The organism is Acetobacter sp. (assembly GCF_047723915.1).
GTDB lineage: Bacteria > Pseudomonadota > Alphaproteobacteria > Acetobacterales > Acetobacteraceae > Acetobacter.
On sequence record NZ_JBDOBQ010000025.1, the window covers coordinates 1 to 43872 of the forward strand.

The following is a 43872-nucleotide window of genomic DNA, read 5'->3' on the forward strand; positions in this document are numbered from 1 at the left end:
ACGTCACCCAGGCATCGGGCGTGGCCTCGTTCAGCATGGTGTAGGTGTTGCTGACGTAGGTGCGCGCAATCGCCAGAGCCGCGCTAGCTTGCTGGGCCAACGTCTGTGTCATCACTGTCGTGAGCGCCGCCGTATATGCTGCGGAATCGCAGGCGGTTTCCCCGGTCTGCAACGTCTTCGGCTCCGATGTATATTCACCTGCCCCGATGACCGTCCCTGATGCATTTTTTATGACTGTGTAAAACATTTCGGTCTCCTACGTGGCCGGAATGAAGAGATAAAAAAGCGACAGACCTATCGCGTACCAAGTGCCAGAGGTGGAAGATGGCGTATATGTAATCCCAATTGTATTTGCTCCGGCCGCAGCTGGGATTGTTATGCAATGCGACATGGAAAGAGGCGTAGAATCGGCAACTACTGCGCCGGGTGCGCCATTATAGTAAACGTCTAATGCAGCCATGGCAGGCTGCGTTGCGCCTGGCGGGGCACCGACATTCACACCCGCCCAGACAATATAAGTCCCCGCGACTGGGGCAGTATGGTAATTGGTAAAAGCGCGCGTATCGGAGCTACCAGTATAGTATACCTTGGTGCCCCCACTCTGAAATCTACCGGCAAGTGCACCAATAGAAGCGCCTACCTGAACCTGCGTGGCGTAGCCATTGAACAAACTCTGCCACTTAGCCCCGTCAGCGCCGGGCACGGTCGTGTTGGCATCGGCCGTGGAAACCCAGAATGCACCGGCGGAATCAACCACGATGGCAAATTTCGGGTAGCCGCCGATGAGCGTGGACAGCGCCGCATTGTAGGGGGCAACACCGCGCTGGGCGGGTGCAAACAGGGTTTGTGCCGCCTTGAGCGTCTGGGACCAGTCTGTATTGTCGGCTGTGATGCCAGCAGCTTTTACGAAAGCCAGCAGTTCGCTCATCATCATATTGTAATGCCAGGCCGGGAAATCGGTCGCCAGAATACCTTCTGCGGCATTGCCATCCGTTGCCCAGCCCGGTGTGCCGGACGCGGGCTGCTGGTCGGCCTGCGTCTGGACAACGGTGTTGGCAGAAATCAAAAGATCCATGTCAGGTTCCGTAACTGAAGAGAACGATGGTATGTGCCGGCGCACGGGCCTTGATTTCGCATTGCAAAACCGTGTTGCCCCAGTTCGCCCAGGGCTGGCCGAATGCGTCCCCGAATTTCAGGCGTGATATCGTGAACTGCGGGGCATTGACCTGCCACGCATATGCCCAGTCCTGACCACCGAACGGTGTTCCGAACCGGCTGCCAAAGCGCTTGGGCGTAAATTGCGTAATTGTGATTTCAAACCCGAGAGCTTTGGCAAAGGCTATGAAATAGGCCACCGAGCATCCGCCGGTATCGGTTATGCGGGCAACAACCTGAGCGCGCCGCTGCGCGATGCTTGGGTTATCGCCAGCGCACGGATCAGGCAGACCAAGTGTGCTTTCCCACTCTGGCAAAAGTTCAGTGGTGCTGGACGGAAAAGCATCCACCAGAAGATTGGCCGCCCTGGACGAATTACGGGCAAACGTGCCGGCCCAGATGTCTGCCAGCCTGTAGGGCCCGCTGCCCGAGGCCTTAGGCCAGATCGGGCCAGAGGGGAAAAGCCGCAGCAGGGCAGCGCGGAACATGTCCTGACTGAAGATAGGGGCTGGCATGTCAATTCTCGAAAGTGAGCGTTCCCAAAGTGGGCATGGCGTCAGCCGTTGCGCCGGTCACGGATTCCGCAGGCTGGGGCACGCTGAACGTTGACAGACCGATCGCAGCGATCGCCTCTTCCCAGTCGTTGGGATGGATCGTCCCGCCGGGGGCGGACAGGCGCAGGAACATGTCCTGCAGGGCTGCTGTAATAAGGGTCTGATTGGAGACGGTATTGCCCGTGCCCAGATCGGCTACCACAAAATTCACCGGCTGCGCTTTCGGTGAACAGACAATGACCAGAGCATCGACCGGCTGGAGTTCGTACAGGGCATTCGCAACCGTCAGCTGGTCACCGGTTGCAGTTGCATAGCGGGTATCGGAACTGCTGGCGCCGTCAGTGCCCTGCGGAAACCCGCCATATGCCGATTCCGCATCATCGAACATCGGGTAGACGACTATCGTGCCAGCGCCAAAACCCAACGGGTTGCACCAGGCGCGAGTGACGCCCGGCACTGCCAACGCCCAGTTTAGATAATCCTGCTTGCGTCCATTTGCCGCATCGCCCTGCCACGCCAGCAGAACGCGCGCCCTGAAATCGTCGGTTGTTTCCGTATCGGCTCCACCGGTAAATGCGGTGGTGACCTGTCCCACGGTCTGGATTCCCGGAACGGGGCTGGACAACGTGGCCAGCGTGCCAGCCGGAACATTGCCGGCAATCCCTGTTTCCGAGCAGGTCGCCGGGGCTGTTACCGTTGTGCCGTTCAGCGTGCTATCGGCCGTAGTTACGGCAAGCAGGCCACCTGCCAGAGCGATACTTGTGCCGGCATTAATGACCCCGCTCCCGGTGGCTGTGAACGCGACAGACCCGCTGGCCGACGTTGCCTCCTTGATAACAACGTCCTTCAGGCCGCCCCATCCTGCCAGATATTCGTCTGTCGCGGTCCATGGAACAGCCTGTTTGGCAATCCAGTCCAGATAGCCGTAATGAAGGTAGGCAAGGCCCGCCAGTACATAGGACAGAACCGTCAGCACGGAAAAACGCAGGACAGCGGATACGTTCGGGATCCCGCCGTCCAGCACATCCTGCAAGGCCTGCTGGCGCAGTTCCGTCAATGTTGGTCGTGCATATGGCATTCAAAGTCCGTCCCATGCCCAGGAAAACAGAAAGACCTGTGCTTCAGTCTGGCCTGGTTCGATTACCGACACGCGGAATTCTACCGCCTGCCGGTTTTCAGTGCTCCACCAGGCGCTTACTGTGACAGATGCGGCGACCCCGTCATCGACCAGCCATTGCAGGGCTTCCTGGCAGATCGCTTCGACCTCCCGGGGGATAGTACTCTGTCCTGCCTTGACGGCGCGGGCCAGCTGCCAGAGGCGCGAGCCGATCGGCACGGCTTCCCAGGCGTCGGCCCACCAGCCGCGCCGGTCATTGAGCTGTGATCCTGCTGCCCCCGGGGCCGGCGTAAATCCGACCGCACCATCCAGCGGGGTTATGATCTCCGGTGCCACACGATCGGTAAAAAGGCTGACCAGCACGGCGGATCGCAGGGCGCTGTCCAGCGCCAGATTGCCGTCGCTGAAAGTCCAGTCACCCCGCGCCTGCGCGACGTTCCATGTAATTGCTATATCCATGGCGGATTATTCCGGTGTGCCCGATGTTCCGGGTGCAGTCGTGACAGGATGCTTGTGCTGCTGAAGACTGATGTTTCCCGCCTTTATGTCGCCCTGGGCGGTAATCGTGCTGGTGCAGGTAATCGGGCAGTTGAACGCGGCTTCCTGCGCGGAAACGTTCACTTTGCCAGATGTGGAAATGGCAATGCTGCCATCCGCCTTCAGCCAGACCTGCGCGCCGTTCACCAGATGATAGAGACACACATCCCCGGGCTGAAGGTCACGCGGGTAACTGCGCTGGTCACCCGTGGCGATCGCCACGCCTCGCGTGCGGTCACCCCCCTGGAACAGCACCACGATATCTGAGCCGGGCAGTGGACGACTGCGGAATCCAGCCTGTTGCACGACCGGGACATCGCTACGGATTTCCTCATCGGCCAATGCGACCTGCAGGGTCGGGGTCGAGGCAGCTTCGTTCGTGTCGGCTGTCTGTCGGCCGAGGCCGAGCGCCATGGCCATACGCCTGCCCAAACGCTCAAGCGGGGATGACATCAGCTATTCCTTGTTGCAGCAGCCACGCCCTCGTTCTGCGCCATTGGCAGCACCAATGGCTGTGGTTTGAAGGCTTCTGCCGGCATCGCGACAATATTGGCGTGCGTGCCATCGGCACCCTGCACAAACTCAACTTCTGCAATCAGCCAGCGTTCACTTAAACCCAGCTTGCCAAGATCTATGGGGGCCAGTGTATTGGGCTGCCACAGGCGCCCGTTGCTGTCGCGCCAGCTGTCGCATACCAGTTCAACCGGCCGGGATCGGCCATAACGCCGGGCGACCTCCCACTGCACACGCTGGGCTGCGACCGCATAGTTGGCATCCCCCGTTTCGACGGGCACCAGCATCGGGCGATAACGGGTAACGCCAGGGTCAGTGGCACTGGCTTGGCTGGGGGCTGTCAGGGCCTGCATTTCCTGCGCCTGCTTGTTCCCGTCCTTTGGTGCTTCGAACAGCACGGCCGTCGTCTGCAAAATGGCCTGGATTTTCGAGTAACGACCATTCATGGAACGCATGAACCGGGCCCGTTCGACATTACGGCCCAATACCAGCGCACCCGCCACGGCGGTACCAATGGGGGCAAGCAGAATGGAACCGTCTGGCTGATCGTAAAACAGGCAGCCTGCCAGGCGTGTCGCGCGTTCGATGACCTCGTAAGCGGTTTCTGTCAGGATAACAGAAAACTGCTGTATGGACGTACTGCCCGCGCCACCAAGCGACTTGACGGTAATATCAAACGGTTTGCAGACCTGCTGGGCGATGGCCAGCACGGTTGTGTTGTTCATCTGATAGGTCGAAAATTCGGCTGAACACTCCGTTGCGTCGATTGACCTCGAGGTGACGACCAGGCGGATGCTATGTTCCTCCGGACCGACTTCCTCGTCGACGGTCTGCACATAACCCGTCAGGACAGGATCATTGCCGATCTGGATACGGCAGCTGTCTTCTTCATTGATGGTGATCGTGTAACCGTCGGTAGTGGTAGGCTGCCATTTCGTGGTTTCGAACATAGCCGCCCAGGGCATGATTTCGACCCCGACGCGAATGGAAACACGTTCCCAGCCCGAAATGCTGAAACCGCCGACGTAAATCGTCGCCGCATCAGCCATTGTCCCGTCATAGCCCAATGCCTGGGAGAGAGCATTGATGATGCCCATGTTTGTTCCTGTTCAGGAGGACAATGCCTCGAAACTGGTCGGCATGAAGGCCGGATGAATGGGGTCGGCCCGGCGGATCAGGTCATCAGACCGGGATCCATCGGCATAAAGTTGCTGGCCAAGCAGAAGAGCAGGCAGCGCGGCGTTACGCTGAACGGTAATCTGGGCAGGGAGCTGACTGGCCCGTGTTGCCAGATCGGACGTGACATGAAACCGCAGGTCGCGCAGCGCCTTCCAGATATCGGTCAATCCGGCATCGGCCGCCTGTGTCGCGGCTGTATCGAGCAGAATGGCCATGGTCTGCCGCAGGCGTTCCGCATCCTGCGAGGACGTGGGCTGCCAGTCGGCACAGGCCATGGAAAGAGAGGCGAGCGCCATCTGCCGGCAGAGTGACGCCGTAGCCGTTCTAGCAGTGGCGATAGCTGCCCCGATCGGGGCCAGAGTGCTACTGCTGTCCGCGGTGAAAGCCACCAGCGGCAGGATTGCTGCAATCTGCCCGCCGGGGTCCGCTATGGAGGCACGCAGCAGTTCCGGCACCTGTCCGACTGTATCGGCTATGGTGAGCGCCGTCGTGCCCGTGCCCAGCGCGGATATGGCCGCATCAACATTGGCGCGGGCTGCCGAGAGGGATATCAGCACCGACGAGACCGTGGCGGTCGTATCCGTGCTGCCCGAATGCCCAGCGGCATATCGGCCATTGTTCCCCGGCAGGATAGCTATGGCAGACGCCATGACCTGTGGCGAACGCATTGCCCCCTGTGCAAGCTTACCCCATGCGGCCGCGACCGCCTGGGCGGCAGCGATCGCTGGCTTGCCAGCTGCCAGCGCGCTGACGGCCGTGCTGGAATAGCTGGTCGCGGCCAGTTCCTGCACCACAATGCCAGCAGCTGCTACTGCTGCATCCAGCGCCAGCTTGACCACGGTACCGAGCAGGTCCTTCTGCTCGATAAAATCGCATGTGATATCGATCCGGCCGGAGATACCATCGGGTTCTGACCAGGAGAAATTGACACAAACGGCCTTGATCACCCCGATTGTGGGGTGAACCAGCAGGCCGGGGCCGGCCGTTTCGGCCGCATTGACCAGCATGTCACGCTGGAGAGCCGCCGTGGGACCGAACACGAACCCCCGGATATGGTATATGCGCTCACGCTGTCCCAGATCCTCAACCCATACACCATCGCGATAGGCGTAGCGGTGGATGGCCTGCTTGCGTCCGTTCTCACCCCCGCTCCCCAGCACCACAAATGGCACGGCACGGAATGAGCACTGCAGGTATTCCAGTGCCGTGTTCAAAAGTGACCCGGACATGGGTTCAGTTTCCTATGGCGGTGTTTGCCGGATCCATCGCCCGATGCTGGGTGACGGATGCCACCTTCAGGTTAGGGCTTGTGCTGCCTGTTTTCACCGACGTGCCGGGGGCGCCCTGGGTGCGGACATGCACATCCAACTGCATGCGCTCAGGCGCCGCGTCGGCCTGGGTCGACGGCGCTGCAGGCATGATGGCCGCAGGGGCTGAAGGTCTTGTGACGTTCAGTTCGGCAATCATTTTGTCATATGCGGTATCCGGATCCGGAGCGTCTGGCTGCTGAGCAAGACGGCGGGACCAGTCAGTCCCCAAGCCCGCCCGATTACTCATTTCATGCAGTTGATCAGCCTGCGTCAGGCCAGGACGGAAATAATCGACTGAGGCCAAGGCTGCCGCCTGTGAAGCAGTCTGTGCGCGCTTGATATCCGCACCGCCCAGGTAGGAGCGATTATCCAGCTCCCATTTCATGAACCGCAGTTGATCGTCGCGTGACGAGCCGTGAATATCCCGCCCTATGACACGACGGAAATCCTCCTGCCTGTCATGGTGCCACTGCCCTATACCGTAGGCCGTGCCATTGTCCCCGACCTTTGACGGATCGAAATTACCGTCCTCCTGCGCGAGATTGGCGACAAGGCCTGCAGACTGCTCTGCCGTGTAGCCGTTCCGCATGAAAAAACGCTGGATTTGTCGTCCTTGCTCGACAGTATCCGCACCACCTAGATTCTGCTCGGCCTGAGCAGCATGCTGCTGTTCGTAAGAGCGACCGAAAGCGCCCCCCGTCAGATCAGATGCTGCGTTTTCAAGCATCGCAATACCAGGCATACCATCGAGAAAATTGCGGCCCCTTTCAGTCCTGAATATCGCGATCAAAGCGCCTGCCGCAGCCGTTGCCGCGATAAACCCCGCAGATACTGAACCAATCATGCCGACCAATGCGGCAAGGCCTGCGATCGCTGGGGCCGCCCAGAGCGCAGACATTCCCGCTACGAGTGCAATAGCGGCAGACTTCCACCCTCCAAGCTTATCGACCACAGTGCTGATACCGGTACCAATACCAAGGATATCCGCTTTGATTTTCTCCCATCCCCCGTTACGTAGCCATGCAGCAAGCTGGCGCACATATCCGGCGATATCCTGGGCGATCCATGCACGATTTGCGGCAATCCATTCTGCCATCTGCTGCAAAACAGGTGTTATGGCGGGCTCAACAGCCTCTGCCACGCTGTATCCGAAGCCTTCGACCGCAAGCGACAGCTGGCGCTGGGCATTCTGCATGCGGGATGCAGCATCTGCGCCCTTATCATTCATGACGCCATAGCGCTGGGCCAGACGGATGTTGTCGTCGAACGCGCGGGAAGACTGCTGGAACACGGGCAGCAGCCCCTCGCCAGCCTGACCGAACAGTTTTACCGCAGCGATTGTCTTGGCCGCGGGGTCGCGTATGGCCCGTATCTTATTCGCGATCCGGTCGAACAGCTGTTCGGGGGATGATTTTTTCAGTTCATCCATGCTTATGCCGAGCGCCTGAAACTGGGCTGCCATTTCAGGCGCGAAGCCGTTTACGGCTTCCCATTTCTGCTGGGATAGCTGGCTCAAGGCCCCGCTCATGGCATCGGCAGAACCACCTGACAGCTCCGCAGCATTGCGCAACGCCATATGCCGGCCAACGTCCATGCCGATGCTACGCGATGACGTGCGCATATTGGTGCCCACATGGGCCCATGCACTGGCAAGCCGATACACCCCCGCGACAGAGGCCGCGCTGGTCAGGGCACCCATTTCAGGCACGAGGCGGCCAACGGAACGGAACGTATCGAGCGTGGTCCGGGAAAGGTCGCCCATGCCTTTGCGCATGGAAGACACACCCGTAAGACTGAAAAACCGTGAGAGCGAACGGCCCGCATTGCGAACGGGCGCCTGCAGCGAGGCGATTTTACCGTTAACCTTGTCCAGCGTCATGCTGGCACGGTCGATGGCGGTAATCGGGATTTTAACTGCTGCGGCCATTTTTTGCGTCTTTGCGCCTGCGTTCAGCTATGCGGTTCGCCTGCGCGACCCAGTACAGCAGTTGCTGTCCATTGAGTTTTTCGACCTCGGACAGTGACCAGCCGGAGAAAAAGGCCATCAGGTCTGCTGGAAGAGGTTCCCAGTTCGACGGCCATTCGTAAAAAAACCAGTGAGGTAATCGGCCGCCTGCGCGAACCGGCTGATCGGCATTTTGAGGACAGCCGCCAGAGGCCAACCGCTGACCTCGCCCACCAGGTCAATTTCAGCCTGGAGGAAGTCCGCGACACTGCCGCGCCCTTCCGTGGCCTTGAAGCGCCTGCGTTCGGCCACGACCGGTTCACGCAGGGTCATGTCGGTAAAGGTGGTGTTGACAGCCTCAATGGCGGGGCTGAGCACCAGCACAAGGGAGGGTGGGCAGTCCGGGTCAGCGGCGGGGGCGCGGCGTGCATCGTCTTCGAAGGCGCTGACATATGCGACAGCAGAATCGAGAATGGTGGAGCCAAGCTGGTCGACGGCAGCTTTGGGCCAGCCGGAAATGCGGATGACCATATCGATCTGGCTGTCATACACGCTTTCAAGGCTAGGCTTTTTGCCTATGACCTTGGCGGCCTGCAGACAGTGGAATACGCATGGTTCGCGCAGGCTGATGGTCTTCCACTCCCGGCCATCCCGGGTGGTGATGGGGGTGTCCAGCGTGAACTGGCCTTCGGCAGATCGTTCACCTACTTCGGGTTCGGCCACGGCCGACAGGACGTCGGAATCGCTCAGCGTTGTCACGATGCTGTATCCTCCGTGACCGTATCGCTCTCGACCTTGAGTTCGAACGTGCCTTCCTGGGTGTTGGGGTTGATCCGATCGACCTGCCAGCCATTGACGACAGTGATGATTTTCCCGTTTGCCAGAACGGCAATGACCGTCAGGCCCTTCGCTCCCTGAAAGTCGCTGACCTTCTTGTCGCGCCGGTCACGCAGGCTGGCCTGAATGAAGCCCTCCCCCGGCATGACCTGGAACCCTTCGACCGAGCTTTGGCCTTTGAGGGTTTCGTTGACGTCGCCTGCGGCCTGCCACTGCAGTTCGCCCACCACGCTCCAGGCCTCCCCGTTGATGGTAAGGGAGGCCGCACCTGCGAGAGGACCACGATATGATGACATGTGTTATCCTCCGTCAGGATTTGGTGAACAGGACGTTGCCCGCGATCACCCAGAGCTGGTTGGCGAAGTCGTAGGGCAGCAGCAGCTTGACGACGCCGTTCCCGGCGTTTTCAGCCACGATGCTGGCCGCGAACGTGTCGGGGTTCTGGACCCAGAGCTGCGTTGCCTGCCAGCGGTACCGTGCCACGGCCGACTTGCCGACCAGCTGGGCTGTGGTGGCCTGCGCCCCCGCGGGGATCCGGCTTCCATCCGCCACCAGAATGGTGCGCGGATACTGCGATGCCAGATAGGTCACCATGTCCTGCATGCAGACTTCGGCCGTCAGCAGGGTTTCGATGTCCAGATAGCTGTCATCAGCCACACCTGCGGTGTTGGTCTGGTAGGTGGTGACCAGACGTTCGGTCAGTACCGTATCGCTGTCATCCACCGTAAAGGTGGACAGCCCGTCATGCAGGAAACTGTTGCGTTCATCGAACTCGAAGCGGCCTGCATCGGTCGGGGGCAGAACGGTCAGCGCCAGGCCGCGCACCGGCAGGGCGGGGTTGGTGCGCATGGACACGGCCGTAACCGCGACCAGCTGCGCCGCCCATGTCATGGGTGAGGACGGACTGTCGGAAATGGGCATGACAGTGCCATGAGGGTCATTCTGCGCCAGACCGAAGGTTGTCGCAGCCCCATAGGTGCCACGGAATGCCGTGATATGGTGCCCGTAACGCTGGATCATGGGCGACCAGTTGCCGATCGTGTTGTCGAACAGGTTCTTGAACGCGGTCAGGCTGGCGGTATCTGTGTATGGGTGTGCATGCAGGTCGTACACACGGCTGCCCAGATTGGCCAAGTCAGTTGGCAGGGACGTGGGGTTCTGCGTGCCGCCGGTCATCTGGGCGATGGCAACGGTGAGGCCGCTGGGCACTGCCTGCCCCCCTGCGGTGCCCAGAAGAGCAACACCAAGCGCGATATCGTTCCCGGCAAGCCCCTTGTTGAGGGCGGTAACGGTTACTACCCCCGCCGCAGCGGTGACAGAGGCGAGCAGCATGCTCTGGTTCTTGGCGGCCAGAACCACATTGGCTGCCACCACAGCAGCTGTATCACCGACCGAAACGGCGACGGGAACAAGCTGATCCCCAACGTAAAGGGGAAGTGTGCCCGCGGCCGTGGCTGTGCCGGTCAGGGTAAACGTGCCGGATGCGGCCTCGGCCGCGGCATCATCGGCCAAGGGGAGTACCCAGACCTCCCCTGTGCTGTCGATGGTGCGATAATCCTGCACCATACGCGCGCACTGAGAGCCAGCGCCGTATTTGGCGATGGCGTCGCTCACGCCACCCGAGATTGTGGCGACCCCGGCGGACGCAGTGCCTGTGGCAAGCATCTGCCCGACAATGAGAATGCGCCGTGCCGCGCTGGCGGTATTGGCGGCGCTGTTGTCGAGATTGAGGTAGAAGCCGGGGACCCGGTTACTGTCGGAATAGCCCGGAACGGTAATGCTGCCGCTCATGCGCTTTTTCCTTCCGGTTCAGGGAGTTTTTCAGACACGGATGCCTGGGGCTGTGCCTGGGCAGTGCTGGTGGAAGGGCTGGCGACAAGAACATCGCCACGGGATACGGCGCGCAGCCAGAATGCGGTCTCGGGAACGTTCGCCCCGGCCGCATCGAGCAGGCGCAGCGTTCCCGGCCACCGGACTGAACGGCCCTGAGCAGGTTTGACAAACATGTGATTATTCCTGGGGAAGATCGGCTACGAACCCGGCCGCGATCGTGCCGGTAAGATCGCCTGTGATCTGGGTGAACGGCACGCCGGAAACTGGATATTCCTGCGTGTATTCCATGGCGAAGGTCAGCCTTACCGCGCCCAGATACTCGGCACTGTCCGCAGTCATCTGCTGTTCGGTGTCGATGCTGGAAACCTGCTGCACCATGGACATGATATCCGCACTGCACATGACGGACATTTCGATCTGCTCCGCTATGCGGTCGAGCACACCCTGCACCATGGCCGGGTTGCCGCCACACACCTTGGCCGTGACTTCCAGCAGGGCAGTGCGCGTGTAATCCGGTGTCCCGCGACTGTTGCTTTCGGCCTGTTCGGATGGAACAGTGACAAAAATCGCCGGGAGTTTTTCAGATGGGAGCGGATAGGCGGCGACAGTAAAAACACTGTCGCGGGCGTCAGTAGTCTGCTGGAGCAGACCAGCCACTTTGTCGCGCAGTTGAGACCGGTAGAGGCTCATTGATCTGATCGGCCTTGTTCAGCAGACAATCCGCGGCACCATGGCTGTCGGGCATGACTTCGCGCACGATCCAGCGGGACTGACGGATAATGAAAATGTCGCCCTGGGCGGGTGGCGCAGGGAATTGCGAAAGCTGGACGCCAAGGCGCGCATCCGCGCTGACGACATGGGCGGGGTCGATGCCATTCACGATTTCGATGTCCATGGCTTTCCAGCCATTATCGAAAATGCCGGTCAGCGTGATGGCTGCAGCGGTACCCCCCTGCAGCCATTGCACGCTTTCTCCGAAGACGGTCTGGCACGGCCCCAGGACCAGACGGTCCCAGTCCACGGGGCCGGTCATGGTCAGGACGGGGTGGCGGGCGGTGCCGTCATATCGGGCGCCGGACGCATGGTGGACAGCGACGCCGTGTCCGGGTTGCCTTTTTCGCCCGGCGATGCCGCGCGGGCAATGCCGCGCTTGATCCAGAAGGCGGCAAGAGGGGCAGACACCTTGAGCAACGTCCCGACCGGATGAGGGAGACGCCCGATCTGTTCGTAGATCGGGCGCATGGTAATGACGCTTGTGTTGTCTTCAGCCATGGATCAGGTCCCCGTCGGTCCGGGGACACCGGCCCCGGCCGCCATGACGGTTGCAGAGAAAGAAGCATTGACCCGCGACGGAATCACGATCGGTGCCGATTGCGTCAGCAGGTTGATCATGGCCGGATTTTCCGAATACCAGAGCTTGGGCGCGTAGGCCAAAGCACCATAGCCGAAAGCGGGGTCGAGAATGAGACCGAAGCCGCGCACACCCTCCATGTCCGGACCGGTCATGACGACAGTGCCGTCGGGGATCATGGGCTCTTCCGTGTCCGTGTCCGGGTCGACATACCAGTCGTTATACAGCCACAGACGAAACTGCCCCCACGTGCCCATGAAGATCGCACCGCGATCCATCTTGCCACCCAGCTGCACATCGGATCCGCCGACCTTGCCCGGCCAGATGATGGCATTGAGCACCTTGATATCGCTTTTGAAGGCGTTCCAGGGGGAGTTGGTGAAGATGATATCCAGCGGAGCCGCACCGGACTTCTGCACGACCAGCGCCGCCCATTCAGTCAGGTAATCGGACGGATAGACACCGGTCTGCCCCCACTGCGCAGCGCCTGCCAGGGCGACGGTCAATGCCGGGTCACGCCGGAAATCGACAACGGTCGTGGGATAGCCCTCACCTTTGATGGTGACGCTACCGGTCACCAGAGCGGACGCGGCCATCCATTCCAGCCGACGGTTGATCATGTCGACCTGATCGGCCATTTCCCATGCGAGATTGGCCTCCAGCCGCTCAGCCGGGCTCATGCCTCCCATCAGCCGTTCGCCGATGTTACGCCGGACCGGCTTGAGCAGATCGGGATTGCGCAGGTCCTTGATGTAGGCCGGCTTGAACAGGCTGGTTTCCCACATGCGGCTTTCCACCAGCTTGCCTTCAACAAGGGGCGAGCAGAATGGCGCCATGCGGCGCTTGCCGACATCGACATCGATCGCGACCTCGACAGCATCGGATTCCACGATATTGGGGAAAAAATTGTCGAGCAGGAATGTTTGCGCGAGCTTGAGGTTGCGTACGAAATACACCAGTTCGGCGGTATCATACGCACCAAGCATCGGCAGGAGTGCCTGGGTCACTCCCGCATTGCCGGTCAGGGTTCCGGACATTCAAAAATCCTCTGGAAAGCCGCCGTCAGACGATGGCGTTGGAAAGGCCGGTTTTCACAAAAATGGAGAACTGGCGGAGTGCCTGGGTCAGGTCGGCCAGCGTCCAGCTGGCATCGAACGTCATGTAGTTCGAATTGAACTCGCCCATTTCGTAGATCGCCCCCTGGGTTGCGGCGGCGGATGCATCCACCGCGTCGACCACGATGCCGCATGGCACCTGCGACCCGTCGGTGGCGGTTTTGACAGAAGGGATATAATCCGACGAGGCCGTGACCCTGCCGACCACCTGCCCGCGCACCAGTGTGGTGCCGGACGCAAAGGTGACAGTCGAAGTCACGAGCTTGAGGTTGCCCGCAATCAGCTGATCGGGGACAAAGACCGCCTGCTGGGAGGTCGGATAAACACCATAGCTCATGCTGGCACCTTAGCGTTTGGAGTTGGCGAGGCGGGCCAAGCGGGCGCCAGGCCGGTTTTCGGGCTCACCGGAAGGCTGGGAAAGCGCGCCGCGTCCTTCGTGCCCCATGCGTGTACGCAGGCCCGTATATCCGGCATCGGTCTGGCTGGGCTGCCCGGCATCGGCGGCAGGGGCGGTGGCGCGTAGCACACGGACGGCCTGGCTGCGCGGCAGGCTGGTGCCGAACGCCAGTTCGGCTGCTGCTGCGGGGTTACGACCGGCTGCAGCGGAGCGGAAAATAGTCGCGCAACGGCCACGCTCACGCATGCGGATGGCACGGGCCTTGGGATCGGCCTCGTCATCCTCATCGTCGTCGTCCGTGCCTTCGGCGTTTTTGTCGTCGCCGGTATTGTCCTCGGTGCTATCGCCTTCGGCGCTTTTCCCTTTTTTGCCCTTCTTGCCGCGCCTTGCGTCGTCTTCGGGATTTTCTCCCCCTCCGCCGCCGTCGCCTTCGCCCGAGGGGCTGCCATTGTTTTCGTTGTCTTCGGTCGTATCGTCAGTCGCGGCCCGTACGCCACCGGCAAGGTGCGCAAAGGGGCTGATGGCGCGTTTGGCCATGGTTCTCGCTCCAGTTGTGTTGAAAGTTCAGAGATGCGCCAACAGGTCTCGGAAGGCGTCATCACGGGGCATGACGGCATCGGCCAAGCCAGCCTCGACCGCGCCTTCACCCCGAAACACGGCGGCCTGCATGCCTTTGACGGCATCGGGGGTCAGCCCCCTGTTACGCGCTACCGTGTCGAAAAAAAGCTGCCCGAGGCTGTCGATGTCCGCCTGGATCAGGGTCGTGGCCTGTTCCGTCAGCGGTGTGGTCGGGTAGCCGTCGGTCTTGTGTTCACCGGTCTGGAAGGTCGTAACCTTGATCCCGGCATCGGCCAGCATGCCGGTGATGTCAGCATGCAGCCAGACGACGCCAATCGATCCGACCTCCCCCGTGCGGGGTAGCACGATGCTCTGGGCCGAGCAGGCCAGCGCATAGGCAGCGGAGCAGGCCATTTCATCCACGATGGCCACGACGGGCTTCTGCGCGTGGGCAGCGCGGATACGGTCGGCAGTATCGAAACACCCCGCGACGGTGCCGCCCGGACTGTTGATATGCAGGACGATGGCCCGCACCGTTTCGTCCGCCACGGCCATCTCGATGGCGGCGGTGATGTCGTCATAAAATGTGGCCGTCTGCCACCACCAGCCATCGGACGAACCCGGCAGGAGGATTCCCGAAATGGTGATGACGGCAACACCACTGACATTTGACGTGATGGCTTCTGCCCCCCAGCGTTCATCCTGGGTGGCGGGCCCGAATATCATCATGTCATCCGCCTGTGCGGCCAGAAGCCGCTGCACGATCGCCTGCCTGTTGCGGCTAAGGGCGACCGGCGCGTCCAGCAGGCGCGATATCAGAGCGTATTGCTTCATGCATCCTCTCTGGGCGGCATGTTGCCGCCCTGGTTGCGATTGCCGATCCATTCCGGCGGCGGCAGGCCACGGTCGCGGAAAGCACCGAGTTCGACCTCGCGCTGGTCGAGCGTTTCTTCCCAGTCCCGGCCCTCGCTTTCGGCGCATTCGTCTTCCAGGGTGGACAGGCCGCCCTGCATGCCGAGTATCGCCCCCTCGCGTTCAGCCACGGGATCGATCCAGCCACGGCCGGGGCCGAGCCAGCGACAGCGTGCATAGGCGTGGCGGGCTTCGAGGAACCTGGGGGCGTTGCGCGGCAGGGGCAGCTTTTCCGCTTCCATGATCTCTTCCAGCAGGGCGATCCGGATGGGGGATGCGAACCCGATGGAAAAATCTTCACGCCGCCGTTTCATGGTCTTCCATGCTTCGAGCAGGGCCCCGCGGGCAGACGAATAGTTGACATCTGACCAGTCGTTGCTGACCTGCATGGGCGCCATGCCAGCACCACTGGCGACGTTGTTCAGCACGGCGCGTTCGAATTCCCGGAAGTTGCCCGCCGGGCGCGCGGCCGACACCGTGTTGATTTTCTCGCCTGGGAAGAGGATGGGCATCCGCGCGCCATTGAGCGAGATATTGCGACTTTCATGGAACTGGGTTCGCATGTCCTGGTAGACACCCAGGCTGTCGTCTCCGCCCTCGATCGCTTCCTCGGTAATGCCGTGGTCGTATGGGCTTTCGACATAGGCCGCGAAAATGGCGTTGATGATGGCCGCATCCAGTTCCGACCCATCATATTTGATGAGCATTTTCAGACGCTGAAGCACCGGTGTGAGCATGCCGGTGCCACCCACATGCTGGCCACCCCGATGATGCTCGAAGAAATGCACAACCTGCGGTCGGCCCCACGATGTTTCGCGCTCAATGCGGTCCCAAATGACGGTATCGCCCATACTGTACCAATCCGCCTGATGGGCGCGGCGGATATGATAGGCAATGGGAATACCGGAATCCGTGATTTCCACACCGTTCCGCAGGTTCTTGAGGTCGTACTGGTTTTGCGGGTTGCTCAACCGGTCCGGGTCGATGATCTGAACGGCAGTTGCGTAACGCGCCCGCCCCATGCCGATATTGTCCTCAAGCCACGGCAGGTAGGCCAGAGCATCGCCATCGACAATGAGATGCCGAAAGCCGAGGTGCATCTGCTGCGAGAAGGTGAGCATGCGCTCGGCATCGTTGTAGCGCCCCGGATCATCCGCCCAGGAACGCCACCAGCTGTCGATTGCCCGGGCAAATTCATGTGCCCACTGGGCATCGAACGCGGAATTGCCGCTCAGATGCGCCAGGTATCGGTAGTCCGGCTTGCTGACCGGGCGCAGCATCACGCCAACGGCATTGTCCAGAACACGGGTGACAGCACCAGCGGCCCACCCGTCATTGCGCACAAGGTCCCGCACCCGGCTGACAATGCGGTTGCGGTACGGGCTGCGTTCCGTATCGGCCGAGAACAGAGGGGGCATCCACCCCTGCATGCGCTGACCGGAGATATCGGCCGCATCATAAGCCTGCCCGGGCCATCCGGTCAGGGCATTGGGTTCGCGCCGTGGCGGGCGTGGGCCCGCGGGAACACCCCCGAGCATACGCACCAGAGAATCACGCACTCCCATCAGAACACCGGCCGGAGCGCACGACGACGCGTCCCAGGCACACCAAGCTGCCGCTGGAGCGTGCGGATCATGGCAGAAAGGTCAGCCACATTGGCCTGCCGGTAAGTGACTGTTTTGCTGCCATCGCCCTGGGCATAGGTGACAGAGGCAACGCTCTGGCCGGACTGCAGGCCGATCAGCGCCATCTGGCAGTTGGTCAGCGCGGCCTGAAGCTGATCGGTGCTCAACCCGGCAAGCAGGCTGCTGGCAGGGTTGAAGCGGGCCTGCGGCAGACCGAAGCCAGGATATCCGTTACGCATCACAATGTCCGATCAGGCCAGTCTGGCCGTACGCCGGTTCAGACGAGCAGTGCGCTTGCGCTCCGCTTCGACCGTTTCGGTCTCATCTGCCGGGTTGGAAAGACCGTCCCCCGTGTTTTCGGGTGGCGGTGGTGGCGGGTAGGATGCGACTTCCTTTTCCATCGCATCCGCCCTGCGGTTGAGCGACAGGCCTCGGTAGATCAGCCCGCACAGAGCCGCGTAGCTGTAGACCGCAAGATCAAGGGCCTCATTCCGGCGGCCTGGCAGCACTTCCCAGACCCTGACGATGCTGCCCCGAATGCTGCGCTTGACTGATCGTTCGGCCAGCAGCTGGGCGAAGTAGTTGACATCGCGATCGGACGGGAAATGCATGTAGCCGGGAGAGGCCTCTCCCGGGTCAGGCTGCTTGAGGTGCAGCCGGGCGCGGATCACATCCTTGGCCGCGTTCACGCCGATAATGACTGGCCGGAACGACGCCTTGTTGCGGGCACTGGGCCGCTTGTTCGGCCATACGGGCGAGCGTGCCCCACCCCGAGCCGATTCACCCTTGATGGCCCATATGCGCCGCCCCAGGCGGGATCGGCAGAATTCATAGACCTGCTGGGTGTGATGGCCGCCGGAATCGATACATGCGGCCATCAGGGTGAACGGGCGGCCATCGGCCCGGAACCATGTGCGCTGCAGGGCCGCGTCCACTCGGTCCCATGTCTGGGGCATTTCCGGATCGCCCTCGATGACCAGATACGCGATCGACCAGCGTTCCTCGTTCCGGCCCCAGCCGACGATCTCGATTTCTATCCGGTCATCCTGCGTGTCCGCGCCTGCAGTCAGCATGACGACGCCGTAAGGAACCTCGCCCTCCCAGTTCTCGACCCGGGCGGCAAGGCTCAGCTCGTTCAGCGCACCGTCGCCCTTGTCCTCGAAAGGCAGCCCTAGCGTTGTATTGATGAAGGTCTGGCGGCGCAGAGGATCCTTGTGAACCTCCAGCCATTCCTCGACCAGTTTCGCCCATGTGGCATTGGGAGAGAGAGAATAGATGGAGCAGATGTGAAAGGACGCATGCCCTTTGAACGGCCTGGAGGCAATCCACTCTCCCGCCGCCAGCATGTCGGGCTTGTCAGCATCAGTAATAATGCAGCCGTTATGGCGGCAGACATAATAGGCGGTCTCCGGTAGGGGCTTCCCGTTTTCGTCCTTGTCCCATTTTATGCCGTATGGGGTTTCCCGCTCTCCCCATTCCAGCACCTGTTTTTCGCCGCAATGAGGGCATGGCACATGGAACTGGCGGCCATCGCCCTCATCATACAGTTTCTCAATGCGGCTGATCCCGGCAACCGTCGGGGTCGACCCGGCGATGATCTTGCGGTTCCAGTATGACTCGGCCCGCTTGGTGCCGAGCGATATCTGGTCACCTTCCGCACCGGCGCCACCGACAGGATAACCGTCGACCTCATCAAAAATCACGACGCGGACCGTGATGCGTCGGAAACCGCCCGGACTGTTGGCCCCTACCAGTTTGAGCGATGCCCCGTTGCGCATGGTCTTGCTGAGCAACGTATTCTCGCCGCTCTTTCCCTTGCTGTCCGGCGCAATCGCAGCCAGGACGGGTGTATCGCGCAGCATCGGCGCAATTTCGTCCTTGCTGTAATCCTCAGCATCTGTCTCGCGCGGCTGGACAACCAGAACAGGAGACGGATCTCGTTCAAGGTAGTAGCCAATGGCGTGGTCGATGATCTTGGTGTAGCCAACACGGGCCGACTTCATGACCGAGATTTTCTCGACGGCCGGATCTGTAACCGCATCCATGATGCCGGTCTGGTAGGCATAAGCTTCAAACCGACCGGTCTGCGCACTGGTCTCTTTCGAGAGCACCGCATAGAGCGCGGCCCATTGGCTCAAGGTCAGTTTGGGAGGCGGCTTCAGGTTCTCCCTGCGCGCCTGGTCCAGCCTTATGATGAAAAATTCATACCCGGCCCTGTAAGCGGCTTGCGGCGTCTTCTCCATCCAGTGTGAGCTTTTCCAACGCGCGCGCAATCAACGTCTCAAGACGTTCACGCAGTTCAGCGGCCCCCTTGCAACGGGCCAATGTCGGAGCATGTTCGGCAGGAATAGCCAGCAGGCTGGAACGGACACGGGCATATTCATCGCCAACGGCACGGGCAATCAGTTCGACCTCGACCACCCTGGCTGCCTTCTGATCATATTCGAGCCTGGCCGTCTGAGCCTTATAAACCTCGCGAAGCCGAGCAGCTTCGGCGCGTGACATCGCTTCGAGGGGGATGTGTTCCCCGGGAGCATATGCCGCCTGCTCTCCTACCGGCGGTGCCGAACTGCCACCACGTGCTGCCTTGGCTGCCACCGGTTGCAGGTCTGGTTGCATCTCCTGGCGGAGTGCCAACCATTCGTCAAACGACGCAAGGTCGACTTTCCCGCCGTCTGCCTTGATCTTGCCTGTTGCTATGTTTTTCTGAATTGCAGCCCGGCTGAGGCCTGCACGACGGGCCGCTTCGCTCTGGCTGATCGTCGTCACTACATCACCTGCAACTGCAACCCGAAAAATTCGCCATAGCTAGGGATCAACCGAGCTCGCGCAATACCCGCGTTGAAAAAACGGCAGGAAGGACCCAAAACACCCCCCCCCACCCCCTCGGGTCCAAGCGTCACCGAGCTGTTCGGATTGCCTTCTGGATGGCTGCCGCTATGGATGCGGGGCCATCTGCTGCAACCACACGCCTGGCTTTCTCCACGAAGCCCAAGCGTTTCGTGACGTCTGTATTGGCCTTCCAGACATACAACAGCTTCAAGGGCGTCTTCTTCTCGTGCGCCTTCTGCAAGGCACCCTTGCTACCCCGGCGCCCATCTCGTCGTGTGCCCCTCGCTGGCCGTTGCCATATCCCGGCAATACCTTTGACTGTTCCGGCAAAGACGTCAGGTCGGGCAAGAAGTCTGGCAAGCATTCCTTTGGGTATCTGGCCATACTGATCGACAGGGCCATCGACCGGAACCAGAAGCCTACCGCCATTCCCGCTCGTTGCATGTTCGCCCCCATCTTCATAGGGCAACAGATAGCGCTCTTGAGCCGGTCGCAATGACACTACAGCAAAAAGGTCGGACTTACTGGCTCGCTTCTCTACCTGGGTAGCACGCTGCGTGAATGGCCGGGGATTGGCGAAAAGATCGACCATCCCCTGATTTTCAGAGCGCATAACCTTGAACGCCAGATCATTCACAGCCGTTGCCAGCGCAAAAGGTATCTGACGTGACATGTCAGAAAGCTGCTTCTGCACGGCCTTGCTGTCGATCTTGATGCTGAGGTCAGCCATCACGTGCGGCATTCGCCTTGGCAGCACATTCCGCAGCACGTTCAGCAGCCCAGATACGGATGCCAGGCCTGCTATCCTTTTTTGCCAGGGTCTCATAGTGGAACGCTGCCCGGCCCCACACCGTGAGGTCGCTGGCACTACCAGGGGAATGCCGTCGCCCCTCCCACTTCGACTTACGGACTGGCTTCTGATGACGTGTCATGTGCGCCTCCTTATGCTTTGGCAAGATCGAGCGGCAGCATCTGCCACTGCTGGTCGGGCGTCTGTCGGGTATGCAACCGCAGATAGGATTTGGTGTGATCGGTGCGGATGCTGTCGGCAATCGCGTCCATTGCGCGCTTCCACTCCGGATCCGGGACATTCAACCGCCGCAGCGCGAGGATCTTGCTCGCCTGCAGTTTCCCTTCCTTGCCAACGTCGAAGGCATCCATCACCACCACGCGCAAATTGGCGTTGGCCCCCTCGGTCCACCGTTCGAACAGAATATCCAGCAGATTTTTCGCCACCTGCAATTCCGGACCGAACGAAATGCTGTCACCCATGGCGACGGTCGCCCGCAGGCAGCCGTCATAGGTGCTCAGCGTGACGTTGCCTTTTTCACCGCCCACGGTAGCGCCATGCTTTTCGTGCAGGATGGCCTGCAACGCCGACACCTCGCCAAACCCTTCGCGCTTGAAGGCCGCCAGGGCCTCCGAAAGCTGGGCGCCTCTTTCATGCAGGCGACGGACCAGCTCATCTTCCAGAAGGTGTTCGGGCTTTACGGACTCAACAGGAACAAGGCGTCCCTTTGCGTCCTTCATATACCCTTCCGGCACGGGATTGGTTTCGTTCGTCATGGTGGCGTCAATCCAGATAGTTGGCAGAGCCATCGCCCTCACGGACGTGGCTGTATCGTGTCGTCGTCGCGAGCGATGCGTGCCCAAGCGTGGCCTGAACCACATGCACGGGCGCATTGTTGTCCAGCGCGTGCGATGCGTGGGCGTGCCGGAGCCAATGTGCGGAAACCGCCCCTGACAACCCGACACGCCGCGCCGCCCGCTTGACGATACGGTGAGCCGCATCATGCGAAAGCGGGCGGCCATCGTGGCCGGGAACGACGGGGGCGTCTGCCCCGCTATCAACCCGCAGCGCCACGAGCTGCTTGAACAGTTTGGCGGGCACCTGAACAGGCCGCGTCTTGTTACCCTTGCCGAACACGGACGCTACGCCGCCCTGCTGGCGACGCGTGATGTCCCGCCAGCGGAGCGCGCAGGCCTCTGAAATTCGCAGCCCCATGCGGTACAGCACGTCAAGAAGCGCTCTCTTGCGCGGCTCGTTCTCGCCATCGATCATGGCAAGAACCTGCTCGCGCGAGAGAATGCGCTCGTTCAGCATGTCGCGGCCACGCTCCAGGCGAAAGGCTGCCCCGGCATTCTGCGCCAAAGCCCCCGTCCCCGCGGCGTAAGCCAGAAGAGACTTTGCAGCGGACAGCTTCCGCCGCCGTGTGGCATCAGATGCGCCCGCCAGGCTATCAAACCATGCCTGCAGGTCAGCCAGACCGATCTCGACCAGCGGCCTGCCGACATATGCCAGCAGGTCCCGCACGTCCCGTTCATACGCGCGGCGCGTGTTCTCGCTGCGATTGTGCAGCCACGTCCGCAGGAGCAGGTCATCAGCCGTAACAGGTGCGGGCTTTTTGCCCTCTGGCGCGGGCGATCTTGCACGATCTCCGCTAACCATTTGAATTTCCTACATTACTTTGCCATTTCGCCCGGTCAAAATCCGCGTGATAACTGCACTTATCTTGCGGGTTTACAGGGGTGCCTACGGGTTATCTTGCGGCACGGCCCTTTGGGCCTGCGTGATAACTCCGGGTTATCATCGCAGATTATTCGGACGGAACACCGCCGACTTTTCGCCCGTTGCTGCCCCATCTGGGGCCACGCCAGGTGGAGCGCACCACGCCCGCAGGCAACTGTTCCATGGCTTGGCTCGCTCCCTCGCGCCGGGCCGAGGCCTCGACACGTGCGACAGCATCCTCTGCGACACGAAACGCCCCGCCAGCCATGGGCCGCAGGGTGTCACGCGCCACGCGGGCACAATGTGCAGCCCGCGCGATGGTATTGCGTAAAAGAGGAAGCTGTTCTTCCAGATCGACATCGGAGCGATGCCGGGGGAAACGTGAGTGGATCAGTCGGACCACCAAACAGTCCGCCTGGCCTGCAACCAGAATAAGAACAGGTTTTTGCCCGTGAAGCGCAATGGACCCACGGCAGAATTCCTGCCCTTCGCCCATGCCGATTCCGTTTATGTGAATGGATACAAAAAAAGCCGTGGCCCGATCCGGGCACACGACTTCGAAGATTTTACAAGTCTACAGAGATTTTCTGTAACAGGTCAAGAACAGAATCTGTGGGCGCGCGACTACGCCCTAGGTGTTTGGTCCCGGGGTTTGATGGTGCAATCTTTTCACAGGAATGGAAGGATGCACTATGGGCCAGGTTCACCACGGGAGCGCCACAACGACAGCGGCGGTCCGTCGAGCGATACAGCATAGTCAAGAGAGCCTGAGGGTTCTGGCGGCAGCACTACATTGACATCATTTTTTCATATCTTACGTCAAGCCGCTGACGTTCTGAAATGAAAATTTCAGGTATACATTTTCTGTTGCGTTTTTTTTGTCGCGGGAGCCGGTTGGTTAACCCGGCGCCCTGTCCAGTTTTTTAATTTTAAGGCCGGTTCTTCAATATAATGCCAACTCAGACAACTGACACCCAGGATCATAACGCCACTTACCGCCATCAAACCGACGGGATCGGCGCTTATATTAAAATAGGACTTTAACATATGATATGAGAATTGCTGAATCGGGAAAGCATACACGTAGATGCCATAGGAATAGTCTCCAATTTTATTGAACACTGATCTTAAAATGTTGCCCCTGAAAGAAACGTAATAGAAGACATAAGCCGTGCAAATGACCTGCGCAAGAAGGTTAATCGGCCTAATGACGGCAAAAACAGCGACCGCAAGAGACAATATAAACCACGACTTCTTCAGATGAATTTTACGAAGAGCAAAAAACATTCCAGACAAAAAATATAGTAATGGGTAAACGGCCTGATGGGATGACGGCTCGACAATTTTGTAGAGAATGGAATTGTAAAAACAATCAGCGCCAAGAAATGAAAGGACGATCAGAAGAAGCGAGAAGCTTTTATTTTCGAGTATGGAAAGGACACCAAGGACAGAGACAAAAATATACATCCTCACTTCCAGGGGTAGCGTCCAAAGAGGGCCATTGATAACATCAAATCTATTCAGATAAAACCCATTGCGTATCGCTGAATAGTTAATGTTCAAAAGGGTTCCGTTGCCGATGATATAGTGCCAGACATCAGGATGAGCCAAAAAATCAGAAAACCTGTCCCCCACTGGAGTGGCCACATAAGCCAGCAAAACGCCCAGTACCACCGCCATCCACAGAGCCGGGGCAATACGTAAAAACCGATTCCAGAAAAAATGTTTGAGCGAATCAAGCCGAAGATAGCTTAAAGTAATAAGATATCCAGATATCGTAAAAAATCCAAATACGCCAAGAGAGCCGTACGATCCGACATTGTATCCACGACCAACAATAGGTTCGGGTTGATAGCAAATCGCGAAGCTGTGCGATACCCACACCATGAGCGCACAGACAAGGCGTAAGAATTGCAGATTATTATCTCGTGAAATATTGAGTTTAATTTTTATCTCTTCTTCTCTCATCATACCACCCATGCTGCCTTGAATATAAAACGAAATCCACTCATCACGGTCTATCCCAATCGAAACCCGCTAACCATCGGCGAAGATGACGCGACTGCCAGAATCGTCGAAAGTAAAAGGAATACGGCGCAAGGGGGTCAAGGCGCACTCAATGGCGATATGGGCTGCTGCCGGTGCGTAGAAGATAAGGAAACCCCCGCCTCCAGCGCCCAGAACCTTGCCGTCGGATGCCCCCGCAGCCATGGCCGCGTCTTAAGCCGTGTCGATATCGCCGTTGCTGACATTCCGCGCCATCGACCGCGAGAAATGCAGATGCTTCTCCTTCCTCAACATCGCACCAAACACACAAAATTCAGGATAGGCCGGTACGCTCTCATCGGCTCCTTGCTCTACAACGGTGCGCGCCCAGACGTGTTTCTGCCCATGCCTCTTTGGCAAAAGGCATGGGCAGTACTGATTGTCCGTCATCAGAACATTTGGCACAACAGGCGGCGTAAATTAACGGAGAGCGGGCCTCGTCAGGGGGCTGATTTTAGGCCCTGTTGACAAAAGATGGCAACCATAACTTGACGGCGGCGAGGTTGAGGAAGGGGAGGAAAGATTTCCTCGTCTTGTCGTAACGGGTTGCGATACGTCGGAACTGCTTGAGTCTGTTGAACATCCTCTCGATCCGATTACGATCGCGGTATCGACGGAAATCACAGGGGATGTGCTGTGTGCGGTTCGAACGTGGCGGAATGACGGGCAATACCCCGTGGAAAAACAGGCCTTCCCGGATGCTGTCGCTGTCATATCCCTTGTCGGCCAGAAGCCCCTGCGGGATTGCGACCGGCAACGCCATCAAGGCATCTGCCTCGGTGTAATCGGAGACTTCGCCGCCGGTCAGCTCAAAGCCGAGAGGGCGTCCCTGACCATCGGCACGGGCGTGGATCTTGCTCGTAAAGCCGCCGCGACTTCGACCAAAACCCTCCTTATGCGTCCCCCTTTTGCGCCAGCGGCCTTGCTGTGCCCCCGGACCACCGTGCTGTCGATCATATGCTGCCAGTCATCGGTCAGACCGAGCTCGGCCAGCGTTTCCAGCAACGCGTCCCAGACGCCCTGCTCTGCCTACCGGCGGAACCGAACATAGACCGAGTTCCATTTCTCGTAGCGTTCATGCATGTCCCGCCATGGGCAGCCCACGCGCAACACATACAACATACCGTTGAGAAACAGACGGTTATCTCCCGCAGGACGCGACCAGCGGCCACGCTCAGGCGGCAACAGACCGCCGATGATCGTCCATTCCTTGTCCGTCAGATCCCCGCGCATCCACCAATCTCCGCAAAGACCAGCTTTGAATCACAGACACCACAAACCAATAAGATGTTTTGTCAACAGAACCTAGGAACTGACGACCAATCCTGCATAAGACCCTGCGGCATTTTGTCGTAAACCTCGGTCAGTTGCTCAAGTACCATCTCGACCGCGCCAGCCAGCCGCTCACGTGACTTTCCGGTATGGGCAGACACCGCACTGATACTCATTCCATCAATCATCAGACGTATCAAAAGTATTTCTGCTGCTACACCAAGACACCCTCTGACATGCCGACATCTGTCCGCAGCGCCAATGCGTGAAAGAAGCGCATATTCTACATCAGCCCGTCCACATTGACGCGATGCTTCCGGATCTGCGCCGCCAAGCACCCCGGTTTCGTAATCTCTCGCCCAACGTTCAGCAGCAGTCACATGCGCATCTGTCAGGGTGCCCGTGCGGCGCAATGCATAGAGCGCACCAGAAGATCGAGCCCGCGCAACCGAAAATCCATTCACCGGATCATCGATCAAGGATTCAGTTACGTCACCCTTGGCCAGGCGTTCGTCTGTTGGCTTGATGTCTCGCATGTTGCTGCCCCGCGTGTTGTCGTGTACCGTCCCTGTGGGTCACGGGGTTTCTCAAGACGTGACAAACGGCGGCGCAGGGTGCTGGCTTCCAATTCCGCCTCTGCCCGCCGTTTTCTTTCCTGCATCAGCTCATGTTTCAGGCCTGCCATCATGTCGATGGCATTCGACCTGCCCCGCGCCTTCAATCTCAGGTTTCTGAGCAGAAGCGCGAAGCCCATTTATGCCGCTTCCCCTGCTTCGGGCGTGGTCTGATAAAACGCCAGGTATGCATCCCGGCTGGGCGCACATGGGGGCAGGCCGTGTTCTTTCGCCACGTCGGGCCATTCCCGATGAACGGTGGTAAGAGAGCCCTTTTCATCCATCATGCGTGCGAATATTGGCGCTGCACGGGTCCAGGCCTCATGCGCCAGTTTTTCGGCTTCCGTCATTAGCGCAGCCGCAGCACAAACCGATGAACCGGCCGACGTAATGGCCTGGGTCGCGCGGGCGGCCTGGATAGCCCTGGTCACTGGAGCTTTGAAAACACCGAAATGGCGTGGTGTCTGGCCGTTTGCAGCCATTTTTTGCATATGACCCGCTATGGCGGAAACGATCAGTGCCTCATCAGCGCCAGCACGTATCCAGTCGGGCACGGCGTTCAATGCATGGATGGACTGGGCCTTCCCCATCCCCGCGGCATCCAGCGCTGCGCGCGCCACGCTGTTGACCAGTGCCTGATCCGGTTCCGGGGTTCCCGCATTTTGGGTTTCCGGGTTTTCGGTTTGGGCAGAAGAAGAGAAAGAACCAAGATAGGTATTTAGGTTTTGGTTATTATCTTCTCTCTCTTCTTCTGCAAAACCGGAAAACCCGGTCGAGGCGGAAACCGAAACCGAATTTGGTTTTCCGTTTCGGTTTTGGGTTTCTACACGGCCACCCGCCACAGCACCCAGCAAACGCATTTCCCGCTGGCTTTGCCCTGCTGCCTGTTCGCGCAGGCGGCGTTCATAGGCCTGTTCGGATGTTTCGCCCTTGCGCGGCCTGCCACCACGGCCGCCATTGGCCTGTGCCGTGTGCTGTTTGCGGGTCATGCCGGGGGGAAGCGATGCACCTTCCTGCACGCTCTCCCAATATGCCTGGGCTGTTGTTTCCCGCGCCTGCCGCTCTTCACGCCGTATATGCGCGGCGTAAAGCTGCGGGCTGAACAATGCCCCCTCATCATCCCGCGCCATGAACCCCGCCTGGATGATGGCGGGCAACGTGCGGGCCAGAACATCGGTATCAAGCCATGCCTGTTTGGCGATCTGTATGTCTGTCAGGACCATCTGCCCGGCACGGAACACCGTGCCACGCAGTTCTTTCAGCGCATCGCGCAGATTGACCACCACACCGCGCATTTCCGCGGGCATGGAACGCAGCATCTTGAACGGGGTCACTGCGGTAGGGTCAAATTCCGCAACGCTCGGGCGCAGCACACCACTAGCCATTCTGCACATACCCTCCCGTGGCGGGGCTTTTGCGGCGGAACATCGCAACACGCTCCAGTCCCAGAGCATCCAGGCAGGCGTCGCTTACCTCCCGGTTACAGTTTGCCCAATTGGAAACGGTTGACTTGTTCCAGCCGTGCAGACGGGCGAACGCATTGTTGCCGCCCGCCTTTGCAACCTGTGTATTCAGTTCTGAAAACACCTGTTCCAATGTCATAAGGTCTTCAGCCATTGGCAGCGTACCGTCCGGTAAAAACCACTGGCCTGCTGTTCTGCACCTGCACGGAATGGGCATGGGCCAACGCACGCTCAAGCAGCTGCTTGGCGCGTGTCAGCTTGGGCGCGATTTCGTTCGCCTCATCCACATCCACCACGCCGTCTTCCAGAATACGCACGGCCGTGGCTAGAATATCGCCCGATGCCTGGGCATATTCGCTCATGTCCTGCCCAAAATCACCGGGCCCAACATGCAACGGCAGCACCAGAAACCCCAGCGCATGCGCCATGGCGTGCAGAATGAACGGATGTTCCGCGCAGTGGTCGAGATCCAGAGCCACGTCCAGCGGCACCACCACATCGCGCTGGCGGTTGGAATAGTCGGAAAACTGCGTACGCCCGACCCGGCTGACACAAGCAGCAGCATCAATCCCGCCCACATGGGCGACAGCCTGCTTGGTGGCAGTTTTAAGGGCTGGCACGAAAGCCGCCGAAAAGGGGGACGTCATGAGCCTGCTCCCTGCATGGATGCAACACGGGCCGGTATGTTGCCAGACCGGCCCGTGGCCCTCACGATGGGGTTGCTAGACCGAACCATCGTGAGAATTTGAGAATGCTTTATACGATCGTGATCGCCATTATCGCCCTGATCGGGCTTGCGGCTGTTTCGTGGGTTGGAATGATCCTTTACGCCGTGTTTTCCGCCCTTTTCGGGAAAGAAGACACACCCAAGGTCACAGTCACCCGGGAGCCAAAACAGGCTTCCGTCCCGCGCCGACCACGCGTTGACTACGGTAACGGCATGCATCTGGGCCGCTACACGGCTGGCGCATATGACCAGGCACTGACCCCGGCAGTTGGCGGCAGAACCGGCATATTCTGCCGTCTTGCCATAGCCTATGCTGATGCCAGGGATGACATGACCACCCGTGTAATCGACGTAACATCCTTCACGGTCGCCTCTACCCCGGACGGGGAAGTCGTTCCATTGAACCTGGAGGCATTCTGCGAATTGCGGCAGGCCAAGCGTAACTTCCGCGCTGACCGGATTCTGGAATGCGCCATGGCCAACACGGGAGAAGATGTGACAGATCTGATGTCTTCTCTCAGCGCCGCACCACAGACTGTCTCTTTCGACCGTAAAACTGCCATCCTGCGCAATGTCACGCTGCCAGCAGTCGTGCTCGACTACCAGTTCCGCGCCCCCACATTCAAACGGGTCACAATCACGCCAGAGACCGTAGGCTACTCCGAGCAGAGCACTGGGGGGAACCGGGAATGGGCGCTGCTGTTCATTGACGGCGTAGCGGAAGGAAAGACCGAAACCCAGCGGTTCAAGGCCGACCGAATCCAGCAGGCATGGATTGCTGAACATGAAGCCGGCATTGATGACATGACACGGTTTTTCCTTGCAGACGTCATCCCCGCCAAAAATGCCTGATAACACCCGAACCACATCCGGCTGACAGCCGGGCCACCCGGCGGCATGTTTGGGATCATGAGAGACCATCATGCCGCCGCCACATTATTGGATTCCTGCCCGAACAGGTCCGGCCTCAGTTCTTCCGGCCGCTTCCCTGACAGGCGGCTAACCGTATCCAGATGGCGGCGGGGCACGCGTTTCCACTGCGACACAGCCGCCGTGGACAGGCCGCACGCCTCGGAAATGACCTTGTTGGCCTTCCGTCGCATCATGATCTCGTTCAGCACAGGGTCTCTCATACCCAAAGCCTTACCGCTGCTAATGTTTCGACACAAGAGAAATAAGGTTCCCACCTCATGTCCCCGTGTCATGTGATGGCTATGACTGCGAAACCAACCAAGAAATCCCCACCAACCCCCAAGGCAATAGCCATGGGGGGTCGAATAAGAACACAACGGGAACTTTTGGGGTTTACTCAGGCAAAGCTAGCTAGCATGATCGGTGTGTCAGAGAACGCCGTTACCCAATATGAAACTGGGCGTTCCTCTCCTAGGAGGGAGCGTGTAGGCGCGCTTGCAAAGGCTTTGGGAAAATCCATCGGATGGCTACTGACGGGCGACGAGCCCGAGGAAGAGGTGAAGGCGCAGACTGCTGCGGAGCGCGACATTCTGAAAGCCATCCGCGATATCCCGCCAGACCAACAGGACTTCATCCTGAAAATGATTAACGGGCTAAAAAATTAGATTAGCTGCGGTAAGTTTTTCTTGCCTCAAAATATTACCGCTACTAAGGTTCGACCATCACAACCCGTGATGGAGAAACCCCATGGCCTGCGCACCTGCGCCACCTAGGCTCAATACGCCACCAACGCCGGATATATCCGCAAACCGCGGGCGCCCCCGAAAGGGCGAAACCAGCGGGCAAGCGTCCGCAAGGCGTGAAGCGTCCCGCGTCTCAGCGTCACTGATACTGCAGCAAGCAGGAAGCAACACACCGCAGCCGCTGTGCGCTGCCCATATGGTTGCCCGCCAGCACAAGGCAGCAAACCGCCGCAAAATCGACCTGTTCCGTGCCATGGCGGACACGCTGTTCGCCAATGCGGACCAGCAGGAACAGTGGCGCAAGGCGTGTGCCGCCAGCAACAACCCCGACGGTGCCGCCACATGGCAGCGCCTGGCCAACCACACCCGGAACGAGGCCCACGAATACGTGCGGCGGGCCGACCGGCTGCAGGAACTTTCCCGATGAACCAGCAGTTCGAAACCAGCCGTGCCGTGCTGGAACAGATGATCCATGCTCACGCGCCAAGCGACGGCATTGCCATAGCCATGCTGCACCATGTGCGCCAGATGGGCGATGCCCTGGCACAGGAACAGGCCATTACCAACGACCGCCTGTGCGCCCGGCACGCAGCGCACCGGGGCTTCATGAGCCGCTTTATTCTGGGTGAAGCGCGGTATTCGTCATGAACCGCAAGCAGCACGCAATCGCAGCGTTGGACGAACAGCATCGACGGATCAGGGCCGAGATCATGGCTGCATCTCATGATGCCGAGTTTTCTGTCGTGTCCGGTGTCGGAATAACACCAGCAGGGGGGTGGGAATTGGATGTGTTTTCCATGGCGCATGGAACATTTGAGCACAACCTGACCACGACCCAAGGCATCGCATTGACGGCCCTCAAGGAAGCCCAGCCCCACATGCTTACCCGATGGATCTGTGCATTCGCAAACGGCTTGCTTCTTGGAATGGGTTTAGAACCTGCCACCTATCAACCCGCATCAACCGGGAATGTGCCATGCGGACAGACGCAACACTAACCGTGGCCAGTACCGTGAACCAGATCGACATCGAGCAGCTGCTGGGCACATGGGAACACAAACCTACGGGCCAGGCAGATAACCGCCGGAACGTGGATCAGGCTATTGGGCAGCGCATACGCAAGAGACGTCGCGAGCTGGGGTGGAGCATGGGAAAGCTGGGGGAAGCCCTTGGTGTCACCTACCAGCAGATACAGAAATACGAAAGCGGCCGGAACGCTGTAAAGGCCTCAGCCCTTCCCAAACTGGCAAGCGCACTGAACGTGCCGCTGACGTGGTTTTTTGACGTGGCTGACCCATACGCAAAAGGCCGTAAGGGACGAAAAATATGACCACTGAAGATGAATTCGACGGGCAGAACGATCCAGATCGCGCCGTTGGCGGAATCTCGGCAGATCGCCTGCGTAGCATTGTCGAACGTGTAGAGCGGCTGGAAGAAGAGCGTAAAAATCTGTCCAGTGACATCAAGGATATTTTTTCAGAAGCGAAGTCAGCCGGGTTTGATGTGAAAATCATCCGGCAGCTCATCCGCATCCGCAAACAGGATCCGTCAGAAGTAGAAGAGCAGGAAACCCTGCTCAATGTCTACCGCCGCGCGTTGGGTATGTAAAAATGACCGAAGATCAAAAGAAAAAAATGATGGAGCGGCTGAAAAGGCTGCTCGCGCTCAGCCGCAGCGCGAACGAGCATGAGGCCGCGGCTGCGCTGGCAAAAGCCCAGGAGCTGATGCGTGAACTTGCCGTCACGGAAGATGATCTCGACCTTGCGGATTATACCATGGTCGAATGCCTCATCATCGTGACAAAGCCCGGCCACAGGCTGCCTATTTACGGCGGAATGCTTGCCAATGTCGTTGAAAAGGCATTCGGCTGCAAAGCCATTTTCTCCGATACCGCGATTCTGTGGCTGGGCCCGAAATCGAAAGCGGAAATCTCCGCTTATAGTTGGAGCGTTCTGGCCCGGCTTCTCAATACCAAGCGCGCCGAATACATCTTTGCGGCCATATTGCAGGAAGGAAGCCCCGGGCGGCGTGCCGCCAAGGCAGACACATACTGCGAAGGCTGGGTGTATGGTGTCAGCAAAAACATAGTTGAGGAAAAACTGTCTGAAAAGGAAATGCGCTTAACAACGCTTTTCACCAGCCAGAAATTTCCCCGCCTGGGCACCATGCAGCAACGTGGCTCAGGCCTGAGCGCAAGCGATTCCAGTGACGCCTGGCAAGACGGCATCAGAGACGGCCGGAAAACCCGGCTGCATGCTGGCGTCCAGGCCGATCACAAAGAACAGATCCGCGAAACCCGTTATCTGGGAGCAGGATCATGACAAACACAGATCGGATGATGACCCGCAAAGAGGTCGAGCAGATGATCAACATCAAATGCACGACGATCTATCGCTGGATGCAGGAAGGCACCTTCCCGTCGCCGGTCCGCTTCAGTTCGCGCTGTGTGCGCTGGCGCGAAAGCGACGTCCGCAACTGGGTGGATGAACACGCAAAGGCAGTAGCATGACAGACCATAACCCAACTGGCGTATTCGTGCGGCTGCCGCTGAGTGATGAGGCGGCTTACGCAATGCGCAACCACATCATGAGCCAAATCCTAACGACGGATGCTCTGGCGCATACACTTCTCGCCATCGGACAGGCTGTGCAGTGTGTAGTTTTGGAACGATGTGGCTATGCCCGACTTCGAGAGACTACCAACCCCAATACATGGTTGAGTGTAGATAATGATGACGTGCCTTTTTATAAATCCATAGCCTATCGCCTTGAAGAAATGACACCGCTTCATGCGGCTCAAGCCCATATCGCTGTGCGTGAAGCTGAGGTTGTGCGGTTGCGTGAAGCGCTTGACCGAATAAGGCTCATTCCGTTTCCTATGATGGATTTGCCTGCGGCGAAAATGCACGGAATTGCCCACAAAGCCCTGAAAGGCGGTGCGGCATGAGCGAGGAAGCCGATCTGATCGCGTTCCGCAAGCATATGGATTTTTGCTGCCATCTTGTCACCGCGTACATGAGACCCGATGCCAAGGTAACCATTATCGTGCGCGCGCCTGAAGCATTGCCGGAAGAGGCGATGATAACGACCAATGATAATCTGCAAGTAGTGAGCGATGCAATTTCTTGCTTCCTAAAACAACAGAGCTTGAAAAGCGGTGCAGTATGAGCGCAATCAGAACCCGCAAAGCCTGGCGCTGCGCGGTGCGCGGCTATGACCATGAAAGCACGGTCTACGCGCATACGGCAGGGAAGGCCCGGTATTCCACTTACCTGGACGTATCAGATGGCAACGATGATGTTTCCTTTGCCGATATCCAAGTACGCAGGGATAGAGGTGCTGACATCATTCTCCCGGCCCCTCTCAGCGTCGCTGGGACCGTTTCGCAAGATGCATTGAGGGCGCTACTGCATGCATGCGGGGCCACCCGGGAACGACCGGAGAAATGCGGATACCGCTCCCATTTTTATTGCTCGGTCAGCAACCCGCACATGATTGAGCTTGTGGCGGCTGGCCTGATGGAAGGCCCCAAAAAAGGATGGGAAAAGTCAGAGGGATATTTCATCGCCACCAAGCTTGGGCATGAGACGGCATTGTCGCTCTGCCCACTTTATCAGGGCGACGACTTCGCATGGCCAGAGGTGGCGGCATGAACCGCATGCAACCCATGCAATGGGGCCTGGACACGGGCATAAACGTTGTCCTGTTTGCAGGACTGGGCGGTGCGTGCGCGGGGCTTGAGGATGCGGGCCTACCCGTCCATGTGGCCAACAACCATGACCCGGTTGCCCTGGCGGCGCATGCGGCACTGTTCCCGCATACCCGGCACGTCAAGGGTGACATTTTCGACGTGGACCCGATCGAGGCAACGGGTGGCCAGCCGGTCAACCTGCTGTGGGCATCGCCCGACTGCCGGGACCATTCCATCGCCAAGGGCGCAAAGCCCCGGTCTGCCCGCGTGCGCTCCCTGCCATGGCAGGTGTGCCGCTGGGCCGGGAAAACACGCCCGCAGGTAATCATCATGGAAAACGTGCGCGAGATACGCGGCTGGGGGCCGCTGGTCGCCAAGCGTGACCGGGCCACAGGCCGTGTCATCAAGCTGGACGGCACAGTTGCGGCAAAGGGCGAGCATGTGCCGCTTCGGCAGCAGCAGCTCGTGCGCGACAGACAGCGGGCGGGTCGCACCTATCGCGCGTTCATCCGGCATCTGAGCAGCCTTGGCTACCAGATCGAGGCGCGCGACCTGTGTTGCGCGGATTTCGGCATTCCCACAATCCGGCGGCGCTGGTTCGCCGTGGCACGCCGGGACGGCCGGCCGATCCGCTGGCCCGAACAGACGCACACGGCCTGCCCCGCCAAAACATCCACGGCCGACCGCCGCCTGCTGCCCTGGGTGAACACGGCCGCCATTATCGACTGGTCCTTACCCATGCCCTCGATATTCGAGCGCAAACGGCCGCTGGCAGAAAACACAAACCGCCGGATCGCGGTCGGACTGCGCAAGTTCGTTCTGGAAAACCCGCGTCCGTTCATTATTCCCGTTTGCCACAGCCGTAACCTGTGCGCGCAGGACGGAAACGAGCCCTTGCGGACGATCACCACCGAAAAAGGGGGCGGGTTCGCTATCGTGGCGCCGACGCTGCTGCTGGGCGACAGGTGCGTCCAGGCTGCGGCCTGGATGGTGCAGCAGAACTATACCGTGGAACAGGGCGTGATAGGCGCACCGTTGACGCGCCCGGTGTCCACCCTGACCACAAGGGGCACACAGCAGGCGGTAGCAGCCGCCTACATGGTGAAACTGCGCGGCACAGGAACCGCTGGGCCGCTCACTGAGCCTCTGCCGACCGTCACCGCCGGGGGGCACCATGAAATGCTCGTCTCGGCATTCATGGTCAAATACTACGGCACTGCCGTAGGCCAACCCCTGCAAGAGCCGTTGTCATCCGTGACAACGCGGGACCGGCACGGCCTGGTGGCAGTGTCCTTCATGGGTGAACCTGCTGCCCTGGCCGATATCGGCATGCGGATGCTCCAGCCGCATGAGGCTGCCGCCGCGCATGAACTGACCCTGCCCGATCTGATTACCGTGGACGGCGTGACCCGCAAACTCACCACCACCGAAGCCATGCGCCTGATCGGCAACAGCGTGCCCAAACGCATGGCCCACCTGCTGGCCGAGGCCAACAACGTCATGGCGCTTTATGCGCCGCAGGAAAGGAATGCGGCATGAGCGGAAAACTGAAAAGCATGGCCCTGCCGGAGATTATGACGCCAGAGATTGAAAAAGCCCTTGGCCTCATGTGCTTTGAATGCGCTCGGTATGCACATGCTTTCAAAAAAGGTGGCGAGAAGATCGCACCACGGGCTGAGAGCGAACAGGCGGCAATTATCTTCAAGGTTCTGAAGAATGTCTTGCATGGCATGAGCTTTAATGAAGCATTTCACAAAATGCACATTGAGGCATGCGATGCTCAAGAACGAGGGAACGATGGCGCAGGAGAGAAGGTGTGAGCAGACTTCCACGAAAGCTATCGAGGCCCATCGCGCGCGGAGGTGTTCATAGGAAAATGCCAGCCCTCTATTGGGTAAGTATTGGTTTTGATGAGGACACATTAAAGCAAATACGCGAAATAGCAGAAAAGAGGAAATGCAGTTTCAATCACATAGCTCGAGAAATGATAGAAATGGGACTTGAGACGGATGCACAAAACGACTGACACAAACTGGCCCAACCCTGAGCGGCCCGGAGAGCCGATGTTCCCTGAAAATTACGGGAAACATACTCTTATTGATAAAGAGACAGGCGATGAATTAAATGCCGACTGGAACAACGCAGATGACGAATGGCTCCTGCCGAATGGTTGGCTGTCTGCGCAAAACGCCGCAAATCATTTTGCATATGTGGAATGTGTGAGCGTTGAACTCACCCCCACCCAGATCAGCGAGATGCTGGCGGGGGAGCGTGAGCGTGTGATTGCGGAAGCGATTCCGAAAATCCTCATTGACCTGGCTGAGTTGCCAGACCGTACAAGCCCAGACGATTTGCCTGATGTGCTGTCAGCGACGGCTCACGAAATAGAGCAGATTATCACCGATAACATCCGCATCCTTGGACCATCACCATGACTGGCAGCGTCATCACAAGGAAGAACGGAACCGATACCCCACTCACCTTCGAGCAGGGCGATGCCCTCGCGGGGTTTCGTCTGGATCGCAGGAAGTCATGGGCATTTATTGAAACAGGGCGCGACGGGATCGACCTATGTGAGGCGATAACGTGGTCTCAGCACTGCACTGGATGCTGTGAATACCCAGAAATGACTACGCCACCAGGTCGCGGAAGTGGGTGCCGTGAGTGTGGATATAACGGGCGTGTGCGGCGGAGACAGTTTGTCCCGGCAGAAAGGAAAGACAAATGACGACGCCTGTAGCATGGCAAGCGGGTTACGACTGGGCTTGCAGTCGTGGTGACTTCGCAGAAATGGACTGTGGGGACGCTATAGAAGCCCACGGGTGGGACTTCATGTCGAAGGAATTTGACATGTTTCTTGCGGGCGCAAAGTGCGCCCAGAACGAAATAGCAGAAGACATGGAACAATGAACGATAAGCGACCACCGCCGGAATACTGGCTGGAAGATACCAAGGACAACGGCATCCCCTACGCGCGCATTAACGATCTGTTTGGCGACGACGAAACAATAACAGCAGAACAGATTGCTACGATTGAAGACCGCACCAGCTTGCAAATACGCTTCTCAAGTCAGGAAATGCCAGAACCGATGGCGGATAAAGGCGAAACCCTGAACCCGGAATACCTCGCCATGACAGATCGTCCCACCTGGAGCAGAACCGGCGGCTGGGTGCTTGCCGGCGCATGGGACAATGAGGACGGGGAAATCACCCTCATGTACGCAAGACCGAAAGGTAATAGAGGAATGAAAAGTGCCACGGCCTGCCAGCATGAAAACTTCATCGCACAGGTGGATGTAAATCGTCTCAGGAAAGGAGAAGGCGACCCAGTAACAGATTATTCAGCCGACGTCCGAATAAAATGTGCGGACTGCGGACTGGCATTCCGGTTTATGGGGCTTGAATGTGGCAACAATCGCTTTGAACCAAAAGTAAGTGTTGATGCGACAGAACTGCGTATCCCTATCGAGCCAGATTATGTGCATGAAATACTAGGGATTTCTAATATTGCAGGGAACGCATGAAATGCCACGATACAAGCTTCCAGACGGCCGGACATTCTGGGTTAACGACACATACTACCTTGCCTCATGCGATAGATGCGATTGGGTTGGCTCAACAGAAAATTGCGGAACAGACGTGAACACGGACGTAGGGGACTCAAACGTCTACTGCCCGATGTGTCATGCAGCGGGGGCAGATTGTGGGGAAATGGCAGAAACCGCCGTGGAGTTGGTGCCATGATTACGAGAAAGGAGCAGGTATCAGCCCTAGCATGCGCAATATTTAACCAGCACGACAGCATTGATGACTGTATTGCCATCGCCATAAAATATATCTGCGAAGCCGAACGCCGGGCAGAACAGCGCGTGCGGGCGGAGATTGGGCAGGATAGTAAGCGGCTGGATTGGTTGAGCGAGGACAAGCGCGGGTTAGCAGGCCACGGTAGTATGGGGACGTATGTGACCGCAGACGGCGGCAATACTTACGTTAACGATGACATTCGAAAAGCCATCGACGCAGCAATGCGGGAGGTGGAGTGATGGACGGTTGCGCTCACTGCAAAAACGGCTGGCTAGATCGTGGCGATATTGAATGCGTCAATGGTGTTCTCATAGACATTGATGAAGCGCATGAAGGCTGGCAGCGGGATGTCTGTTACCCGCCAAGTCCATGTCAGGCGTGCCCGTCATGCAGCGGAGAAGCCTTTGATGGAGATATTGAATGCTCTGCATGTCATTCAACGGGCTGGAAGTCTGGAAAGGATGAAAGCCGCTCACGCCTTGAAAAGTGGATGGCACCATGACCCACGATAAGCGCGTAGAGGCAGCGGCGCGGGCGATTGGTCATATGTTGGGAGATGAAACGCCCGGCGAGTACTTACAGGATGCTCGTATCATCCTCGCAGCAGCCGATGCCGTGGACCCGTTGCGGCAGAACGTGGATATCCCAGAATTACCCATCAACACACCTATTCGCGGCCGGGGGAAAAATGAGAGAGGATGACTCCATCTCGGATGAGATGAAAGAAATGCCGCATAATGTCGTCAACATTGGCGATTATCGCATAGAGCGCACAAAATCGGGGTATGATGGTGTTTCGTTCGGCACCGATTGCCCACACCGTCAGCTTGTAATGGATGACAACGGACATACCTGCACATGTTCAGACTGCGGGAAACAGGTTTCCGCTTACTGGGCTCTGGGCATGATGCTGACCCAATATAGGCGCGAATATGAAAAATTGCGCCGTATGCAGGCAGTGCAAAAGCAACGCGAGACAAAAACACTGCGTTTAAAAGCCAGCCAGGCTATAGAAACGGCTTGGCGCAAGCGTGGAACCGTGCCGACGTGCCCGCACTGCGACAGAGGAATTTTCCCGGCCGACAGGTTCGGAACGGTTGGGAAGGCTCTGGAATTGGCTGAGCGTGAAAAATCACCACCGAAGAAATGGTCTGGCACAGCTACAGCAGAGGTCGTTCAAATAACGGACCAAGCGCTCCACGACTGATATTGAGGTTTAAGATTGCTACGGCTGAGCTTGATATCAGCTATATATGTGCTCGTGATATGGGACTTGAACCCATGATAGGACGTGCCAACCCACATACAGGCTGCCGGTGTTATCACCGACTTAACTGACCTTAATTCAGGCCCGCGTTTCTCCATTCCGCCAATCCCGCGTGTCCGTCCACGCCGCGTAGCAGTCAACATATATTCGATATGCGCAGAAATTTAAACCGTAGGTTTACGCTTCCCGCTGACCAACTCCTGCACTGATAACTGGCCATCCAAAATCAGGGCCGCCCAAAGCTGGGCCATATCACGGCGGCGTTGTATGTGCAGCGCACGGTTGTATGCCCCTGCCACCTTGTCTTTCGACACATGAGCGAGCATCAGCTCGATGACCGCATGGTCCTGCGGGTTCCGCTCGTTCATCACACTTGAAAATGTAGACCGGAATCCGTGCGGCACATGCCGCCCATGGTAGCCCGCACGATTGAGCAGATAGCCCAAGGCATTCTCGCACATCGCGGCCTTGGGGCGTCTCGCGTTGGGGAACAGATGCGGCCAGCGTTCTGAAAAGGGGCGTAATGCCTGGACGACTTCAACGGCCTGTGGCGTTAGCGGCACAATATGGTCACGCCCCATCTTCATACGCTCCGCCGGGATAACCCACACTGGTTCCGGCCCCGCCAGGTCATGGAACTCATCCCATAGTGCGCCGCGTATTTCCCCCGGCCTTACAGCCGTCAGGTAAAGCAGACGAAACGCCAGCAATGTCACCGGGTGGGCCGGACTGGCTTCGACCTTTGCTATCATCTCCCGAGCCTGCGATAGATCGGTAATAGCGGGTTGACGGCCACGCTGGACCGGTCGCAGGGCTGCCTTAACCACCGTAGCCGGGTCGTTATCTGCCCGCCCCGTTGCGATGGCATGTACAAACACATCGCTCATCCGTTGCCGGACACGGTGCGCTGTTTCAATAGCACCGCGCTCCTCAATCTGGTGCAACACATGCAGCACCACCCGGGCATTGATCTTGGCGGGTGGCAACGTGCCGATCAGCGGGAACACATCCCGTTCCAGGCTATGGATCACGTCATGAGCATGCCGCGGCCGCCAGAGATCCCGGCGCAGAGCATACCATTCCCGGGCGACAACCTCGAAACTGTCCTCTTCCCGTGCTGCCGATAGAATAGGAGAGAGCTTTCCTGCCTGCGCAGGGTCGACTCCCTGGCGGATCATGTCCTTTGCATCATCACGCATGCTACGTGCATCGCGCAGAGAAATCTCCGGATACGGACCAAACGTCAGGGTCTGCTCTTTCCCGGTGGCAGCCCTGTAACGCATGCGCCAGAAGCGCTTGCCAGTCGGCATGACATGAATGAACAGGCCTTCGCTATCCGCGAGCCTGTAGGCTTTGGCCTGCGGTTTTGCCGTTTTGATTCTGGTATCTGTCAGCATGCGTCTCTGTTACCCACACACCCGGGAAATCTTACCCACGCGTTACCCACAAACAGCCGGGCTTATACGGAATAAAACGGGAACACGTGGGAACACAGAGAGCGCAAAAACCTTGGGAAAGCAAGGCCTGCGGAACTTCGCGGGTATTTGTGGGAATCTTAATTGGCGGATGGGGTGGGATTCGAACCCACGGTACGGTTCCCCGCACGCTGGTTTTCAAGACCAGTTCCTTAAACCGCTCGGACACCCATCCTCACCATGGAGGTGAAGGCCTTATAAGCAGGATGTGTGGTAGCTGTCCAGCGGGGCATGGCACGCCCTTAGCGCGCCTGAGCGCTTGCCCTTAGGGCGTGGGGACTGTACAAGCCCCATCCTAAATAGCCATTCCTCTCGGGAACTGAAGTATGAAACAGCAGGCAAACCTGATCCGCGCCGGTCAGGTCATTGAACATGACGGTCGCCGGTGGACGGTGCTGAAGCAGCAGATCATCACCCCCGGCAAGGGTGGCGCCTTCATTCAGGTTGAAATGCGCGACCTGAAAACCGGCAACAAGACCAACGAACGCTGGCGCACGGCCGATACGGTCGAACGGCTGATGACCGAAGACCGGGAATATCTGTATTCCTACACCGACGGTGAAATGCTGGTGCTGATGGACCCCGAGACCTTCGAGCAGCTGACCCTGCCCGTGGCCATTCTGGGTGACCAGGCTCCCTTCATTCAGGACAACATGACGCTCAACCTGCACCTGGTCGAAGGCGACCCGGTCAGCGTGGACCTGCCCCCCCATGTCACGCTCGAGGTGGTCGAGGCCGATCCGGTGGTCAAGGGGCAGACCGCAAGTTCGTCCTACAAGCCCGCCAAGCTTTCCAATGGCGTCAAGACCATGGTGCCGCCCTTTATCGAAGCGGGTGAGCGTATCGTGGTGCGTACGGAAGACAGTTCCTACGTGGAACGCGCCAAGAACTGATTTTTCCGCCTTTACACCCAGATCAGGACAAAAAACACAGTGGCCATGCGTCTCTCCCCCGTCATGATGGTGATGCAAACCGCAGCCCAGAAGGCGGCCAAGCGTCTGTTGCGCGACTTCAACGAAGTCGAGCAGCTTCAGGTCAGTATCAAAGGTCCGGGGGACTTCGTTTCCCAGGCTGACCTGCGCGCGGAGCAGACGCTGCGTGAAGAGCTGGAGCGCGCGCGCCCCGGCTATGCTTTCCTTATGGAAGAATCCGGTGCGTCGGGCAGCGACAACTGGACATGGCGCTGGGTGGTGGACCCGCTGGACGGCACCACCAACTTCCTGCACGGCATTCCGCACTGGGCCATTTCCATCGGCCTGCAACGCCGCCTGCCCGACGGCCGGATCGAACTGGCGGCAGGGCTGGTCTACAACCCGGCTGCGGGTGAAATGTTCTGGGCCGAAAAGGGCGTTGGCGCATTCCTGAACGAACGCAGGCTGCGCGTATCGGCCCGGCGCGACATGCAGGAATCCGTGTTTGCCACCGGCATTCCCTTCGCCAAGGTGCCTGCCCGCATGCGCCTGCCCTTCGCACGCGTCATGGGCAACCTGATGCCGCGTGTGGCGGGTATCAGGCGTTTTGGCGCCGCCGCCCTGGACCTGGCCTGGGTCGCGGCGGGGCGTTACGAAGGGTATTGGGAATTCGGCATCAAACCATGGGACTGTGCCGCAGGCATATTGCTGGTGCGCGAAGCCGGTGGACAGGTGACAGACCCGGCCGGGCAGGACCTGGATGACCTGCCCGATGACATCATGGTTGTAGCAGGCAACACCAACCTGCACGGCAGACTGCTCGAAACCGTGGCCGACAGCCTGAAAGACCCCGCCTGAGCGCTTGCGCGGTACGGCAGACCGGGCTTGCGCACCCCCCTTGCGGGTCAATGCGACCTTCAAGCTGCGCACCTGCCATTCCCGCCGGGCTGTCGCGCGCAGCCCGCATTGACAGCACAAAAGCCCGCCCCGTAACGGTGGCGGGCTTTTGTGCGTACTGGCTCTGGCATTACCCGCCGGAATGGCCCATCTAGGAGGGGCATGTCGCCCTCCTTTCCCTCCGCTCATGACGCACCTGCTCTGGTCATCCATCGGGGGGCGTTCTCCCTGTTGACCGAAGACGGTGAACTGCTCTGCCTGTCGGCAGCCCAGGTCCGCGCACGCCTGGAATCCATGCCGCCCCTTCTGGTCGTGCATGCGCCCTCCGTGGCGCGCAGGCTGGGGCTACCCCCGCCGGGCCAGCCCAGCCCCTGGCTGGACCTTCTGGAACTGTTTGCCTTTACCCACCCCGCGCGGACGGTCGCCCCCACGCCCAGAGGGCTTGCCCTTGCGCTGGGGCTCGACCAGGACAGTATTGGCGGGGCGGAGGCCGACCTGCTGCCACGCCTGCTGGCCTGCCTGCTGAGCGATCTGGCACAACGCAACAGGAACGAGGCCGAGGCTGCCCATCTTGCCGCTTTCTGCCTGCGGCTGGGCCAGGCTGGCTGGCTGTGGAGCGGTACGGCCGCCGACACGTTAGGCTTGCCCGACCGCCTGACACCGCGCGGCACCCTGCCTGAAGACGTGCTGCAACCCGCCGATGCCCTGCGCGTATGGCGTGTGCTGCCAAAGTGGGAGGACGCCGCCCAGCGTCCGCCACCTGCCTCGCACCCGATGAGTGTGGCCGAAGTACGCGCACGGCTGGCCGAACTGCTTGGCCCCCAGGCCGAAAGCCGGGCCGGACAGGCCGATTTTGCCAGTGTCTCGGCCGCGGCCTTCGTCCCGCGCGCCACCCAGGGCGACCCTGCCGTGGTGCTGGCCGAAGCGGGTACGGGCACAGGCAAGACACTGGGCTATATCGCGCCAGCCAGCCTGTGGGCGGAACGCAATGGCGGCACAGCCTGGATCAGCACCTATACGCGGCACCTGCAACGCCAGATCGAGCAGGAAACCCGCCGCCTTTACCCGGACAGCGCGACACACCGCCAGAAAATCGTGCTGCGCAAGGGACGCGAGAACTATCTGTGCCTGCTGAACATGGAAGAAGCGGTCAACAGCGCTGCCTCGCGCCCCGCGGGCATTACCATTGCGCTGGTCATGCTGGCGCGCTGGGCGCTTGCCACGGCGGATGGAGACCTGATGGGCGGCGACCTGCCCGGCTGGTTTGGCGATCTGTTCGGTCAGGGCAATCTGACTGGCGTGGCCGACCGGCGGGGCGAGTGCATTCATGGTGCCTGCCCGCATTATCAGCGCTGCTTTGTGGAACATTCCATTCGCCGCGCCCGTGACGCCGATCTGGTCATTGCCAACCATGCGCTGGTCATGGCCCAGGCCGCCTACGCACAGGCCGGCATGAGCGATGACGCCGATGACAGCGCGGAAACTACCGCCCCGTCGCGCTATGTGTTCGATGAAGGGCACCATCTGGCCGACGCGGCCGATGGAGCGTTCAGCGCCGAACTGTCGGGGCTGGAAACAGCCGAACTCCGCCACTGGCTGCTGGGCGCGGAAGGCCGCCGGTCACGCGCGCGCGGGCTTAAACGGCGGCTGGACGATCTGGTCGTGGGCCATCCGAAGCTGGAAACCCCGCTGGATGCCGCCCTGATGGCGGCCCACGCCCTGCCCGCCCCCGGCTGGTCGACACGCATGAGCGAAGGGGACACGCCCCCCAG

General features: G+C 59.3%; 59 protein-coding genes, 1 tRNA gene and 1 pseudogene. 24 read left to right on the plus strand and 37 right to left on the minus strand.

Features of this window, described 5'->3' with window-relative positions; translation table 11 throughout:
• Positions 1–256: 256 nt before the first annotated feature.
• The 8 genes from ABF990_RS11810 to ABF990_RS11845 are packed head-to-tail and all read right to left on the minus strand — an operon-like array spanning position 257 to position 8139.
• A complete protein-coding gene (locus ABF990_RS11810) occupies positions 257–1075 on the minus strand; it encodes a hypothetical protein (RefSeq protein ID WP_415500008.1) in 819 nt (272 codons plus the stop codon).
• 1 nt (position 1076) lies between these two features.
• Positions 1077–1670, minus strand: coding sequence for a YmfQ family protein (locus tag ABF990_RS11815; protein WP_415500009.1), 594 nt, complete (start codon positions 1668–1670; stop codon positions 1077–1079).
• Between the two features lies 1 nt (position 1671).
• On the minus strand, positions 1672–2787 hold the full coding sequence (locus ABF990_RS11820; protein ID WP_415500010.1) for a baseplate J/gp47 family protein: 1116 nt from the start codon (positions 2785–2787) through the stop codon (positions 1672–1674).
• Positions 2788–3285: a phage GP46 family protein gene (locus ABF990_RS11825; RefSeq protein WP_415500011.1), complete on the minus strand. Its 498-nt coding sequence runs from the start codon at positions 3283–3285 to the stop codon at positions 2788–2790. It abuts the gene before it with no gap.
• 6 nt (positions 3286–3291) lie between these two features.
• Positions 3292–3816, minus strand: a complete 525-nt coding sequence (locus ABF990_RS11830; RefSeq protein ID WP_415500012.1) for a phage baseplate assembly protein V — start codon at positions 3814–3816, stop codon at positions 3292–3294.
• Positions 3816–4973 (minus strand): phage baseplate assembly protein, encoded by a 1158-nt coding sequence (locus tag ABF990_RS11835; RefSeq protein WP_415500013.1) that lies wholly within the window; start codon positions 4971–4973, stop codon positions 3816–3818. Before ABF990_RS11835 ends, ABF990_RS11830 begins: the two co-directional genes overlap by 1 nt.
• 12 nt (positions 4974–4985) lie before the next feature.
• Positions 4986–6284 carry a DNA circularization protein gene (locus tag ABF990_RS11840; protein ID WP_415500014.1) on the minus strand — a complete coding sequence of 433 codons (1299 nt, stop codon included), beginning with the start codon at positions 6282–6284 and terminating at the stop codon, positions 4986–4988.
• A gap of 4 nt (positions 6285–6288) precedes the next feature.
• Positions 6289–8139 carry a phage tail tip lysozyme gene (locus ABF990_RS11845; protein WP_415500015.1) on the minus strand — a complete coding sequence of 617 codons (1851 nt, stop codon included), beginning with the start codon at positions 8137–8139 and terminating at the stop codon, positions 6289–6291.
• On the opposite strand from ABF990_RS11845, the gene ABF990_RS11850 reads away from it, so the two are divergent.
• The gene (locus ABF990_RS11850) at positions 8138–8389 is read left to right on the plus strand and encodes a hypothetical protein (protein WP_415500016.1); all 252 of its coding nucleotides are present in this window, start codon (positions 8138–8140) and stop codon (positions 8387–8389) included. The genes ABF990_RS11845 and ABF990_RS11850 overlap by 2 nt on opposite strands.
• Positions 8390–8409: 20 nt before the next feature.
• Here the strand turns inward: ABF990_RS11850 and ABF990_RS11855 are convergent, their stop codons facing one another.
• The 26 genes from ABF990_RS11855 to ABF990_RS11980 all read right to left on the minus strand — a co-directional run bounded on the left by ABF990_RS11855 (position 8410) and on the right by ABF990_RS11980 (position 28321).
• Entirely contained in the window at positions 8410–9069 is a 660-nt protein-coding gene (locus ABF990_RS11855) for a phage tail assembly protein (protein WP_415500017.1), read from the minus strand.
• Positions 9066–9443, minus strand: coding sequence for a phage tail tube protein (locus tag ABF990_RS11860; protein WP_415500018.1), 378 nt, complete (start codon positions 9441–9443; stop codon positions 9066–9068). Before ABF990_RS11860 ends, ABF990_RS11855 begins: the two co-directional genes overlap by 4 nt.
• 13 nt (positions 9444–9456) lie before the next feature.
• Positions 9457–10938, minus strand: a complete 1482-nt coding sequence (locus tag ABF990_RS11865) for a phage tail sheath subtilisin-like domain-containing protein (RefSeq protein WP_415500019.1) — start codon at positions 10936–10938, stop codon at positions 9457–9459.
• Positions 10935–11153 (minus strand): DUF2635 domain-containing protein, encoded by a 219-nt coding sequence (locus ABF990_RS11870; protein WP_415500020.1) that lies wholly within the window; start codon positions 11151–11153, stop codon positions 10935–10937. Before ABF990_RS11870 ends, ABF990_RS11865 begins: the two co-directional genes overlap by 4 nt.
• 4 nt (positions 11154–11157) lie before the next feature.
• On the minus strand, positions 11158–11670 hold the full coding sequence (locus ABF990_RS11875) for a hypothetical protein (protein ID WP_415500021.1): 513 nt from the start codon (positions 11668–11670) through the stop codon (positions 11158–11160).
• A complete protein-coding gene (locus ABF990_RS11880; RefSeq protein WP_415500022.1) occupies positions 11609–12013 on the minus strand; it encodes a hypothetical protein in 405 nt (134 codons plus the stop codon). Before ABF990_RS11880 ends, ABF990_RS11875 begins: the two co-directional genes overlap by 62 nt.
• 2 nt (positions 12014–12015) lie before the next feature.
• Positions 12016–12252: a hypothetical protein gene (locus tag ABF990_RS11885; RefSeq protein ID WP_415500023.1), complete on the minus strand. Its 237-nt coding sequence runs from the start codon at positions 12250–12252 to the stop codon at positions 12016–12018.
• A gap of 3 nt (positions 12253–12255) precedes the next feature.
• The gene (locus ABF990_RS11890; RefSeq protein WP_415500024.1) at positions 12256–13368 is read right to left on the minus strand and encodes a major capsid protein; all 1113 of its coding nucleotides are present in this window, start codon (positions 13366–13368) and stop codon (positions 12256–12258) included.
• Positions 13369–13393: 25 nt separating this feature from the next.
• Positions 13394–13783, minus strand: a complete 390-nt coding sequence (locus ABF990_RS11895; RefSeq protein WP_415500025.1) for a head decoration protein — start codon at positions 13781–13783, stop codon at positions 13394–13396.
• Between the two features lie 9 nt (positions 13784–13792).
• Positions 13793–14380 (minus strand): hypothetical protein, encoded by a 588-nt coding sequence (locus tag ABF990_RS11900; RefSeq protein WP_415500026.1) that lies wholly within the window; start codon positions 14378–14380, stop codon positions 13793–13795.
• 27 nt (positions 14381–14407) lie between these two features.
• Positions 14408–15235 carry a S49 family peptidase gene (locus ABF990_RS11905; protein WP_415500027.1) on the minus strand — a complete coding sequence of 276 codons (828 nt, stop codon included), beginning with the start codon at positions 15233–15235 and terminating at the stop codon, positions 14408–14410.
• Complete coding sequence (locus ABF990_RS11910; RefSeq protein ID WP_415500028.1) at positions 15232–16878, minus strand: phage portal protein; 1647 nt, start codon at positions 16876–16878, stop codon at positions 15232–15234. The genes ABF990_RS11905 and ABF990_RS11910 overlap by 4 nt, the downstream gene beginning before the upstream one ends.
• The gene (gene gpW, locus ABF990_RS11915; protein ID WP_415500029.1) at positions 16878–17177 is read right to left on the minus strand and encodes a gpW family head-tail joining protein; all 300 of its coding nucleotides are present in this window, start codon (positions 17175–17177) and stop codon (positions 16878–16880) included. The genes ABF990_RS11910 and gpW overlap by 1 nt, the downstream gene beginning before the upstream one ends.
• A 12-nt stretch (positions 17178–17189) precedes the next feature.
• Positions 17190–19181, minus strand: coding sequence for a phage terminase large subunit family protein (locus ABF990_RS11920; RefSeq protein ID WP_415500030.1), 1992 nt, complete (start codon positions 19179–19181; stop codon positions 17190–17192).
• The gene (locus ABF990_RS11925; RefSeq protein ID WP_415500031.1) at positions 19141–19707 is read right to left on the minus strand and encodes a hypothetical protein; all 567 of its coding nucleotides are present in this window, start codon (positions 19705–19707) and stop codon (positions 19141–19143) included. Before ABF990_RS11925 ends, ABF990_RS11920 begins: the two co-directional genes overlap by 41 nt.
• Positions 19708–19837: 130 nt before the next feature.
• Positions 19838–20500 carry a hypothetical protein gene (locus ABF990_RS11930; RefSeq protein WP_415500032.1) on the minus strand — a complete coding sequence of 221 codons (663 nt, stop codon included), beginning with the start codon at positions 20498–20500 and terminating at the stop codon, positions 19838–19840.
• Positions 20501–20712: 212 nt separating this feature from the next.
• On the minus strand, positions 20713–21336 hold the full coding sequence (locus tag ABF990_RS11935) for a DUF3164 family protein (RefSeq protein WP_415500033.1): 624 nt from the start codon (positions 21334–21336) through the stop codon (positions 20713–20715).
• Positions 21337–21343: 7 nt separating this feature from the next.
• Complete coding sequence (locus ABF990_RS11940) at positions 21344–22219, minus strand: tyrosine-type recombinase/integrase (protein WP_415500034.1); 876 nt, start codon at positions 22217–22219, stop codon at positions 21344–21346.
• A gap of 148 nt (positions 22220–22367) precedes the next feature.
• A complete protein-coding gene (locus ABF990_RS11945; RefSeq protein ID WP_415500035.1) occupies positions 22368–22775 on the minus strand; it encodes a hypothetical protein in 408 nt (135 codons plus the stop codon).
• 353 nt (positions 22776–23128) lie between these two features.
• On the minus strand, positions 23129–24250 hold the full coding sequence (locus ABF990_RS11950; protein WP_415506624.1) for an acyltransferase family protein: 1122 nt from the start codon (positions 24248–24250) through the stop codon (positions 23129–23131).
• 529 nt (positions 24251–24779) lie between these two features.
• The gene (locus ABF990_RS11955; RefSeq protein WP_415500069.1) at positions 24780–25292 is read right to left on the minus strand and encodes an IS5 family transposase; all 513 of its coding nucleotides are present in this window, start codon (positions 25290–25292) and stop codon (positions 24780–24782) included.
• A 62-nt stretch (positions 25293–25354) separates the two neighbouring features.
• Positions 25355–25558: a transposase gene (locus ABF990_RS11960; RefSeq protein WP_415500037.1), complete on the minus strand. Its 204-nt coding sequence runs from the start codon at positions 25556–25558 to the stop codon at positions 25355–25357.
• Positions 25559–25620: 62 nt separating this feature from the next.
• On the minus strand, positions 25621–26133 hold the full coding sequence (locus tag ABF990_RS11965) for a hypothetical protein (RefSeq protein WP_415500038.1): 513 nt from the start codon (positions 26131–26133) through the stop codon (positions 25621–25623).
• 218 nt (positions 26134–26351) lie between these two features.
• The gene (locus ABF990_RS11970) at positions 26352–27596 is read right to left on the minus strand and encodes a hypothetical protein (protein ID WP_415500039.1); all 1245 of its coding nucleotides are present in this window, start codon (positions 27594–27596) and stop codon (positions 26352–26354) included.
• Positions 27589–27828, minus strand: coding sequence for a hypothetical protein (locus ABF990_RS11975; protein ID WP_415500040.1), 240 nt, complete (start codon positions 27826–27828; stop codon positions 27589–27591). Before ABF990_RS11975 ends, ABF990_RS11970 begins: the two co-directional genes overlap by 8 nt.
• The gene (locus tag ABF990_RS11980) at positions 27821–28321 is read right to left on the minus strand and encodes a hypothetical protein (protein ID WP_415500041.1); all 501 of its coding nucleotides are present in this window, start codon (positions 28319–28321) and stop codon (positions 27821–27823) included. The genes ABF990_RS11975 and ABF990_RS11980 overlap by 8 nt, the downstream gene beginning before the upstream one ends.
• A gap of 104 nt (positions 28322–28425) precedes the next feature.
• On the opposite strand from ABF990_RS11980, the gene ABF990_RS11985 reads away from it, so the two are divergent.
• On the plus strand, positions 28426–29253 hold the full coding sequence (locus ABF990_RS11985; RefSeq protein WP_415500043.1) for a hypothetical protein: 828 nt from the start codon (positions 28426–28428) through the stop codon (positions 29251–29253).
• Positions 29254–29321: 68 nt separating this feature from the next.
• Here the strand turns inward: ABF990_RS11985 and ABF990_RS11990 are convergent, their stop codons facing one another.
• Positions 29322–29534 (minus strand): hypothetical protein, encoded by a 213-nt coding sequence (locus ABF990_RS11990; protein WP_415500045.1) that lies wholly within the window; start codon positions 29532–29534, stop codon positions 29322–29324.
• A gap of 132 nt (positions 29535–29666) precedes the next feature.
• On the opposite strand from ABF990_RS11990, the gene ABF990_RS11995 reads away from it, so the two are divergent.
• From ABF990_RS11995 to ABF990_RS12085, 19 genes are all read left to right on the plus strand, one after another.
• Complete coding sequence (locus ABF990_RS11995; RefSeq protein ID WP_415500070.1) at positions 29667–29978, plus strand: helix-turn-helix domain-containing protein; 312 nt, start codon at positions 29667–29669, stop codon at positions 29976–29978.
• Between the two features lie 274 nt (positions 29979–30252).
• A complete protein-coding gene (locus tag ABF990_RS12000; protein WP_415500046.1) occupies positions 30253–30483 on the plus strand; it encodes a hypothetical protein in 231 nt (76 codons plus the stop codon).
• A complete protein-coding gene (locus ABF990_RS12005; protein WP_415500047.1) occupies positions 30480–30704 on the plus strand; it encodes a hypothetical protein in 225 nt (74 codons plus the stop codon). Before ABF990_RS12000 ends, ABF990_RS12005 begins: the two co-directional genes overlap by 4 nt.
• Complete coding sequence (locus ABF990_RS12010; RefSeq protein WP_415500048.1) at positions 30701–31054, plus strand: hypothetical protein; 354 nt, start codon at positions 30701–30703, stop codon at positions 31052–31054. Before ABF990_RS12005 ends, ABF990_RS12010 begins: the two co-directional genes overlap by 4 nt.
• A complete protein-coding gene (locus tag ABF990_RS12015; protein WP_415500049.1) occupies positions 31033–31386 on the plus strand; it encodes a helix-turn-helix domain-containing protein in 354 nt (117 codons plus the stop codon). Before ABF990_RS12010 ends, ABF990_RS12015 begins: the two co-directional genes overlap by 22 nt.
• Complete coding sequence (locus ABF990_RS12020; RefSeq protein ID WP_415500050.1) at positions 31383–31664, plus strand: DUF2312 domain-containing protein; 282 nt, start codon at positions 31383–31385, stop codon at positions 31662–31664. Before ABF990_RS12015 ends, ABF990_RS12020 begins: the two co-directional genes overlap by 4 nt.
• A 2-nt stretch (positions 31665–31666) precedes the next feature.
• Positions 31667–32377 carry a DUF2786 domain-containing protein gene (locus ABF990_RS12025; RefSeq protein WP_415500051.1) on the plus strand — a complete coding sequence of 237 codons (711 nt, stop codon included), beginning with the start codon at positions 31667–31669 and terminating at the stop codon, positions 32375–32377.
• Positions 32374–32565, plus strand: a complete 192-nt coding sequence (locus ABF990_RS12030) for a helix-turn-helix transcriptional regulator (protein ID WP_415500052.1) — start codon at positions 32374–32376, stop codon at positions 32563–32565. The genes ABF990_RS12025 and ABF990_RS12030 overlap by 4 nt, the downstream gene beginning before the upstream one ends.
• Positions 32562–33002: a hypothetical protein gene (locus ABF990_RS12035; protein ID WP_415500054.1), complete on the plus strand. Its 441-nt coding sequence runs from the start codon at positions 32562–32564 to the stop codon at positions 33000–33002. Before ABF990_RS12030 ends, ABF990_RS12035 begins: the two co-directional genes overlap by 4 nt.
• Positions 32999–33223, plus strand: a complete 225-nt coding sequence (locus ABF990_RS12040; RefSeq protein ID WP_415500055.1) for a hypothetical protein — start codon at positions 32999–33001, stop codon at positions 33221–33223. Before ABF990_RS12035 ends, ABF990_RS12040 begins: the two co-directional genes overlap by 4 nt.
• Positions 33220–33708, plus strand: a complete 489-nt coding sequence (locus ABF990_RS12045) for a hypothetical protein (protein ID WP_415500056.1) — start codon at positions 33220–33222, stop codon at positions 33706–33708. Before ABF990_RS12040 ends, ABF990_RS12045 begins: the two co-directional genes overlap by 4 nt.
• Positions 33705–35285 carry a DNA cytosine methyltransferase gene (locus ABF990_RS12050; RefSeq protein ID WP_415500057.1) on the plus strand — a complete coding sequence of 527 codons (1581 nt, stop codon included), beginning with the start codon at positions 33705–33707 and terminating at the stop codon, positions 35283–35285. The genes ABF990_RS12045 and ABF990_RS12050 overlap by 4 nt, the downstream gene beginning before the upstream one ends.
• On the plus strand, positions 35282–35566 hold the full coding sequence (locus tag ABF990_RS12055; protein ID WP_415500058.1) for a hypothetical protein: 285 nt from the start codon (positions 35282–35284) through the stop codon (positions 35564–35566). The genes ABF990_RS12050 and ABF990_RS12055 overlap by 4 nt, the downstream gene beginning before the upstream one ends.
• A 243-nt stretch (positions 35567–35809) precedes the next feature.
• On the plus strand, positions 35810–36181 hold the full coding sequence (locus tag ABF990_RS12060) for a hypothetical protein (protein ID WP_415500059.1): 372 nt from the start codon (positions 35810–35812) through the stop codon (positions 36179–36181).
• Positions 36182–36470: 289 nt separating this feature from the next.
• Positions 36471–36656 (plus strand): hypothetical protein, encoded by a 186-nt coding sequence (locus ABF990_RS12065; protein WP_415500060.1) that lies wholly within the window; start codon positions 36471–36473, stop codon positions 36654–36656.
• On the plus strand, positions 36653–37270 hold the full coding sequence (locus tag ABF990_RS12070; RefSeq protein WP_415500061.1) for a hypothetical protein: 618 nt from the start codon (positions 36653–36655) through the stop codon (positions 37268–37270). Before ABF990_RS12065 ends, ABF990_RS12070 begins: the two co-directional genes overlap by 4 nt.
• A gap of 216 nt (positions 37271–37486) precedes the next feature.
• Positions 37487–37789 carry a hypothetical protein gene (locus ABF990_RS12075; RefSeq protein ID WP_415500062.1) on the plus strand — a complete coding sequence of 101 codons (303 nt, stop codon included), beginning with the start codon at positions 37487–37489 and terminating at the stop codon, positions 37787–37789.
• Between the two features lie 259 nt (positions 37790–38048).
• Positions 38049–38252 (plus strand): hypothetical protein, encoded by a 204-nt coding sequence (locus tag ABF990_RS12080; protein ID WP_415500064.1) that lies wholly within the window; start codon positions 38049–38051, stop codon positions 38250–38252.
• Positions 38239–38757: a hypothetical protein gene (locus ABF990_RS12085; RefSeq protein ID WP_415500065.1), complete on the plus strand. Its 519-nt coding sequence runs from the start codon at positions 38239–38241 to the stop codon at positions 38755–38757. Before ABF990_RS12080 ends, ABF990_RS12085 begins: the two co-directional genes overlap by 14 nt.
• Positions 38758–38981: 224 nt before the next feature.
• On the opposite strand, the gene ABF990_RS12090 is transcribed toward ABF990_RS12085, so the two are convergent.
• Positions 38982–40214 (minus strand): tyrosine-type recombinase/integrase, encoded by a 1233-nt coding sequence (locus tag ABF990_RS12090; protein WP_415500066.1) that lies wholly within the window; start codon positions 40212–40214, stop codon positions 38982–38984.
• A gap of 163 nt (positions 40215–40377) precedes the next feature.
• Positions 40378–40467, minus strand: a tRNA-Ser gene (locus tag ABF990_RS12095).
• A gap of 151 nt (positions 40468–40618) precedes the next feature.
• Between ABF990_RS12095 and efp the strand changes: the two genes are divergently transcribed.
• From efp to ABF990_RS12110, 3 genes and pseudogenes are all read left to right on the plus strand, one after another.
• Positions 40619–41185, plus strand: a complete 567-nt coding sequence (efp, locus tag ABF990_RS12100) for an elongation factor P (protein ID WP_415492276.1) — start codon at positions 40619–40621, stop codon at positions 41183–41185.
• Positions 41186–41230: 45 nt separating this feature from the next.
• A complete protein-coding gene (locus ABF990_RS12105; RefSeq protein ID WP_415492277.1) occupies positions 41231–42061 on the plus strand; it encodes an inositol monophosphatase family protein in 831 nt (276 codons plus the stop codon).
• Between the two features lie 201 nt (positions 42062–42262).
• Positions 42263–43872: pseudogene (locus ABF990_RS12110) on the plus strand (ATP-dependent DNA helicase); the annotation flags it as partial.

Bases quoted from the DNA above. Each gene is read 5' to 3' on its own strand.
- ABF990_RS11810 (WP_415500008.1), bottom strand. From the start codon at position 1,075: ATGGATCTTTTGATTTCTGCCAACACCGTTGTCCAGACGCAGGCCGAC.
- ABF990_RS11870 (WP_415500020.1), bottom strand. From the start codon at position 11,153: ATGTTTGTCAAACCTGCTCAGGGCCGTTCAGTCCGGTGGCCGGGAACG.
- ABF990_RS11995 (WP_415500070.1), top strand. From the start codon at position 29,667: ATGGGGGGTCGAATAAGAACACAACGGGAACTTTTGGGGTTTACTCAG.
- ABF990_RS11920 (WP_415500030.1), bottom strand. From the start codon at position 19,181: ATGGAGAAGACGCCGCAAGCCGCTTACAGGGCCGGGTATGAATTTTTC.
- ABF990_RS11945 (WP_415500035.1), bottom strand. From the start codon at position 22,775: ATGGGCGAAGGGCAGGAATTCTGCCGTGGGTCCATTGCGCTTCACGGG.
- ABF990_RS12040 (WP_415500055.1), top strand. From the start codon at position 32,999: ATGAGCGAGGAAGCCGATCTGATCGCGTTCCGCAAGCATATGGATTTT.
- ABF990_RS12035 (WP_415500054.1), top strand. From the start codon at position 32,562: ATGACAGACCATAACCCAACTGGCGTATTCGTGCGGCTGCCGCTGAGT.
- ABF990_RS12020 (WP_415500050.1), top strand. From the start codon at position 31,383: ATGACCACTGAAGATGAATTCGACGGGCAGAACGATCCAGATCGCGCC.
- gpW (WP_415500029.1), bottom strand. From the start codon at position 17,177: ATGCGTAACGGATATCCTGGCTTCGGTCTGCCGCAGGCCCGCTTCAAC.
- ABF990_RS11975 (WP_415500040.1), bottom strand. From the start codon at position 27,828: ATGGCTGAAGACCTTATGACATTGGAACAGGTGTTTTCAGAACTGAAT.
- ABF990_RS11970 (WP_415500039.1), bottom strand. From the start codon at position 27,596: ATGGCTAGTGGTGTGCTGCGCCCGAGCGTTGCGGAATTTGACCCTACC.
- ABF990_RS12080 (WP_415500064.1), top strand. From the start codon at position 38,049: ATGACCCACGATAAGCGCGTAGAGGCAGCGGCGCGGGCGATTGGTCAT.
- ABF990_RS12015 (WP_415500049.1), top strand. From the start codon at position 31,033: ATGCGGACAGACGCAACACTAACCGTGGCCAGTACCGTGAACCAGATC.
- ABF990_RS12050 (WP_415500057.1), top strand. From the start codon at position 33,705: ATGAACCGCATGCAACCCATGCAATGGGGCCTGGACACGGGCATAAAC.
- ABF990_RS12070 (WP_415500061.1), top strand. From the start codon at position 36,653: ATGAACGATAAGCGACCACCGCCGGAATACTGGCTGGAAGATACCAAG.
- ABF990_RS11860 (WP_415500018.1), bottom strand. From the start codon at position 9,443: ATGTCATCATATCGTGGTCCTCTCGCAGGTGCGGCCTCCCTTACCATC.
- ABF990_RS11905 (WP_415500027.1), bottom strand. From the start codon at position 15,235: ATGAAGCAATACGCTCTGATATCGCGCCTGCTGGACGCGCCGGTCGCC.
- ABF990_RS11885 (WP_415500023.1), bottom strand. From the start codon at position 12,252: ATGGCTGAAGACAACACAAGCGTCATTACCATGCGCCCGATCTACGAA.
- ABF990_RS11835 (WP_415500013.1), bottom strand. From the start codon at position 4,973: ATGGGCATCATCAATGCTCTCTCCCAGGCATTGGGCTATGACGGGACA.
- ABF990_RS11850 (WP_415500016.1), top strand. From the start codon at position 8,138: ATGGAAGACACACCCGTAAGACTGAAAAACCGTGAGAGCGAACGGCCC.
- ABF990_RS11980 (WP_415500041.1), bottom strand. From the start codon at position 28,321: ATGACGTCCCCCTTTTCGGCGGCTTTCGTGCCAGCCCTTAAAACTGCC.
- ABF990_RS12075 (WP_415500062.1), top strand. From the start codon at position 37,487: ATGATTACGAGAAAGGAGCAGGTATCAGCCCTAGCATGCGCAATATTT.
- ABF990_RS11865 (WP_415500019.1), bottom strand. From the start codon at position 10,938: ATGAGCGGCAGCATTACCGTTCCGGGCTATTCCGACAGTAACCGGGTC.
- ABF990_RS11830 (WP_415500012.1), bottom strand. From the start codon at position 3,816: ATGTCATCCCCGCTTGAGCGTTTGGGCAGGCGTATGGCCATGGCGCTC.
- ABF990_RS11910 (WP_415500028.1), bottom strand. From the start codon at position 16,878: ATGGGAGTGCGTGATTCTCTGGTGCGTATGCTCGGGGGTGTTCCCGCG.
- ABF990_RS11950 (WP_415506624.1), bottom strand. From the start codon at position 24,250: ATGATGAGAGAAGAAGAGATAAAAATTAAACTCAATATTTCACGAGAT.
- ABF990_RS11935 (WP_415500033.1), bottom strand. From the start codon at position 21,336: ATGACGAACGAAACCAATCCCGTGCCGGAAGGGTATATGAAGGACGCA.
- ABF990_RS12060 (WP_415500059.1), top strand. From the start codon at position 35,810: ATGTTCCCTGAAAATTACGGGAAACATACTCTTATTGATAAAGAGACA.
- ABF990_RS11845 (WP_415500015.1), bottom strand. From the start codon at position 8,139: ATGCGCAAAGGCATGGGCGACCTTTCCCGGACCACGCTCGATACGTTC.
- ABF990_RS11985 (WP_415500043.1), top strand. From the start codon at position 28,426: ATGCTTTATACGATCGTGATCGCCATTATCGCCCTGATCGGGCTTGCG.
- ABF990_RS11890 (WP_415500024.1), bottom strand. From the start codon at position 13,368: ATGTCCGGAACCCTGACCGGCAATGCGGGAGTGACCCAGGCACTCCTG.
- ABF990_RS12005 (WP_415500047.1), top strand. From the start codon at position 30,480: ATGAACCAGCAGTTCGAAACCAGCCGTGCCGTGCTGGAACAGATGATC.
- ABF990_RS12045 (WP_415500056.1), top strand. From the start codon at position 33,220: ATGAGCGCAATCAGAACCCGCAAAGCCTGGCGCTGCGCGGTGCGCGGC.
- ABF990_RS11875 (WP_415500021.1), bottom strand. From the start codon at position 11,670: ATGAGCCTCTACCGGTCTCAACTGCGCGACAAAGTGGCTGGTCTGCTC.
- ABF990_RS11840 (WP_415500014.1), bottom strand. From the start codon at position 6,284: ATGTCCGGGTCACTTTTGAACACGGCACTGGAATACCTGCAGTGCTCA.
- ABF990_RS12085 (WP_415500065.1), top strand. From the start codon at position 38,239: ATGAGAGAGGATGACTCCATCTCGGATGAGATGAAAGAAATGCCGCAT.
- ABF990_RS11940 (WP_415500034.1), bottom strand. From the start codon at position 22,219: ATGGTTAGCGGAGATCGTGCAAGATCGCCCGCGCCAGAGGGCAAAAAG.
- ABF990_RS12030 (WP_415500052.1), top strand. From the start codon at position 32,374: ATGACAAACACAGATCGGATGATGACCCGCAAAGAGGTCGAGCAGATG.
- ABF990_RS11930 (WP_415500032.1), bottom strand. From the start codon at position 20,500: ATGGCTGACCTCAGCATCAAGATCGACAGCAAGGCCGTGCAGAAGCAG.
- ABF990_RS11990 (WP_415500045.1), bottom strand. From the start codon at position 29,534: ATGAGAGACCCTGTGCTGAACGAGATCATGATGCGACGGAAGGCCAAC.
- ABF990_RS12090 (WP_415500066.1), bottom strand. From the start codon at position 40,214: ATGCTGACAGATACCAGAATCAAAACGGCAAAACCGCAGGCCAAAGCC.
- ABF990_RS11960 (WP_415500037.1), bottom strand. From the start codon at position 25,558: ATGCGCGGGGATCTGACGGACAAGGAATGGACGATCATCGGCGGTCTG.
- ABF990_RS12025 (WP_415500051.1), top strand. From the start codon at position 31,667: ATGACCGAAGATCAAAAGAAAAAAATGATGGAGCGGCTGAAAAGGCTG.
- efp (WP_415492276.1), top strand. From the start codon at position 40,619: ATGAAACAGCAGGCAAACCTGATCCGCGCCGGTCAGGTCATTGAACAT.
- ABF990_RS12065 (WP_415500060.1), top strand. From the start codon at position 36,471: ATGACGACGCCTGTAGCATGGCAAGCGGGTTACGACTGGGCTTGCAGT.
- ABF990_RS11820 (WP_415500010.1), bottom strand. From the start codon at position 2,787: ATGCCATATGCACGACCAACATTGACGGAACTGCGCCAGCAGGCCTTG.
- ABF990_RS11900 (WP_415500026.1), bottom strand. From the start codon at position 14,380: ATGGCCAAACGCGCCATCAGCCCCTTTGCGCACCTTGCCGGTGGCGTA.
- ABF990_RS11895 (WP_415500025.1), bottom strand. From the start codon at position 13,783: ATGAGCTATGGTGTTTATCCGACCTCCCAGCAGGCGGTCTTTGTCCCC.
- ABF990_RS12105 (WP_415492277.1), top strand. From the start codon at position 41,231: ATGCGTCTCTCCCCCGTCATGATGGTGATGCAAACCGCAGCCCAGAAG.
- ABF990_RS11880 (WP_415500022.1), bottom strand. From the start codon at position 12,013: ATGACCGGCCCCGTGGACTGGGACCGTCTGGTCCTGGGGCCGTGCCAG.
- ABF990_RS12010 (WP_415500048.1), top strand. From the start codon at position 30,701: ATGAACCGCAAGCAGCACGCAATCGCAGCGTTGGACGAACAGCATCGA.
- ABF990_RS11965 (WP_415500038.1), bottom strand. From the start codon at position 26,133: ATGCGAGACATCAAGCCAACAGACGAACGCCTGGCCAAGGGTGACGTA.
- ABF990_RS12055 (WP_415500058.1), top strand. From the start codon at position 35,282: ATGAGCGGAAAACTGAAAAGCATGGCCCTGCCGGAGATTATGACGCCA.
- ABF990_RS12000 (WP_415500046.1), top strand. From the start codon at position 30,253: ATGGTTGCCCGCCAGCACAAGGCAGCAAACCGCCGCAAAATCGACCTG.
- ABF990_RS11815 (WP_415500009.1), bottom strand. From the start codon at position 1,670: ATGCCAGCCCCTATCTTCAGTCAGGACATGTTCCGCGCTGCCCTGCTG.
- ABF990_RS11825 (WP_415500011.1), bottom strand. From the start codon at position 3,285: ATGGATATAGCAATTACATGGAACGTCGCGCAGGCGCGGGGTGACTGG.